This window comes from Aeribacillus composti (assembly GCF_007827555.1).
GTDB lineage: Bacteria > Bacillota > Bacilli > Bacillales > Aeribacillaceae > Aeribacillus > Aeribacillus composti.
Map to the genome: position 1 here is coordinate 1 of NZ_VISS01000023.1, position 57,671 is coordinate 57,671.

53 protein-coding genes, 3 pseudogenes and 1 riboswitch (1 of these 57 running past the window's edge) are annotated in these 57,671 nt (G+C 38.7%); of the genes and pseudogenes, 42 read left to right on the plus strand and 14 right to left on the minus strand.

Annotation, left to right across the window (positions count from 1 at the left end):
• Positions 1-293 precede the first annotated feature (293 nt).
• The 4 genes and pseudogenes from FB379_RS19265 to FB379_RS12305 all read left to right on the plus strand — a co-directional run.
• Positions 294-730, plus strand: a pseudogene (locus tag FB379_RS19265) (IS1634 family transposase); the annotation flags it as partial.
• 141 nt (positions 731-871) lie between these two features.
• Positions 872-1,591 carry a (Fe-S)-binding protein gene (locus FB379_RS12295; protein WP_063389374.1) on the plus strand — a complete coding sequence of 240 codons (720 nt, stop codon included), beginning with the start codon at positions 872-874 and terminating at the stop codon, positions 1,589-1,591.
• An 18-nt stretch (positions 1,592-1,609) separates the two neighbouring features.
• A complete protein-coding gene (locus tag FB379_RS12300) occupies positions 1,610-3,043 on the plus strand; it encodes a LutB/LldF family L-lactate oxidation iron-sulfur protein (RefSeq protein ID WP_063389373.1) in 1,434 nt (477 codons plus the stop codon).
• Complete coding sequence (locus FB379_RS12305; RefSeq protein ID WP_066247924.1) at positions 3,040-3,759, plus strand: LutC/YkgG family protein; 720 nt, start codon at positions 3,040-3,042, stop codon at positions 3,757-3,759. The genes FB379_RS12300 and FB379_RS12305 overlap by 4 nt, the downstream gene beginning before the upstream one ends.
• 284 nt (positions 3,760-4,043) lie before the next feature.
• On the opposite strand, the gene FB379_RS12310 is transcribed toward FB379_RS12305, so the two are convergent.
• Positions 4,044-5,045: an acyltransferase family protein gene (locus tag FB379_RS12310; protein ID WP_066247926.1), complete on the minus strand. Its 1,002-nt coding sequence runs from the start codon at positions 5,043-5,045 to the stop codon at positions 4,044-4,046.
• Positions 5,046-5,219: 174 nt separating this feature from the next.
• Between FB379_RS12310 and FB379_RS12315 the strand changes: the two genes are divergently transcribed.
• Together FB379_RS12315 and FB379_RS12320 are read left to right on the plus strand one after the other, a co-directional pair.
• Complete coding sequence (locus FB379_RS12315) at positions 5,220-7,376, plus strand: PAS domain-containing sensor histidine kinase (protein ID WP_066247928.1); 2,157 nt, start codon at positions 5,220-5,222, stop codon at positions 7,374-7,376.
• Position 7,377: 1 nt separating this feature from the next.
• Entirely contained in the window at positions 7,378-7,872 is a 495-nt protein-coding gene (locus FB379_RS12320; protein WP_066247930.1) for a methylated-DNA--[protein]-cysteine S-methyltransferase, read from the plus strand.
• A 169-nt stretch (positions 7,873-8,041) separates the two neighbouring features.
• Here the strand turns inward: FB379_RS12320 and FB379_RS12325 are convergent, their stop codons facing one another.
• Both FB379_RS12325 and FB379_RS12330 read right to left on the minus strand, forming a co-directional pair.
• On the minus strand, positions 8,042-9,202 hold the full coding sequence (locus FB379_RS12325) for a toxic anion resistance protein (protein ID WP_242009330.1): 1,161 nt from the start codon (positions 9,200-9,202) through the stop codon (positions 8,042-8,044).
• 5 nt (positions 9,203-9,207) lie between these two features.
• Complete coding sequence (locus tag FB379_RS12330; protein WP_063389368.1) at positions 9,208-9,834, minus strand: 5-bromo-4-chloroindolyl phosphate hydrolysis family protein; 627 nt, start codon at positions 9,832-9,834, stop codon at positions 9,208-9,210.
• 179 nt (positions 9,835-10,013) lie between these two features.
• On the opposite strand from FB379_RS12330, the gene FB379_RS12335 reads away from it, so the two are divergent.
• Complete coding sequence (locus FB379_RS12335) at positions 10,014-10,328, plus strand: YbjQ family protein (protein ID WP_066247932.1); 315 nt, start codon at positions 10,014-10,016, stop codon at positions 10,326-10,328.
• Positions 10,329-10,746: 418 nt separating this feature from the next.
• Complete coding sequence (locus FB379_RS12340) at positions 10,747-10,995, plus strand: aspartyl-phosphate phosphatase Spo0E family protein (RefSeq protein WP_066247934.1); 249 nt, start codon at positions 10,747-10,749, stop codon at positions 10,993-10,995.
• 22 nt (positions 10,996-11,017) lie between these two features.
• Here the strand turns inward: FB379_RS12340 and FB379_RS12345 are convergent, their stop codons facing one another.
• On the minus strand, positions 11,018-11,749 hold the full coding sequence (locus FB379_RS12345; protein WP_063389365.1) for a ZIP family metal transporter: 732 nt from the start codon (positions 11,747-11,749) through the stop codon (positions 11,018-11,020).
• A gap of 88 nt (positions 11,750-11,837) precedes the next feature.
• Here FB379_RS12345 and FB379_RS12350 point away from each other — a divergent pair, with 88 nt between their 5' ends.
• Positions 11,838-12,290, plus strand: coding sequence for a hypothetical protein (locus FB379_RS12350; protein ID WP_144598120.1), 453 nt, complete (start codon positions 11,838-11,840; stop codon positions 12,288-12,290).
• Positions 12,291-12,495: 205 nt separating this feature from the next.
• Here FB379_RS12350 and FB379_RS12355 read toward each other — a convergent pair whose 3' ends face one another.
• Complete coding sequence (locus FB379_RS12355) at positions 12,496-13,983, minus strand: ATP-binding protein (RefSeq protein ID WP_066247939.1); 1,488 nt, start codon at positions 13,981-13,983, stop codon at positions 12,496-12,498.
• 174 nt (positions 13,984-14,157) lie between these two features.
• On the opposite strand from FB379_RS12355, the gene FB379_RS12360 reads away from it, so the two are divergent.
• Positions 14,158-14,604 (plus strand): MarR family winged helix-turn-helix transcriptional regulator, encoded by a 447-nt coding sequence (locus FB379_RS12360; RefSeq protein ID WP_063389362.1) that lies wholly within the window; start codon positions 14,158-14,160, stop codon positions 14,602-14,604.
• A gap of 13 nt (positions 14,605-14,617) precedes the next feature.
• On the opposite strand, the gene motB is transcribed toward FB379_RS12360, so the two are convergent.
• From motB to FB379_RS12375, 3 genes are all read right to left on the minus strand, one after another.
• Complete coding sequence (motB, locus tag FB379_RS12365) at positions 14,618-15,397, minus strand: flagellar motor protein MotB (RefSeq protein WP_063389361.1); 780 nt, start codon at positions 15,395-15,397, stop codon at positions 14,618-14,620.
• Positions 15,390-16,184 (minus strand): flagellar motor stator protein MotA, encoded by a 795-nt coding sequence (gene motA, locus FB379_RS12370; protein ID WP_066248005.1) that lies wholly within the window; start codon positions 16,182-16,184, stop codon positions 15,390-15,392. Before motA ends, motB begins: the two co-directional genes overlap by 8 nt.
• Before the next feature lie 164 nt (positions 16,185-16,348).
• Positions 16,349-18,469 (minus strand): ATP-dependent Clp protease ATP-binding subunit, encoded by a 2,121-nt coding sequence (locus tag FB379_RS12375; protein ID WP_063389360.1) that lies wholly within the window; start codon positions 18,467-18,469, stop codon positions 16,349-16,351.
• 243 nt (positions 18,470-18,712) lie between these two features.
• Here FB379_RS12375 and FB379_RS12380 point away from each other — a divergent pair, with 243 nt between their 5' ends.
• The 7 genes and pseudogenes from FB379_RS12380 to queF all read left to right on the plus strand — a co-directional run.
• Positions 18,713-19,747: a YkvI family membrane protein gene (locus tag FB379_RS12380; protein WP_066247941.1), complete on the plus strand. Its 1,035-nt coding sequence runs from the start codon at positions 18,713-18,715 to the stop codon at positions 19,745-19,747.
• A gap of 32 nt (positions 19,748-19,779) precedes the next feature.
• On the plus strand, positions 19,780-20,517 hold the full coding sequence (locus FB379_RS12385; protein WP_066247942.1) for a metallophosphoesterase family protein: 738 nt from the start codon (positions 19,780-19,782) through the stop codon (positions 20,515-20,517).
• A gap of 375 nt (positions 20,518-20,892) precedes the next feature.
• Positions 20,893-20,936: riboswitch (PreQ1 riboswitch) on the plus strand.
• Positions 20,937-21,082: 146 nt separating this feature from the next.
• Positions 21,083-21,781, plus strand: a pseudogene (gene queC / locus FB379_RS12390) (7-cyano-7-deazaguanine synthase QueC); the annotation flags it as partial.
• Complete coding sequence (queD, locus tag FB379_RS12395; RefSeq protein WP_063389356.1) at positions 21,781-22,218, plus strand: 6-carboxytetrahydropterin synthase QueD; 438 nt, start codon at positions 21,781-21,783, stop codon at positions 22,216-22,218. The pseudogene queC and the gene queD, both read left to right, overlap by 1 nt.
• Entirely contained in the window at positions 22,218-22,946 is a 729-nt protein-coding gene (queE, locus tag FB379_RS12400) for a 7-carboxy-7-deazaguanine synthase QueE (protein WP_066247946.1), read from the plus strand. The genes queD and queE overlap by 1 nt, the downstream gene beginning before the upstream one ends.
• Positions 22,947-22,970: 24 nt before the next feature.
• Positions 22,971-23,144 carry a tunnelling fold family protein gene (locus FB379_RS12405; protein ID WP_375338788.1) on the plus strand — a complete coding sequence of 58 codons (174 nt, stop codon included), beginning with the start codon at positions 22,971-22,973 and terminating at the stop codon, positions 23,142-23,144.
• 371 nt (positions 23,145-23,515) lie between these two features.
• Positions 23,516-23,845 (plus strand): annotated as a pseudogene (gene queF, locus FB379_RS12410) (preQ(1) synthase); the annotation flags it as partial.
• A gap of 130 nt (positions 23,846-23,975) precedes the next feature.
• Here the strand turns inward: queF and FB379_RS12415 are convergent.
• Positions 23,976-24,155 (minus strand): YkvS family protein, encoded by a 180-nt coding sequence (locus FB379_RS12415; protein ID WP_063389354.1) that lies wholly within the window; start codon positions 24,153-24,155, stop codon positions 23,976-23,978.
• 135 nt (positions 24,156-24,290) lie between these two features.
• Between FB379_RS12415 and FB379_RS12420 the strand changes: the two genes are divergently transcribed.
• Positions 24,291-24,494: a hypothetical protein gene (locus FB379_RS12420; protein ID WP_063389456.1), complete on the plus strand. Its 204-nt coding sequence runs from the start codon at positions 24,291-24,293 to the stop codon at positions 24,492-24,494.
• A gap of 61 nt (positions 24,495-24,555) precedes the next feature.
• Here the strand turns inward: FB379_RS12420 and FB379_RS12425 are convergent, their stop codons facing one another.
• The gene (locus FB379_RS12425; protein ID WP_063389353.1) at positions 24,556-25,065 is read right to left on the minus strand and encodes a sigma-70 family RNA polymerase sigma factor; all 510 of its coding nucleotides are present in this window, start codon (positions 25,063-25,065) and stop codon (positions 24,556-24,558) included.
• A gap of 263 nt (positions 25,066-25,328) precedes the next feature.
• Here FB379_RS12425 and FB379_RS12430 point away from each other — a divergent pair, with 263 nt between their 5' ends.
• The 6 genes from FB379_RS12430 to FB379_RS12455 all read left to right on the plus strand — a co-directional run bounded on the left by FB379_RS12430 (position 25,329) and on the right by FB379_RS12455 (position 33,354).
• Positions 25,329-26,813: a spore germination protein gene (locus tag FB379_RS12430; RefSeq protein WP_082829433.1), complete on the plus strand. Its 1,485-nt coding sequence runs from the start codon at positions 25,329-25,331 to the stop codon at positions 26,811-26,813.
• Between the two features lie 23 nt (positions 26,814-26,836).
• Positions 26,837-27,931, plus strand: a complete 1,095-nt coding sequence (locus FB379_RS12435) for a GerAB/ArcD/ProY family transporter (protein ID WP_158640195.1) — start codon at positions 26,837-26,839, stop codon at positions 27,929-27,931.
• Positions 27,932-27,933: 2 nt separating this feature from the next.
• A complete protein-coding gene (locus FB379_RS12440; protein ID WP_158640196.1) occupies positions 27,934-29,001 on the plus strand; it encodes a Ger(x)C family spore germination protein in 1,068 nt (355 codons plus the stop codon).
• Positions 29,002-29,148: 147 nt separating this feature from the next.
• Entirely contained in the window at positions 29,149-30,474 is a 1,326-nt protein-coding gene (locus FB379_RS12445; RefSeq protein ID WP_066247952.1) for an oligosaccharide flippase family protein, read from the plus strand.
• A gap of 119 nt (positions 30,475-30,593) precedes the next feature.
• Complete coding sequence (locus tag FB379_RS12450; protein ID WP_066247954.1) at positions 30,594-31,142, plus strand: TlpA disulfide reductase family protein; 549 nt, start codon at positions 30,594-30,596, stop codon at positions 31,140-31,142.
• Between the two features lie 313 nt (positions 31,143-31,455).
• Positions 31,456-33,354 (plus strand): heavy metal translocating P-type ATPase, encoded by a 1,899-nt coding sequence (locus FB379_RS12455; protein ID WP_144598132.1) that lies wholly within the window; start codon positions 31,456-31,458, stop codon positions 33,352-33,354.
• Positions 33,355-33,381: 27 nt separating this feature from the next.
• On the opposite strand, the gene FB379_RS12460 is transcribed toward FB379_RS12455, so the two are convergent.
• On the minus strand, positions 33,382-33,603 hold the full coding sequence (locus FB379_RS12460) for a hypothetical protein (protein ID WP_082829436.1): 222 nt from the start codon (positions 33,601-33,603) through the stop codon (positions 33,382-33,384).
• 208 nt (positions 33,604-33,811) lie between these two features.
• Between FB379_RS12460 and FB379_RS12465 the strand changes: the two genes are divergently transcribed.
• The 13 genes from FB379_RS12465 to FB379_RS12525 all read left to right on the plus strand — a co-directional run bounded on the left by FB379_RS12465 (position 33,812) and on the right by FB379_RS12525 (position 47,928).
• Entirely contained in the window at positions 33,812-34,507 is a 696-nt protein-coding gene (locus tag FB379_RS12465; RefSeq protein ID WP_063389346.1) for a thermonuclease family protein, read from the plus strand.
• A gap of 96 nt (positions 34,508-34,603) precedes the next feature.
• The gene (gene pfkA, locus FB379_RS12470; protein WP_066247956.1) at positions 34,604-35,563 is read left to right on the plus strand and encodes a 6-phosphofructokinase; all 960 of its coding nucleotides are present in this window, start codon (positions 34,604-34,606) and stop codon (positions 35,561-35,563) included.
• 361 nt (positions 35,564-35,924) lie between these two features.
• Positions 35,925-36,143 carry a DUF1659 domain-containing protein gene (locus tag FB379_RS12475; protein WP_063389344.1) on the plus strand — a complete coding sequence of 73 codons (219 nt, stop codon included), beginning with the start codon at positions 35,925-35,927 and terminating at the stop codon, positions 36,141-36,143.
• A 19-nt stretch (positions 36,144-36,162) separates the two neighbouring features.
• The gene (locus FB379_RS12480; protein WP_063389343.1) at positions 36,163-36,381 is read left to right on the plus strand and encodes a DUF2922 domain-containing protein; all 219 of its coding nucleotides are present in this window, start codon (positions 36,163-36,165) and stop codon (positions 36,379-36,381) included.
• 66 nt (positions 36,382-36,447) lie between these two features.
• Entirely contained in the window at positions 36,448-36,594 is a 147-nt protein-coding gene (locus FB379_RS12485) for a YvrJ family protein (RefSeq protein ID WP_063389342.1), read from the plus strand.
• 252 nt (positions 36,595-36,846) lie between these two features.
• Entirely contained in the window at positions 36,847-37,722 is an 876-nt protein-coding gene (locus FB379_RS12490; protein WP_063389341.1) for a cation diffusion facilitator family transporter, read from the plus strand.
• Between the two features lie 216 nt (positions 37,723-37,938).
• Positions 37,939-38,778, plus strand: a complete 840-nt coding sequence (gene glcT, locus FB379_RS12495; RefSeq protein WP_063389340.1) for a glucose PTS transporter transcription antiterminator GlcT — start codon at positions 37,939-37,941, stop codon at positions 38,776-38,778.
• A 171-nt stretch (positions 38,779-38,949) separates the two neighbouring features.
• Positions 38,950-41,019, plus strand: coding sequence for a glucose-specific PTS transporter subunit IIBC (gene ptsG / locus FB379_RS12500; protein WP_144598122.1), 2,070 nt, complete (start codon positions 38,950-38,952; stop codon positions 41,017-41,019).
• 127 nt (positions 41,020-41,146) lie between these two features.
• Positions 41,147-41,413, plus strand: a complete 267-nt coding sequence (locus FB379_RS12505; protein ID WP_063389338.1) for a phosphocarrier protein HPr — start codon at positions 41,147-41,149, stop codon at positions 41,411-41,413.
• Entirely contained in the window at positions 41,413-43,128 is a 1,716-nt protein-coding gene (ptsP, locus tag FB379_RS12510; protein ID WP_144598123.1) for a phosphoenolpyruvate--protein phosphotransferase, read from the plus strand. The genes FB379_RS12505 and ptsP overlap by 1 nt, the downstream gene beginning before the upstream one ends.
• 633 nt (positions 43,129-43,761) lie before the next feature.
• The gene (locus FB379_RS12515) at positions 43,762-45,744 is read left to right on the plus strand and encodes a methyl-accepting chemotaxis protein (RefSeq protein WP_158640197.1); all 1,983 of its coding nucleotides are present in this window, start codon (positions 43,762-43,764) and stop codon (positions 45,742-45,744) included.
• Positions 45,745-46,177: 433 nt separating this feature from the next.
• Positions 46,178-46,963 (plus strand): SDR family oxidoreductase, encoded by a 786-nt coding sequence (locus FB379_RS12520; RefSeq protein WP_130158864.1) that lies wholly within the window; start codon positions 46,178-46,180, stop codon positions 46,961-46,963.
• A 95-nt stretch (positions 46,964-47,058) separates the two neighbouring features.
• Positions 47,059-47,928 (plus strand): NAD(P)-dependent oxidoreductase, encoded by an 870-nt coding sequence (locus FB379_RS12525; RefSeq protein WP_130158862.1) that lies wholly within the window; start codon positions 47,059-47,061, stop codon positions 47,926-47,928.
• A gap of 136 nt (positions 47,929-48,064) precedes the next feature.
• On the opposite strand, the gene FB379_RS12530 is transcribed toward FB379_RS12525, so the two are convergent.
• Positions 48,065-48,850, minus strand: a complete 786-nt coding sequence (locus tag FB379_RS12530; protein ID WP_144598125.1) for a CAP domain-containing protein — start codon at positions 48,848-48,850, stop codon at positions 48,065-48,067.
• A 345-nt stretch (positions 48,851-49,195) separates the two neighbouring features.
• On the opposite strand from FB379_RS12530, the gene FB379_RS12535 reads away from it, so the two are divergent.
• Both FB379_RS12535 and FB379_RS12540 read left to right on the plus strand, forming a co-directional pair.
• Positions 49,196-51,271 (plus strand): peptidoglycan D,D-transpeptidase FtsI family protein, encoded by a 2,076-nt coding sequence (locus FB379_RS12535; RefSeq protein WP_422386931.1) that lies wholly within the window; start codon positions 49,196-49,198, stop codon positions 51,269-51,271.
• Between the two features lie 567 nt (positions 51,272-51,838).
• The gene (locus FB379_RS12540) at positions 51,839-53,632 is read left to right on the plus strand and encodes a PAS domain S-box protein (RefSeq protein WP_144598126.1); all 1,794 of its coding nucleotides are present in this window, start codon (positions 51,839-51,841) and stop codon (positions 53,630-53,632) included.
• Positions 53,633-53,647: 15 nt separating this feature from the next.
• Here FB379_RS12540 and FB379_RS12545 read toward each other — a convergent pair whose 3' ends face one another.
• A complete protein-coding gene (locus tag FB379_RS12545; protein ID WP_144598127.1) occupies positions 53,648-54,802 on the minus strand; it encodes an aminotransferase A in 1,155 nt (384 codons plus the stop codon).
• A 109-nt stretch (positions 54,803-54,911) separates the two neighbouring features.
• Here FB379_RS12545 and corA point away from each other — a divergent pair, with 109 nt between their 5' ends.
• Together corA and FB379_RS12555 are read left to right on the plus strand one after the other, a co-directional pair.
• Positions 54,912-55,880 (plus strand): magnesium/cobalt transporter CorA, encoded by a 969-nt coding sequence (gene corA / locus FB379_RS12550; protein WP_198318521.1) that lies wholly within the window; start codon positions 54,912-54,914, stop codon positions 55,878-55,880.
• Between the two features lie 351 nt (positions 55,881-56,231).
• On the plus strand, positions 56,232-56,786 hold the full coding sequence (locus FB379_RS12555) for a TIGR00725 family protein (RefSeq protein ID WP_144598128.1): 555 nt from the start codon (positions 56,232-56,234) through the stop codon (positions 56,784-56,786).
• Between the two features lie 114 nt (positions 56,787-56,900).
• Here FB379_RS12555 and FB379_RS12560 read toward each other — a convergent pair whose 3' ends face one another.
• Positions 56,901-57,272 (minus strand): hypothetical protein, encoded by a 372-nt coding sequence (locus FB379_RS12560; protein ID WP_063389454.1) that lies wholly within the window; start codon positions 57,270-57,272, stop codon positions 56,901-56,903.
• Between the two features lie 342 nt (positions 57,273-57,614).
• Here FB379_RS12560 and FB379_RS12565 point away from each other — a divergent pair, with 342 nt between their 5' ends.
• Positions 57,615-57,671, plus strand: partial view of a chemotaxis protein gene (locus FB379_RS12565; RefSeq protein ID WP_063389327.1) — the 5' end (the start) only. Its footprint extends 885 nt past the window's final position; only the first 57 of its 942 coding nucleotides appear in the window; its start codon is at positions 57,615-57,617; its stop codon lies beyond the right edge, outside the window.

The window sequence follows — 57,671 nt, forward strand, 5'->3', positions numbered from 1 at the left end:
TGGGTTTCTTCAGTATTGCCTTTTTTCGGATCATCGGACAAGGGAATTTCCAATTTCTATGATTTTTCACCTTGACATATTACCGCAGGACTTTAATCATTACACTTATATTCTATCGAAAATAACACAATATATAATATGGGAAAATGGTATAATTTGTTATATAAAAATAGAGACTAGGAAATTTAATTACTAATTTCGGGTCTTTTGGGGGGGAAGCGGAATTTGACAAGAGGATACTTTGGAGTTTTCAATGCCATTTTCAAAAAAATACATGCCAAATAAACCCACATATGTATATTCGAATTAATAAGCAAAAAATAAAAATGGTTCTGTTCGTCAATATCTACAAATATGTCGTACATTTCGTGTAGACAATAAAGTTCGGCAACAAACGCTTTATAATCTAGGGAGGTTAGAGCATTTATTAGAGAATGGCTCTGTCGATAAATAAATCGAGGGATTAATCAAATTTTCAGAGCGTTACTTTGACCGAATTCACGGGCAAGGCTCTTCCTCTTCTTTCTCCGTGCTTTGGACAAAAGAGTTTGGGCCGGTTTATCTGTTCCGAAAGGTATGGGAAAAGTTAGGGCTTGGTCGGCTATTATGTAAAATCATGGATGATTCCGAGGCTGCTTCTCAGTATGACGAAGCCGTTTTTGCCATGGTGTTAAACCGTCTCATGGATCCCAATAGTAAGCATGATATCTTCAAACAATGGATCGACACGGCGGCTTTTTTTATGAATAAAGCAAGCATATTCCTTTCTAGTCATCAGATGACCTGTTGACTAAAGATAAAAAAAGCGATAAAGTGAAAAGAAAAGGGTTACATCTTAGTTGAAACTGTTTCACAAGGCGGGGGGAGCAAATTGAAAGTTTCATTATTTGTCACATGTTTAGTGGATGTATTTAACGGTTCAGTAGGCAAAGCAACAGTTGAGCTTTTAGAAAGACTTGGATGCGAAGTAGAATTTCCGGAAAGCCAAATTTGCTGCGGACAGCCTGCCTATAACAGCGGATATGTTCAAGCGGCAAAAGAAGCGATGAAAAATATGATTCTCACCTTTGAACATGCCGATTATGTTGTCACACCTTCCGGATCATGTGCCACGATGTTTAAGGAATATCCGCACATTTTTGATGAAGATCCGGTTTGGAAAGAAAAGGCGCAAAAGCTTGCAAATAAGACGTATGAATTAACACAGTTTATTGTAGATGTTTTAAATTTGGAAGATGTGGGCGCAACATTAAAAGGAAAAGCAACCTATCATACATCATGTCATATGACCCGTCTTCTTGGAGTTCAGGAGGCACCATTTAAATTGCTGGCAAACGTGAAGGGGCTTGAATTGGTTCCGCTTCCAAATGCATATGATTGCTGCGGCTTTGGCGGAACGTTTTCCGTCAAAATGGAACAAATATCTGAACAAATGGTTGATGAAAAAGTTCGGCATATTGAGGAAACCGATGCCGACTATTTAATCGGGGCAGACTGCGGCTGCTTAATGAATATCGGGGGGAGAATAAGCAGGAAAAATAAACAAGTCAAGGTCATGCACATTGCTGAGGTGTTAAACAGTATCGAATAATGGAGGGGGGAAAGCAGGATGGCAATGAAAATTTCGGATCAGCCGTTTGATCAAAGGGTGCAAAAAAATATTGAAAACGATTTTATGAGAAATGCAGTCCAAGATGCTCAAGAAAGGCTGAGAAAAAGACGTCTGGAAGCTGCTGAAGAGCTTGGCAATTGGGAAGAATGGAGATCGCTCGGTGAACAAATCAGAAAGCATACATTGGAAAATTTGGACTATTATTTACACCAGTTAAGCGAAAATGTTGCAAAAAGGGGCGGACATGTTTTTTTTGCTCAAACAGCGGAGGAAGCGAACGATTACATCCAAAGTGTTATCAAGAAAAAAAAGGCTCGCAAAATTGTCAAATCGAAATCGATGGTGACGGAAGAAATTCATATGAATCAATGTTTGGAGGAAGCGGGCTGTGAAGTTATTGAAACGGATCTAGGCGAATATATATTGCAGATTGATGATCATGATCCGCCTTCGCACATTGTAGCCCCAGCCCTGCATAAAAATAAGGAACAAATTCGAGATGTGTTTCAGCGAAAACTTGGGTATGAGAAAACAGAAAAGCCTGAGGAGCTTGCACTCCATGCGAGAAAAATGCTTAGGGAGGAATTTTTAACAGCGGATGTCGGCATCACAGGATGCAATTTTGCCATTGCCGAGTCTGGATCGTTTTGTTTAGTGACAAATGAGGGAAATGCCCGCATGGTGACGACCATTCCGAAAACACAAATAACTGTCATGGGGATGGAAAGAATAGTTCCAACATTCGAAGAACTTGATGTGCTTGTCAGTCTTTTGACAAGGAGTGCAGTCGGTCAAAAATTAACGAGCTATATAACGGTTTTAACTGGTCCGAAACAAAAAGAGGATGTTGACGGACCGGAAGAATTCCATTTGGTGATTGTTGATAACGGACGAAGCAAAATTTTAGGAACTGAATTCCAGCCTGTTCTTCAATGCATTCGTTGTGCAGCGTGCATTAACGTCTGTCCTGTATATCGGCATATAGGCGGCCACTCGTACGGATCGATTTACCCAGGTCCGATTGGTGCTGTATTGACGCCGCTTTTTGGTGGTTATGATGATTTTAAGGAATTGCCTTATGCTTCCACACTATGTGCCGCTTGTACGGAAGCATGCCCCGTAAAAATTCCGCTTCATGAACTTCTCCATAAGCATCGGCAAGTAATTGTCGAGCGGGAAGGACGAGCGCCAATAAGCGAGAAGCTGGCGATGAAGGCATTTGGAATAGGAGCATCGAATCAAAAACTGTATCAGTGGGGAACAAAACTGGCGCCAGCAGCCCTCAAACCGTTTTCGAAAGACGGGAAAATTTCCAATGGACCAGGTCCTTTGAAAAATTGGACGTCCATACGTGATTTCCCGGCACCGGAAAAAAACAGCTTTCGCGAATGGTTTCACAATCGTAAAAAAGAAAGTGGTGATCGTTCATGAACGGAACGATTCAAAATCGAGATTCGTTTTTGCAGATGATAGCTCAAAGGTTAGGACGAAATCCCCGGAAGGAAGGGGTGGAACGGCCCAGCTGGTCATTTCACCCTCAAGAAAAAACACTTGCTGGTTATTCTTCCGACGAACTGGTTGATGCATTTATAAAACAATGTAAAAATGTTCATGTCGATGTATACAGAACGACTTCCAAATCATTGAAAAATACGCTGAAAGAGGCGATTGCTTTTTATGGAGGCGGTCCGATTGTGACGTGGGACGATCATCGGTTTGAAGCATTCGGGCTGATGCCTTTTTTATTGGAGGAATTGCCAAACGAAGGAACAGACGTGCATATATGGGATCCTGAGCTTGGAAAAGAAAATATTCAAATTGCGGAAAGAGCAAATATCGGAATTACGTTCAGCGATTATACACTGGCTGAATCCGGAACGGTTGTCTTGTTGAATGGGGGAGGGAAAGGAAGGGCGGTCAGCCTTTTGCCGACAACGTATATTTCCATTATTCCGAAAAGCACGATCCTCCCTAGAATGACACAGGCCGCCAGAAAATTTCATCAAATGGTGGAAAAAGGCGAAACGATTTCTTCCTGCATTAATTTTATTACAGGACCGAGCAATTCAGCGGATATTGAAATGAACTTAGTGGTTGGCGTACATGGGCCAATTAAAACAGCCTATCTCATTATTGAAGATTGCTGAATGGATTGACTAAAAAATTGAACATCTGGCGAAGTCCATCGAGGGGCCTCGCCAGATTTTTTTGGCAAATGTTCGAATTTTCCATACCCCGCTAGGACCTCTGACTTATGACTTGTTTTTAAAGTTAGAAAGTTTAGGAACTGCGACGCCTTTGAAGTTATTTCTCTAACTACTCTAGATTGTTGTTTCAGCATCTCGGACTGTAGAAAAGACCTATTTCTGAAAAGCTATTAGAAGCCGTTCTATTTATGTGATGTGACTGTCTGTGTGCGTCAGCCCCGGTCTTATAAGCCTTTTACTATTTTTTTTAGCATTGTCGCTCGAAGTTCAATGATTGGCTGTGCGATCGTTTTGACAAAGCGGCTCGACAGCAAGAATGTAACGACAATTGAAACAATGGCGAATACCGTGATGCTTTCTATTTCTGTAAGCCAGCTTTCAAGTTCGCTGTCTCTGAACGATTGAATGATAAATCCGTGCAATAAATAAACGTAAAAAGTTCTTGTGCCCCATTCAGTGAAAAATTGACGCTTTTTCGGTATTAACGAGAAAAATCCGAACGTCGTAATCAAAGTAAGAAAATAAAATCCGAGCCGCACCAGCCCTGAAAAGATATCCGTTTCGCCAAAAGCTGAATAAGGCATGGAACCGAACAGCCACTCATACTCAAAAGGCAAATAGAAATACGTCACAAATGTAAGCAACAGAGCACTTGCCCCTAAAGATCTTGCAGGCAGCTTCGTCATCATGGCAAAATGTTCTTTCTTTAAATAAAAACCTATTAAAAAAATAGGAAAAAAGACTAGTGTACGTGACAAGCTCAAATAGTTGCTGATGAAATCAAAATATCCAGCTGCAATACCGATAAAGAACGAAAGTCCTAAAGCGACCAATTTATTCAATTTAGAAAACGGGATCAGCATGACGTTCCAGAAAAACAAACTTATTAAAAACCAGAGGGACCAGTGCGGATTCAAAGGATCAATTGAATGGAGCAGATTGTCGCCTTTAATCAAAACATAATAAACTGTATAGATGCCATGAAAAATGAAATATGGCAAAATGAGTTTTTTTGCTATTTTTTTAACGTATCCCTGTTTGTTAAACCCTTTGGCAAAAAAGCCGGAAATTAAAATGAACGCAGGCATATGAAACGTGTAAATAAATTTGTATATGTTCATCATAATGTAATTGTCTTCAATCATCGATCGAATAAAATGGCCGAACACGACAAGAAGAATTAATATAAACTTGGCGTTATCAAAGTAGCTGTTCCTCTCATTCATGTTATCACCTTCAAAAAAAGTTTCGATTTAAAATATAAGACAAATTCAACATTTTGTAAACAGTCGTACTGAAAGGTACATCGAATTGACTAAATTGACAGTGCATGAAGGATTCTAACGTAATTTGTAGAAAATGTAAATATATTGAGAGTGTTAAAATGAGAGGTGGGAAGTTTGAAGCAAAACATTGCAGCCATTGAAGAAGATTTGTTGACAAAGCGTTTAAAAAAAGCGCAACAAGAAAATGAAAAATTAAAAAAATATTACGAAATTTTCGATCGATCAATAGATGCTATGGTGCTTTTAGATCATCACGGCAAGTTTTTTCAAGTAAATCAGTCAGCATGCCGCCTTTTTGAAATGGAAAAAGAAGTCATACTAGAGAAGTCGATAGATGATTTTGTAGCAGCTCTGCCAGGAAACGAATTTATAAAAAATTTTTCTGATCATGAAAAACAGCAATATGCGGAACTCATGTTAAAACTGGAAAACGGCCGAATCAAATATGTTGAATACAGCATCATTGAGAACATTTACGGCACATACAATCTTGCTATTTTTCGGGATGTTTCTTCGAAAAAAATTCTTGAACAGGAACGATCGATCAATGAACAGCTGTTTCCGGATTTATTTGACCGTGCTGTTGACGGCATTGTCATTTTTGATTACGAAGGATTTATTATAGATGCCAATCAATCATTTTGTACAAGCTTTTGCATTCCGAGTGATGAACTCAAAAACTATAAATTTTCAGATTTTATCGAAGATGAGAAAATGAAAAAATATTTTTATGAAGTATTGTTTGAAAAAGGAAAAATGAAAGGAGAAATGCCTGTCCGATTAAAAGACGGAACGCGAAAAATTTTTGAATTTACGACCACGTCAAACATTTTACACGGATTTTACATGTCGATATTGCGCGATATTACAGAGAAGAGGCTTATGGAACAGCAAATTTTGAAGAGTGAAGAAAGGTTTAGAGAAATTTTTGAAAATGCTCTTGATGCCATCCTTATTTGGGATCATTTTGGAAATATTATACGCGCGAATCAATGGGCTTGCCGCATATTTGAACTCCCCTTTGATGAACTGTTGAAAAGCAATTTAATGCGATTTATCAATGCAAATGATCCAAAGTTTTTGCAGGTGAAAGATGAATATTTAAAATCTGGTGCCATCCGGGAAGAATTAATGTTTTACATGCCGAACGGACAAAAGAAGCAGCTCGAATTCACATCAAAATACAACCCGAAGGAAAAAACCCATATGACCATATTGCGAAATATCAGCGACCGGAAACGAATGGAAAAAGAATTGCGTGAAAGTGAACAAAAATTCCGGAATGTGTTTAACGGAGCGATGGACGGCATTCTTCTGTTTAATGATGATTGGGTGATTGTTGATGCCAATCCTGCTGCAATGCAAATTTTAGGATTAACACAAGATCAAATTGGACGTGATTGCATATTCCGATTTTTTCCCATTCATTTTAAAAGTGATTGGAAAATGGATGGGTTGACGAAAGAATTTGCGATTACGGTGAAAAATAAGCAGGAAAGAATTCTCGAATGTTCATTTAAACGCCACATTATTGAAAATATGAATTTAGTTATATTTCGCGATATCACTGAAAGAAAAGAAATCGAAGAGCGGCTGAGAAAATCGGACACTCTCAATATTGTTGGGGAATTGGCAGCCGGAATAGCCCATGAAATCCGCAATCCAATGACAGCGTTAAAAGGATTTATCCAGCTGCTGCAAGGAAGCATAAAAGAAGATTATTCCATGTATTTCAATGTCATTACTTCTGAGCTGAAGCGAATTGAATCAATCATTGATGAATTTCTTATTTTGGCGAAGCCTCAAGCTGTTCGATTTGAACAAAAAAATATTGTGAAAATCATGAAAGATACGATAGAATTATTAAATGCACAGGCTATTCTAGTAAATGTGCAAATTCATTTAGACTACGGGGAAGTGCCGGAAATATTTTGCGAACCCAATCAATTAAAACAAGTTTTTATTAACATATTAAAAAATGCAATCGAAGTGATGCCAAATGGAGGCAATATTTATGTTTCGATCACAAAAGAAGATGATCACCGGGTTCAAATTTCCATTCAAGATGAAGGGCCAGGCATTCCAAAAAATAAACTGAAGCGGCTTGGGGAGCCGTTTTATACAACGAAAGAGCGGGGAACAGGCCTAGGTCTTATGGTAAGCTACAAAATAATTAAAGAGCACAATGGGAAAATTGATGTCAAAAGCAAAGTAGGGTATGGAACGACATTTTATATTTCGCTCCCTATCAATGGTCAAGAAGGTGTGTAGGATGTACTTTTTGCATACAATGAACAGCCCTATTGGTACGATCGGGATTATAGAGGAAAAGAATCGAATTGTCTCTTTGTTGATGGATGAGCAGGAGCTTACAGAGCTTCTGGCATCTTCAAAAGTTGTGGAACATAAAACGGATCTATTGGAAGAGGCAGCGAAACAGCTTAAGGAATATTTTCAAAGAAGACGAAAAATATTTTCCCTTCCCATTTTTCCAAAAGGCACTTCATTTCAGCAAAAAGTATGGAAAGAGTTGATGAACATTCCATACGGTGAAGCTAGAAGCTATCAATATGTTGCAGATGGGATCGGAAATCCGAAAGCTGTTCGGGCAGTTGGCCAAGCCAATAAAGCGAATCCTATCCCGATCATAATTCCTTGCCATCGGGTGATTGGCAAAAACGGAGCGCTTGTAGGCTATGCAGGCAATCAAACGGATAAAAAAGCTTTTTTGCTGCAATTAGAGCAGTGCAAAAATTGGGCATCATAGAACCTTTCAAAATGAAAAACTCTGCGATGCCTGCGCAGAGTTTTTAAAAAATTTGCTGTTTTTACGATGTAAATGCTGTGCCGGCATTTAAAAAAGCTTGGACGAATCACTCAACAGCTGTATATGTGTAAAATCTTTCCTCTATAAAAATCATCCCGGTTTTTCTTTTTTATTCTTGTTTAAATTGCAATAGTCTCGTTTTTAAGTCTTTCTCGAGCTGCATTAGTTCTTGCTCAGCCTGCTGCCTTTTTAGACGTCCTTCCTGTTGGATCCTGAGCGTTTCTTCGATTGTTGAAATTAGGTCGTCCTGTGTTTTTTTCAACGTTTCAATATCGACGATGCCTCGTTCATTTTCCCTGGCTGTTTCAATTGTGTTTGCTTTCAGCATTTCTGCATTTTTCAAAAGCAGCTCGTTCGTCGTTTTCGTCACTTGCTTTTGGGCCTCCAGTGCTCCTTTTTGCCGATATAAGGTGAGAGCGATCGCAATTTGGTTTTTCCATAAAGGAATAGACGTCAAAATGGAGGATTGGATTTTTTCCGCTAATGTTTGATTCATATTTTGAATCATCCGGATTTGCGGAGCCGTTTGGATTGTAATTTGCCTAGATAGCTTTAAATCATGGATCCGTTTTTCCAACCGATCAGCAAATTGAAGCATGTCGTTTACTTCTTGAACCGCCATTTGATCTCCAGTTGTTTCCGCTTTTTTTTGCAATTCCGGTATTACTTTTGTATGGAGCTCCTCCAATTTTAATTCACCAGCAGCGATGTAAATGTTTAGCGCGTGAAAGTATTCCTTATTATGCTCATATAAACGATCGAGCAATTGAATATCGGACATCAGCGCTTTTTTTGAATTTTCCAGCCGGACTGTAATGCGTTCGATTTGTGCCCCGATTTTTTGGTATTTGGATAAAATTTCATTGATCGAACTAGATATTTTCTTGAAAAGACGAGAAAAGAAGTTTCGTTTTTCCGGTTTTAATTCTTCCGGGTTTACTTGTTCGAGTTTGCTCATCAGCTCTTTTAAAATATCGCCTATAGGCCCGATATCCTTTTTTTGAACATAGTCCAGCATTTCGTGGGAAAAACTGGAGAGCTTTTGCTGAGCGGAAGCCCCAAATTGGACGATCGAATGCCGGTTTTTGTAATCAATTTGAGCTGCCAGCTGTGCAGCCTTTGCTTTATGCTCCTGTGAGAGCATGTCGATAAATTTTTTCGGCTGTTCTTCTTCGCTGACTGCTAAAGGTGATGCGGGCTTATCTTCTTTTTCTCCAAATGGGTCCTTTAATAGATCATCTAATAGATCCAACTCTTTCTTTTCTTCCAACGTAATCACCTATCTTTCCATTTCGTTGTTTGTTTTTTCGCAACATTTAATTCAAATTGAAGATGTTCGATATCATTCGATAAAACGGTGATTAAATCTTTCTCCAATGATTCGCAAATTTGATTCAACATCTGTTTCGTTTCTTCCAATGATGATTTAACGTTCTGATCGCGGATCGGCTGGGCGGAAAGAAACGTATACTTTTCTGCAAGCTCCACGCAAGAATCTAAATGATAGAAAAAGAATGATTCGCCTTGATAGAAGCGTTTCGGCTCCTTTTCAACGACATGATATATACGTTTGGAAAGCCTGATTGCTTCGACAAGCTGCTGAATCGTTCCGAGCGATCGGGCTCTAAATAAGGTGCGCTGCAGTCGGGCAATTTTTTGTCTTGCTTCTTTTAAATTTTCCTGTACATATTTGTATTCACTGGCTGTCAATCCGTTTTGCTTCAGCCAATTTCTTTTTTGCAGCCATTTGGTGATATAATAGACGATAATACCGCCTGCAACAGCATACAAAGACGATTGAATGAAAGCTTGGTCAAATCCTAAAAACAAGGCAAACCAAAGAACAGACATCGAACAAACAGCAATAAAACTTCTTATGAAAAACAAGAATATCGATTTCATGATCCTACCCCTGTCAGCATTATTTAATAAATTTACGAACAAACGGAAAGCAAGGTTTCGCTTTTTACTACAATTTTACTACAATTTAGACAAAAAGTAGAATGATTTGTGAATCGGAATGGAACGAAACGTTTTTTCAAACGTAATAAAGTAAAAAAATAAATAATGGAGGGAAATCCATGATTATTACAACAACCAATTCTTTGCAAGGAAAGGAAATTGAAGAATACTTGGGGATTGTCAGCGGTACAACCATTCTTGGTGCAAACATTGTCCGCGATTTTTTGGCAGGCATTACGGATATTGTCGGCGGCAGAAGCGGCGCATATGAAAGCAAGCTTTCAGAAGGAAGGGAAATAGCTATTGAAGAAATGACAGCGAAAGCTAGAAATCTGGGAGCCAATGCTGTGATTGGAGTGGATCTTGACTTTGAAACATTACGAGATGGGATGATGATGGTTGTAGCAACTGGAACAGCTGTAAAAATCCGATAAAATTGCGCTGTTTTTTAGGCTTGTCATTGTGATGATAGAAATAAGCGCAGCTTTTCTTAATGAAAGGAAAGAAATTTCCGACAATATTTTAAATAGAAAACAAGCATCTTATCATTGCTCAAATATTGTCCTCCGACCTATAAAACGGCAGCGGTTATTGAGGCAATAAGCTTTGGTCTGCTGTCAGCGAGTAAAAAAGAAGTCGAATTTTTTCTTTTAAAAAGTCTTTTGGATAAGCTTTTTATGACTGTATGAATGATTTGACAATCCTCCTTACATAAATATTAAAGAGGATTGTCAAATACTTGTGTAAAAATATTGTCTAAATTTGCGAATCTATTTACAAAAATAGTAGAATCTGTAATAATAACCGAGTGCGTGTCTTTAGACCGCGAGATTTGGAAGGAGGATATGAGAAATGGCAACGGAAGAAGAGCTGCGCAAAGAAAAGCTGTTCATAGAAATCATAATAAAAAGGCAAAAAATGATTGAAATGGCTCAAATAAACGGGATGAACAGCAAAGAGACGATTGAGCTGAGCCAAGAACTGGACAAGCTTTTAAACAAATACCAGCAAATGGTAAGCAGCGATGAGAAAAATCAATCGATTTTCCACCCTATGAAATGGACATTAACAAATCCTTTTGTTGCAACGGTTGAAAAATAAAGAAAACTCATACTTGACAAGCTTAAAAAAGTTCAGTCAGCACAATCATAAATAAAATTCCGAAAATAAAAGAATATGTCGAAGTCAATTCATGACCATCGCCGTGGCTTTCCGGAATCAATTCTTTATAAATGATAAAAAGCATTGCTCCTGCAGCAAAAGCAAGACCGTAAGAAACTAAAGATTCAACAAATGTTGTTAAATAAAACCCTATTAGAGATGTGACAATCTCGATCGCTCCTGTCAACGTTGCAATGAAAAAGGCTTTGATGCGGGAAATGTTCTGATTGATTAAAAAAAGAGCAACTAATAAGCCTTCTGGTGCATTTTGCAGCCCGATTGCAAGAGCAATTAGATGACCTAAATCTTGTTTCTCTGAGGCATAACTTACTCCGACAGATAGACCCTCCGGGAGATTATGTAAGGTGATCGCCGAGATAATGAGCAATGCTTTTTCGTCAAATTGTATTCCTTCTTTCGTATGCTCCAGTTCAATGTGAGGAATATTTTTCTCTAAAATTGTTAATATAAGCACTCCAAGTATTAATCCGATGCACATTTTCATTATATTTCCGTTTGCTAATGCTTCAGGTATCAACCCCCTCATGGAAGCAGCCATCATAATCCCAGCGCTGAATGCTAATAATAAATCTCTTCCTCTATGTTTAATCGTTTTTTGCAAAAAAAGAATCGGGACAGCCCCTAAACCTGTAGACATTGCTGATAAAAAACTCCCAATATATACGTCGTACATAAAATCGTACCCCTTTTCAGAAAAAATAAATTTTGATAATAATGTTTTATAATAGATTTGTTATTTTATCAATAGAAGGAGATTTTATATGAAAGAAACGCTCTTATTCATTGTAGAACTGATTAATGATTTTCATGACAATATTATCCATTTGGTAGAAATGGCTGGTTTTCAATTAACAGATAAACAGCTGCATTTTTGGATCATCGGCATTTTCGGCATGGTTATCTTTTTCATTACACATGTGGTATTTAAATATATAGCAAAATTCGGCATTTTATGTATATCGTTTATTTATACAATGACCGTACTAGTTGTCATAGTGTTTGCCATTGAGATTCAACAAAAAATAACGAATAGAGGAAATATGGAATTTGAAGATATTGTGCAAGGTCTATGGGGATTTCTCGCTCTGTTCTTCGCTTTTTTGAGCATTTATATCGTTTATAAAGGTGCAGTAAAAATAATAGGAAAAACACGTTCTCAAAAAGGAAGAAAAGGAAAAAGCGGAAGCCGCATGTCAAGATATCATTCATCGTAAGAAAATGATTGGGTACGACTCAGCATTTTTTAGCCCCGATCCTCTAATCGGTTTTTGATTCAAAAATAGATAAAAGAAGGTAGAAACCGTCGCTTTCATCGGTTTCTACCAATCCTGCATCAAATGCATCATCAAGCATTTTTAGATGCGGCTTACATTAGAACAAGAAGGCTGTTTTTCGCCTAGTTCAGAATCACATCGAGCTTCAGCTTTTATTTGATAGCGGCAGCTTTATCGTCACGGTTGTGCCGACATTCAATTTGCTTTCAATCTCAATGGTGCCGCCATACATATCGACAATGCGTTTGCATATTGCCAGTCCAAGTCCGGTGCCGCTGTCTTTCATCGTAAAAAATGGGTCAAAAATTTTTTCCATCATTTTTTCAGGAATCCCTTTCCCTGTATCGATCACTTTGATAACTGCAAGATTTGCTTCTTTTTTGACAATCAATTCTAATGATCCGTTCATGTCCATTGCTTCTAAAGCATTTTTCGTTAAATTTAACAAAACTTGTTTAATATGATTTTTTGTACAATAAATCCGAATAGGATTATGCCGATCCATATGAACTTGAAAATTTGTTCGATGGAGATTGATTTCCGATTTAATGATCGGCATGACTTCGTCGATAATCTGATTTAAGTCGTACAGTTTGTGTTTATGAGCGGTTGGTTTTCCGAGAACGAGAAATTCGCTCACAATTTCATTGATTCGGTCGATCTCTTTTTCTATGACGGAAAAATAATGCTGATCTTCTTCTGACTGATATTTTTTCTTTAACAGTTGAATAAAACCGCTAATTCCAGTTAAAGGATTTCGGATTTCATGCGCTGTGCTGGCAGCGAGAGTACCGACCAGTTCAAGCTTTTGCGCTTTAATTTTTTCTTCTTCCAATCTTGCTTTACGTTTCAGCAAATAATATTGGATCAACAAAAAAATAATATTAAAAAAAATGTATACAATGGCGGCATAAGTTAAAACAACTTGAGAGATTTCCAACGGCTTGACCGGAGCGACCGACGCTTTCAGCACCCATGGAAGCTGGGTAATATCAGTTTGAACAGATTTTTCGGAAGAGTCCTTTTCTTTTTCGCCTGCACTGAAAAGAAAGTTGTTCTTCGTGTCGCTCACCACGATATATAAATCTGGGCTCAGTACGTTCATAATATTTTGTATATAGTTTATGCTTAATGTGGCGTATAAAACGCCATTTACATCTTTTTGCTGATTTACAATCGGGGTGCAGATCGTGATAAGCTTTTTATCGTGAACTTCTGAAATAGCAGTCTTTTTTGTTGCGAGCGCAGATTGAAAACATTTTTCCGAAGAGATGTCATGATGTAATGAAACGGGTTGAGTGCCGATTTTTATTGTTCCGTCTGCATTTGCGATATACAGGCCGGTAAAGCGGGGTTCTTGTTGTAGGGTTTCTTTTAGAGCTCTTTGAATTTGGTTTGGATTATTTTCTTGATCTATGAATAACGCCATTGTTTCCATTCTCGTTTTTGTTTCCGAGATTAAGCGGTCAATTTGACTTTGATGAATGTCTAGCATATATACGGCTTCTTTTTCATGTTTCGAAAAGAGAATATTTTTTTGTTTTTCCCATATGATAAACGAAATCAGAAAAGTGGGCAGGATTACGATCAAAATGTAAAGCAAAACCTTATGGCGATGTGTTAAGTCCAGCATTTCTTTAAACTCCTTCTTTTTCATCAACCTTTTTATTATAGCATGATCTTTTGAAAGAAGATCGGGGTTAAAAAAAGTTTTTTTATTCTGAAATTTTCTATGCAGTGATTGACAATAATGAGAAGTTTCACTATTATAATTCAAGACATTGAAATACTAAAGGAATGATGAAAGTTGGCTAAGGAAAACAGCAGTATTGAAAAATCTCTAAAATTTTTTATCGTTCTTTCACGTGCTTATCGCGCAATGAATGATCAAGTTAGCAAGCACATTCAATCATATGGATTAAACTTAACGGAATTTGCCGTTTTAGAGCTTTTGTATCATAAAGGAGATCAGCCACTTCAACAAATCGGCGGAAAAATTCTTTTAGCTAGCGGCAGCATTACGTATGTTATTGATAAATTAGAGCAAAAAGGGCTGTTAGTTCGAAAAGCATGCCCAAAAGACCGCCGTGTCACATATGCAGCAATAACGGAAAAGGGGAGAAAATGGATTGAAGAAATCTTTCCTTCTCATCAAGAGATGATTGATTCGATCGTGAATATTTTGACAGAAGATGAGAAGGAAACAGCGATTAATCTATTAAAAAAAGTAGGGTACCATGCGAAAGAAAAATGAAAGCGGAACCGGCTTAATTCGGCTCCGCTTTTTTATTGTTTGGAAGAATTAGAATTTCCACCCGTCTGTTTTTTTGTCTTCCTTCTGCTGTATCATTGGAAGCAACGGGTTTGTATTCGCCGTATCCTTTCGCACTGAACTTGCTTGGGTCGAGATTTTTGTTTTCTAAAATAATTTTCATCACATTTACGGCTCTCATAACACTTAAATGCCAGTTTGAATCAAAGTTTGAATTATGAATCGGTACATTGTCTGTATGTCCGCTGATAACCACGTTGCGGGCACTGCCCATGGCGAGCATTTTGGCAATGTCAGTAGCCAAAATTTCATCTTTTTTTCTCACTTTGGCGCTGCCCGAATCAAACAATATATCGTCCCGAATCGTGATTAACAAACCCTCTTCGTTTAGTGATGTTTTAATATTGTTTTTCAAGTTGTTTTCTTCAATGTATTGATTAAACCGATTTTGAACTTCCGCTAATTCCTCTTGATCGCTGTTTCCCGATTCATCATTGTCATGAGGCTCATTTTGCACTTTTCCATTTTGTTTGTTTTCTTCGATGTTTTCCATTTCTTGTTGTGGTAGAGGGCTCGGATATTCTAAAACGCTTATGCCTCCGTCAAAATTGGAATTGAAAGCTCTTGCCAAACGTTCAAATTTTTGGGCATCTATCGAACTGAGAGCAAATAGGACGATAAAGAGCGCAAGCAAAAGGGTTAAAATATCGGCATAGGGAATAAGCCAGCTTTCATCTGTATGATGGTCATTGCGGTTTTTTTTTCTACTACGCATCGGACGTAACACTTCCTTCATCAGAAATCTTTGCCCGCTCTTTTTCAGGAAGATAAAATGCCAATTTTTGCTGAATCGTCCGCGGTGCCTGTCCTTCTAAAATGGAAAGAATGCCTTCGATCATCACCTGGCGGACGAGCACCTCCTGCTGGGATTTCCTTTTCAGCTTGTTCGCAAACGGGTGCCATAAAACATATCCTGTAAAAATTCCGAGCAAAGTAGCAACGAACGCGGCGCTGATCGAATGTCCGAGCTCCTCAATATTTTCCAAATTGGCTAGTGCGGCAATCAAACCTAATACAGCTCCTAATACGCCAAGAGTCGGAGCATACGTGCCGGCCTGAGAAAAAATGGCGGCGCCTGCTTCATGCCGCTCTTCCATTGCATTGATTTCTTCTGTCATAACATCTCGGATGAACTCGGCAGACTGACCGTCCACAGCCATGCTTAAACCGGTCTTTAAAAATGGGTCATCTATTTCCTGAAGCTTAGCTTCCAGCGCCAACAATCCTTCTTTCCTTGCGATTTGCGCCCATTCAGAGAAAAGGACAATCAACTCTTGAATCGTATAAGTTTGTGTGTCTTTAAATAAGACGCGGAATAATTTCGGTACTCTTTTAATTTCATTTGTCGGAAAGGCAATAACGACCGCAGCAATCGTTCCGATGATAATAATGACGATAGCTGCCGGATTGATTAAGACGGAAAGACTGACACCTTTTAAAACCATGCCGACAATAATTGCCATAATTCCTAAAAAAATGCCGATAATTGATGTTTTGTCCATGTTCATCAAATCCTTCTTCTTTCTATATTCAATTATTATATCGACAAAGAAAGACGAAAATTTTATATTTGATAAAAAAAATAAACGACACATTCATCGGAATCGATTTTTGCGATGCTGCTCCCAAATAAAAAAACTGCCCTAATGGACTGTTAGGGCAGCTGTTATGAACGAATAACAATTTCTTCATTTTCTACGTCGGCGATTAAATGATTGTGCACTTCACCGTCTAACAGGATGTCTGCAATTTTGTCTTCAATATGTTCTTGAATGACGCGGCGAAGCGGACGAGCGCCGAACGATGGATGATAGCCGATTTCTACCAATTTTTCTTTTGCTTTTTCTGTTACGTCCAATGAAATGTTTTGTTCTTTCAACGTGTTCCGAACTTCTTCAAGCATCAAATCAACTATTTTCAAATAATCTTCTTTATCAAGCGGTTTAAATTCGATAATGGCATCGAAACGGTTTAAAAATTCAGGCTTAAAGAATGAACCGAGAGATTCAAGGATGCTTGATTCTTTTTCCACCGTGCTGTTAAAACCGACGTGAACTTGTTTTGCACCTGCTCCAGCGTTAGAGGTCATAATAATGACCGTATCTTTGAAGCTGACGGTGCGGCCTTGGCTGTCTGTCAAGCGTCCGTCTTCTAATATTTGCAAGAAAATGTGCTGTACATCTGGATGAGCTTTTTCAATTTCATCCAGCAGGATAATGCAGTAAGGGTTGCGACGAACCTTTTCCGTTAATTGTCCTGCTTCTTCATGTCCGACATAGCCTGGAGGCGAGCCGATTAATTTTGAAACAGAATGTTTTTCCATATATTCACTCATATCCAAGCGAATCATGGCATCTTTTGAACCGAACAGCTCCAAAGCTAATGTTTTCGACAATTCCGTTTTTCCAACGCCAGTCGGGCCGACGAACAGGAAGGATCCGATTGGTCGGTTTTTTGCTTTCAATCCAGCGCGGCTGCGGCGAATGGCTTTTGCCACTTTCCGGACAGCATCCTCTTGGCCGATAATTTTTTTCGCCAAGTTTTCTTCTAAATGTTTCATTTTTGCTTGCTCATCCTCTTGCAGCTTGCCGACTGGTATGCCGGTTTTTTCTTCGATGATTTTTTGAATGTCTTCTACTTGAACGATTGCTTGCTGTTTGTCCTTTCCTTGTTCAAGCTGCTTTTCAAGGGCAGCTTCTTCGTCGCGAAGCTTAGCTGCAAGTTCGTATCGTTCTTCCTTTAGCGCTTTTTCTTTTTCATGGGCAATTTGTTTAAGCCGCTCGTGGATGTCTGCTTCATTAGCCGGCTCGGCTTTTAAGTTTAATCTTGAACCAGCTTCATCCATTAAATCGATGGCTTTGTCAGGCAAAAAGCGGTCTTGAATATATCGATGAGATAGTGTGACGCAAGCTTTAATCGCATCTTCTGAATATTTGACTTGATGGTATTGTTCATATTTTTCTTGAATTCCTTTTAAAATGCTGATCGCTTCTTCAATGGAAGGTTCTTTCACAATAACCGGCTGGAAGCGTCGTTCAAGGGCTGCATCTTTTTCGATTTGCCGGTATTCTTTTAGAGTTGTTGCTCCGACAACTTGAAGCTCACCGCGGGCGAGCGCTGGCTTTAATATGTTGCCGGCATCCATAGAACCTTCCGCAGAACCGGCGCCGACTAAAAGATGAATTTCATCGATAAACAGGATGATGTTTTTTCGGGCTTGCAATTCTTGAATTAGCTGCTTCATCCGCTGTTCAAATTGTCCGCGAATTCCCGTGTTGGCGACAAGTGATGAAACATCCAGCAAATAAACTTCTTTATTTTTTAATTTTTGCGGAACGTCTCCTTGAGAAATTTTTAAGGCTAGTCCTTCCACAATAGCTGTTTTCCCTACGCCTGGTTCTCCGATTAAAACCGGGTTATTTTTGTTGCGTCGATTTAAAATTTCAATCACTCGTCTTACCTCATCATCGCGGCCGATGACAGGATCAATCAACCCAGCTTTTGCAGCATCCGTTAAATTTCGGCCGAATTGATCGAGGAAGCCGTTCTGTTTTCCGCCCCCTGATTTCGGTTGTGCTTGAACAGCTTGGTCAAAGCTCTCAAAAGAGTTTGGCATAAATGATTGAAATAATTCATCGAAACCGCTGAATCCGTAAAAACCACTTGGGATTTTTTGTTTATATTGTTGATAGCATTCTTGACAGAGACGCATTTCTTGTTTGTTGTGATTGATTTGTACATTTAATAAAACATTGGCTTTTCTTGCTTGGCAATTTTCACACAACATATAACATTCCTCCTTTTTGACTTTGATTAACTTTGACCAAAAGAAGAAACTTCTTTGACTTTCTTTGACCTTTTGGAATCAAAGAAACAATCTCAATCATTCAATAGTTAGATTCACTGTTTGACCTTTTCTGACTTTATTATACTTTGACCTTTTTTGACTTTCAAGTCTTTTTTACAAATTTTTTTCGTCTTTTTTTCCCTTCTTGTCCATATATTGTTGATAAAGTAAGGTGGGTGAAACATGAGCAATAAATGGGTATTGGCACTTCAAATAGCTTCTGTCTATATCGGCACTGTCATCGGTGCAGGGTTTGCAACGGGAAAAGAGATCGTTGAGTTTTTTTCAAAATACGGCGCTGGAGGAATTGTTGGAATTATTTGTTCTGCCGTTTTATTTGTTTGGCTGGGAACGAAAATGATGTTGATCGGAAGACGCATTAATGCATCTTCGTATTTGCAGTTGAACCAATTTTTGTTTGGGACGTTGTCAGCTTATGTAGTCAACGGCTTGATGTTTATGATGCTGATTGGCATCACATCGGTCATGCTGTCGGGGGCGGGGGCGATTTTTGAAGAGCAACTGTCGCTTTCAAAGCAATTTGGAATTTTTTTAACGATTGTGCTTTCCATTGCTGTGATTTCGTTTGGAGTCAAAGGGCTGTCTTCCGTCAATCTATTGGTTGTTCCGCTTTTTATTTTGTTTAGCCTGATCATCTCCATTGAAGCCATCATAAGGGGTGATTTTATCGATTTATCGTTGGATGGAGTGTTTCAACCAGTCAAATCAAGCTTTTTATATGTTTCTTTTAATCTCTCTCTTGCTCAGGCTGTACTTGTTCCGCTCGCAAACGCAATAAAGGATGAAAGCGCCATTAAATTGGGCGGAGTTGTAGGCGGTCTCGGATTAAGCTTCATTTTATTTTCCAGCTATTTCTCCCTTCTGCATTTGCCGGACGCCGGGCTTTTTGAAATCCCAATGGCTGAAATTGTCAAGCAGCTGTTTTCAGGCTTTTATTACATATACATCCTTGTTATTTTTGGAGAAATATTTTCATCGTTGATCGGCAATCTGTATGGTTTGGAACGGCAATTATCATCGGAAAAGCCTTTGGCAAAAATCGCTGGTGTCATTTTCATCCTATTATTATGTTATTTAGTCAGCCTGATAGGATACGGAAAGCTCATTTCCACGCTTTATCCGCTGTTCGGGTATATGAGCATTGCCTTTTTCATATTATTAATGTTCAAAAAAATTCCAGACGATAACAAATCATGATAAAATAGTAGGGAAATGAAGGAGGAGTTTATTTGGATAAAATCGCGGTCATTTCTGATATACATGGGAATATTCCGGCGTTGTCGTCTGTATTGAAAGATATAAGCTTGCGAAATGTAGATCGAATTTTTTGTTTAGGAGATCTTGTCGGAAAAGGACCTGAATCAAAAGAAGCGATCGATATCGTCCGCAGCTCCTGCGATTTTGTTTTAAAAGGAAACTGGGACGAGCTGATTACAAGGGAAGATGTAAACGATGTCGTTCGCTGGCATCAAAATCAGTTGTCGCAAGAAGACATAGAATATTTGCGTAGCCTCCCGTTTTCCATTGATTTTTATATGAGCGGCCGCCGGCTGCGGCTTTTTCATGCATCCCCTTTCAGCGTCTGGATAAGAGTACAGCCTTGGGATTCGATTGAAAAAAGATTGTCCATGTTTGAAAACAGCGTTGAAACCGGTTTGGGAACGAAGGAGCCGGATGTTGTCGGATACGGTGATGTTCATAATGCCTTTATACAGCATTTATCCGGTAAAACGCTTTTTAATGCAGGCAGTGTCGGTAATCCGCTGGACCTGCCCGAAGCATCCTACTGCATTTTGGAAGGCACGTTCAACTCGGAGAAAAGGGCTCCTTTTTCGATTCAGCACATACGTGTTCCATATGATATTGACCTTGCCATTCAATTAGCTAGAAAAAAAGAAATGCCGGAACTAAAAGAGTATATTCAGGAATTAACGACCTCACGCTACAGAGGCTTGGAAAAGGCATGATGCGGAGGTAAAAGTAAAATTATTGTAGGTAAAAATTAGCGCCTTCATTTAATGAGAACTCTGATTGCTCATTAAATGAAAGGGAAAGTGTGGCAGTAATATAAGAAAGTGCGGCTGCTCCTGGTAGAATGATCATGGACTACATTTAGAGGATAAAAAATTGCCCACAAACGCTCGGCTCAATTCTGTTTTTTGAAAAAGGAGATTTTTTTACCAAGAGGGTACCCTGAAAAAAGTGATTTCGCTATCAAAAAATAGCGATTAAAAAAGTTGCCCACAAAGTCTTGAGTGACTCCAGTCGGAGCATGCCGTTTGCATAACCAATTCTGTATGATATAATAAGATACAACTTGAATAAAAATCCGTTTCGAAAGAACGGGAGAGGTTCTAGCACACCCTCTATAAAAAACTAAGGAAAACTATATCCTTGGGATATAGTTTTTTCAATGTTTGCGAAAGGTTTAGAAGTTGAATAGATTTATGATGATTTCGAAAGGCTTCTGAACAGCTTGCTTCCGCCTCTGTAGCAGAAAAAGAAGCATCAGTTTCTGTTTAAGCTAGGCAGTGTGAATGGCTTTCTTTTTTCAGAAAGGAGCGTTTTCAAATGGATAATAAGAAAGCGGTCGTTGTGTTTAGCGGAGGACAAGACAGTACAACTTGTTTGTTTTGGGCGAAGAAACAATTTGATGAGGTGACCGCTGTCACGTTTCATTATAATCAGCGGCATGCACAGGAAATTGAAGCAGCGAAAAACATTGCGAACGAAGCCGGCATACCTCATTATGTGCTGGACATGTCCTTATTAAATCAAATGGCGCCGAATGCATTAACGCGTTCAAATATGGAAATTGAACAAAAGGAAGGAGAGCTTCCCAACACTTTTGTTCCGGGGAGGAATTTAGTTTTTTTGACATTTGCCGCCATTTTGGCGAAACAACTGGGAGCGAAACATATTGTGACAGGTGTATGTGAAACGGATTTCAGCGGCTATCCTGACTGCCGGGACGTGTTCGTAAAATCCTGCAATGTAACGATTAATTTAGCGATGGAAGAGGATTTTGTGATTCACACGCCGCTTATGTGGATCAATAAAGCGGAAACGTGGAAGTTTGCCGATGAGTTAGGGGTGTTCGATATCATTCGCGAAAAAACGTTGACGTGCTATAACGGCATTATTGGCGACGGATGCGGCGAATGTCCTGCTTGCTTATTGAGAAAAAGGGGATTGGAACAATATTTGGCTGAAAAAGGAGCTAATACGTGATGCTTCATCAATTTTATCCGCAAGTTTTTCATAGTTATAGTTATGAGCTGAATAAAGATATGCAAATATCTGCTGCACACTACATCCCGCATGAAAAAGCGGGGAAATGCGCCCGTGTACATGGCCACACGTATTTCGTCAATCTCACTATTTGCGGTGATCAGCTTGATGATTCAGGATTCCTTGTGAATTTTCAGCATTTAAAAAAATGGGTTCATGATCGATTTGACCATACGCTGCTCAATGACCATACGGATGTATTCAATGGTCAAAACAGCGAAGACTTTCCAACGACAGAAGTGGTTGCGCGGAAAATTTGGGAAATTGTCCAGGATCATTTAAATGTACTCCCGAATAAACCGAAATGCTTGCAGGTGTTTGTCAGAGAAACGCCGACAAGCTATGTTGTGTACCGCCCGAAAAGGGAGATGAAATAATGAAAAAAATACCGGTCATCGAGATTTTTGGACCGACCATTCAAGGGGAAGGAATGGTGATCGGACAAAAAACAATGTTTGTCCGAACGGCCGGTTGCGACTATTCATGCAGCTGGTGTGATTCAGCTTTTACGTGGAACGGTTCAGCAAAAGATGAAATTAAACAAATGACAGCAGCGGAAATTTTGGACGATCTTATTGAGCTTGGCGGCGATCGCTTCAATCACGTCACCATTTCGGGCGGAAATCCGGCATTGATTAGAGGATTGGATGAATTGATTATCCTTTTAAGGGAGCAAGGATTTCGCACTGCACTGGAGACACAGGGAAGTCGTTATCAAGATTGGTTTTTACTAATCGATGATTTAACTCTTTCTCCCAAGCCTCCTAGTTCAGGGATGAAAACGAACTTTACTGTGCTTGATGACATTATGAAGCGGCTGATCGATGGCGGACGGAAAGACAATGTTAGTCTAAAAGTTGTTGTTTTTAATGAGGAAGATTTTGATTACGCGAAAAACGTCCACCTTCGCTATCCAAATATTTCATTTTATTTGCAGCCTGGAAATGATCAAGTAAACGAACAAAATGATCACCTCCTGAGAAATCAGCTTTTAGAAAAATTAGAATGGCTGATCGAATTGACTGTTCAATCAAAAGAAATGAACGATGCTCGAGTTTTGCCGCAGCTTCATGCACTTGTTTGGGGAAACAAGCGCGGAGTGTAAATGAATAGGAAAGGATGAAAAAAGATGGCTGGAAGAAAAGATGATGAATTGAAAGATCTGACGCTGTTAGGCAACAAAAATACAAAATATTTATTTGAATACAGCCCAGAAGTGTTGGAAGTATTCGATAATAAACATCCAGACCGCGATTATTTCGTGAAGTTCAATTGTCCGGAGTTTACCAGCTTGTGTCAATAAGGGCACACTTCAGTGGCGACACTGTCGGATAAACCTTGTGAATTCAGGGGAAGAGGATAATGGAGTAAAAAGCGAAAATGGCAATTGTAATCGAATAAAAGAAAAACATGTTCTTGTCTCTTATTCCCATTATCTTTCCAACCCTGAGCCAAGCCTCAAATTTAAGGGAATCTTCTTCTTAAATTTGAGGAAGGTGCAGAGACTATCGAAATCACTCCAGCATGAAGCGAGTAAGAGTAGTGTTGGAGGAAGAGAGTAGAGTACACCAAGATGACAGCATATATTATCTTGGTGGAAGCGCAAGGGTTCTTATTCAATATCGCAGTTGAATAAGAATATGATATAGTCCACCTGTTTGTGAAAAACAGAGGCCAATCACCGGACAACCGGACTTCGCGACCATTTATATCAGCTATATTCCAGACAAAAAATGTGTGGAAAGCAAGTCGCTGAAGCTTTATTTGTTCAGCTTCCGCAACCACGGCGATTTCCATGAAGATTGTGTTAATATTATCATGAATGATTTAATCAAGATCATGGAGCCCCGCTACATCGAAGTATGGGGAAAATTTACGCCGCGCGGCGGTATTTCTATTGATCCTTATGTCAATTGGGGACGTCCTGGAACAAAATACGAGAAAATGGCGGAGTATCGTATGATGAACCATGATTTGTACCCGGAAAAAGTGGACAACCGATAAAGCAAGTCGCTTGAGGCGTTTTTTTGATAAAAGAACCTGCCGAAACTTGCGTTAATTGTAAAAAATTCTTGAAATGGCACTAAACTCTTTGATATAAGAAAAAGTAAAACGGAGCATTCAATTCTCCGTTTTACTTTCCGACAATTTTATAGTTTTTATGATTAACTACTGTTTTTTGTTCCAGATCCATTTCCCGAAAGTTTTCCATGTACGTAAGATCGACGATGACGGAATTTTCATTTACTTTTTCGACAATTCCTTTGAGACCGTCTTTAAATTCAATAACATCTCCAACTTCAGCAATTTTCATTTGTTCTCTCCTTTTTTATGGATTTTCAAATATTTTGCATGATTTCTTTAGAATTGTAAAGTTTTTTTGGACAATCGCAAAAAAATAGGTAAAAAGTTTCCATTGCTCGGTAGACTGTTTTTCATAGAAAAGGAGATGGTCGAGTTGACAAATCAAGAGATACAAGACATTTTAAACAAGCTTCGTGATGGAGAACTGGAAGAATATTGTGTATCAAAGGAAGATTTTATGGCGTTTCGCAAAGTACTGATCGAAAGGGAAGATTTTAAACATTTTCATGGAACAGCAAAACGCGGTGGCAGCATTGTTTACCGATATACAAAAGATCCAAGAAGCTGACCGATGTCAGCTTCTTAATTTTTGGCACATCTTCCTCTTAAAAACTGCTATTAAAGACTGTTCACTGTTCTTCCCGTGCCTTTACGGCATATTTCTTCAATTTTTTTAATGCTCCTTTTCTCCAATTTTTTACTTTGTTGACTGTGACATTTAGCTCCTCTGCAATTTCCTTCTGAGTTTTTCCTTCAAAAAAATACATGGTAAACCAAATTCGTTGAGCATCTGATAAAGCGGGGGCAATCCGTTCATATAAATCTCTTGCTTCAATGTCTGTATATGGAAAAAATTCCAATTTAGCAGCTATTATGTCATTCGCATGAAGAACATGCCTTTCTTTATATGTTTGTTTTTTCCTTAATTCTGTCATGAGCGAGCCTTTTATCGTTGCATAAGCATAAGTGGCAAACCGTCCTTTCTGTTCGTCATAATTGATGCTTGCTTTCCAGAGGGCGATCGCTGCTATTTGAAAAAACTCGTCTTGGTCTGTATAAATATTTAAAGTTTTCATAATGTGAAAAATTAAAGGGCGAAAAGCAGTTAGCATCTCTTCAAATGATTGATTCTTTTCCACGTGTGCGCATCCTTTCAAAGAGCGCGCTCTTTTTTTTCCGCGGTAATACAATCGTAAACGGTGTAAATCATTTGAGCGAATCATCATGATTAAGATGATACGCGTCCAATTGTCTGGGAAATTCAATTTTCTATATAGGAAAATGCAATTATTTCGTTTCAGCCTCCTCCGTTTTCACCATTTTTCTCATTATTTCTATAGAAGAAATTTAATTGAATAAATAAAAAGATGGCTTGAAAAAATAATGGAAAGAGGTGGGATGAATGAGCCGAATGTATAAGCAAAATTGGAAAAGAAAAGATTCAATTGAAAAATTGTTTGCTGTCTTCCGCAGTTCTACTGATTTTATTCAATATGACGTCAATACAAGCCATATCAAATATTGGATTTCATATTTTGAAACGTTAGTGGATGTAAATATATTAAATGAAAACATTTTAAAGCCGATTCACTCAAAATATTGGCAGTCATTAGAAGAACTAAAAAACATTTTACCGGTCAAAGATATTTTTTTAACCATTGATACGGATTTAATGAAGGAAAAGCTGTTGGAAGGCTTTGTTATGATTTCGCTAAGCGAATATGGATCTCCGTGCTTGCTCGTTAATGCAAAATTAAACAAAGCTAGAGAAGTTACACTCCCGGAAGTGGAATTTACGGTCATCGGTCCGAAAGAGGCGTTTGTTGAGTCCATTGAATCCAATATTAATTTAATTCGAAAACGATTGCCGATTGAAGAGCTGCGCATTCGGACTTTAAAAATTGGCAGGCTGACGCAAACGAGATTAGCGATCATCTATATAGAAGGCATAGCGGATGAGGAAAATGTATTTACGGTTTGGCAAAGAATTTCTAATATCCAAATTGATCAAGTGAATGATAGTTCGTACATTACGGAAATGATCTCTGACAATCATAATTCTCCCTTTCCTCAGCTGTTGGATACGGAAAGACCGGACCGTGTAGTTTCCATTTTGGCGGAAGGGAAAATAGCGGTCATTGTGGACGGCTCTCCCCATGTATTAATCGGTCCGACAACTCTTGTCGAATTTTTCGCATCGTTTGAAGATTATTTTTTAAATTGGATTTTGTCTTCCTTTTTCCGTATTATCCGCCTGTTTGCTGTCTCCTTTTCCATATTGGCAACACCGATTTATGTAGCTGTTTTAAATTATCATTATGAGTTAATTCCAACTGATTTACTAAACAATTTTGTCACATCCAGAAGGGAGGTCCCAGTTCCGCCTTTTTTAGAGGCGCTGTTTTTGGAAGGAACGATCGAATTGCTGCGTGAAGCGGGCGCCCGGCTGCCGACAAAGGTTGGACAAACGATCGGCATCGTCGGGGGGATTGTAATCGGAACAGCTAGTGTGGAAGCAGGTTTAACAAGCAATATTTTGCTCATCATTGTAGCGCTTGCTGCATTAGCATCATTTACAACACCTGTCTATAAAATGGGCAATACGATCAGGCTTTTGCGTTTTCCTTTTCTCATGTTTGCCGAAATGTACGGTCTTTTAGGAATCGTTTTATGCTTTTGTTTTTTAGCGACCCATCTTTTACGATTAACTTCTCTCGGACGTCCTTTTTTGGAGCCAATCTATCCTCCGAGAATTTCCGATTTAAAGGATGCATTCCTGCGTATGCCGTTTTCAATGATGAATGAACGTCCGAAACAGCTGCGGACGGAGCAGCCGAAGCGAATGGATGAAGAGAAATCGAGGGAAAATAAAGATATTGATGAATAACAGCGGAAGAGGAGGAATCCAACTTGGCGCAAATAGCAGAACGTCATAAAGTTTCCGCACCGCTCGTTTTTTATTTAGTGCACAGCACTCAATTCGGCATCGGTGTATTAGGTTTTCAAAAAAATGTCGTCAAGTATGCGGGACATGATTCATGGATTTCAGTTATTTTGATCGGTCTTATTGTTCATCTGTACATTTGGATGATCTATCAAATTTTGAAACGTTCAAGCGGAAGCTTAATGACACTGCAGCACGATTTGTTTGGAAAATGGGTCGGCAATGGATTGAACATTGTTTGGATCATCTATTTTTTTCTTGGAAGCTGCGCCATATTAATAGGATATATTGAAATTTTGAAGGTGTGGATGTTTGAAGATTTAAATATTTGGATTTATACCGCAATTTTTATGGGATTGCTTTATTACATTTTTAACGGTGGATTTCGGGTAGTAACCGGATTTGCTTTTTTTGGAGTGGTTCTGCCGCTTTGGATTTTTCTTACATTTTTAATTTTCCCGACTCGTTTTGCAGATCTTCAGCACCTCTTGCCAATTATGGATCATTCACCTCAGGAAATTTTCATGGGAACGATGCAGATGGTCATAACTGTTATTGGTTTTGAAACTCTTTTTTTGTATTACCCCTTTGTCAAAAATATTGACAAATCCCAAAAATGGGCTCATATTGGAAATTTATTTACAACCTGTTCCTATATCATCATCATGATTGTTTCGATCGTTTATTATTCTGCGGAAGAAGAAATATTGCGCAATAAATGGGCGACGCTAGCGATGTGGAAAATTGTTGAACTTCCTTTTGTTGAAAGATTCGAATATATCGGCATTGCTTCCTGGTCTCTCGTCATCTTGCCGAATATTTGCGTCATGTTGTGGAGCGCCAAAAGAGGTATAACAGAAATTTTTGGAATAACAGAAAAGAAGGCAATCATTTCTGTTCTGGTCGTCATGTTTTTTATAGTCAATGTCATTGTTGATAAAGAAGATATTCAATTATTAAATAAGATCATCAATACGTATGCTCTTGGTATTGTATTTTGCTATATTCCGGTTTTATACCTCATTACGTTTGTACGGGATTTATGGAAAAGGAGAACATAAACATGTGGAAAATTCTCTCCTTCATTATGTTGTTCATGCTGATGCTTTATGGATGTCTGGATAAAGAAATTATTGATGATGTCAATTTAGTGATGGTTATTGGATACGATGTCGGCGAAGGCAATAAAATTAAAGGAACCATTGTTGCTCCTGAATATAAAAAGGAGCAGCCGGTCGACAGCAAGGTGATGACGGTCGAATCAGATTTAAGCAGGGATCTGATTTCCGATTTGCAAAAGGAGTCGCCAGCCCCTCTAGTTTATGGAAAATTGCAATTTGCTCTTTACAGTGAAGACGTAGCAAAACAGGGAATTGAAAAATATGTCGACTCGCTTGAACGAGATGCAAGCGTCGGTTCAAAGGTCATTTTAGCGGTCTGCAAAGGTGAAGCGAAAAATTTGCTGGAAGGAAAATATGGACAACAGGGGACTGCCACGTACTTTCGTAATTTAGTGGAGCATAATATGCACCGGGAAAATTTGCCGATTATCAATTTACACACATATTTGCGCAACTTTCGCATGAAAGGAAAAGACCCTTCTTTACCTTTATTAGAAAAGAAAAACGACCATGTCAAAATAACTGGACTTGCCTTGTTTCAAAAGGACAAAATGGTTGGCGAAATCGAAAATGATCAGCTTTTTTATTTTAAGCTTCTTTCCGATCGATATGTTAAAGGAATTCATACGATCACAATGGATGATGGAAATAAAGCATCTATAGAAAGCATCCGTTCGAAAAGAAGAGCGAACATCGATGAAAAAAATCCGTTCCATTTAACGATAGAGCTGGAAATTGAAGGGTATCTACGCGAATATTCGGAAGGGACTGTTCGTCCGGAAATCTTAAAAAAAGCTGAAAAAGCGTTTGAAAAGGAAATTGTGAAGAACAGTATGGAGATGATCGATATGTTTAAAGAGAAAAACATTGATCCGGTTGGATTAGGAGAAGAAATTTTAAGCCATGCGAGAGGTTTAAGAAAAGTGAAAAATTGGAGGGATATTTATTCCAAGATGGAAGTCGATGTGCATGCGGATGTAAAAATTACTGAAACTGGTGTGGTGCAATAATTCTAAATATTTGATTGCTTCGTTTTGCCAATGAAACGAGAAACCGAAATAACAAAGGCTGACTAAAAATTTTCCTCCCTCTTCCGATCCTCTGTCATGTTTTTGAACTTGTCTCATATGCATGAAATAAGAAAAGAGGGAGGAAAAATGAAAACTTTTTTTAAGGGAGCTCTGCTTTTAATCGTTGCTTCGTTTCTAGGGGAATGCTTTGATTTTATGATTAACATGGTATTGACGCGGGAACTTGGTGAAGAAGGCATCGGCCACTATATGTCGATCATGCCTATTATGTTTTTCATTATCGTGTTAGCAAGCTTTGAATTGCCGATATCTATTTCAAAATATGTGGCGGAAACTGAAAAGCCGTACCATTGGCCAATGTTGAAATATGCTTTTCGCCTAACTTTGTGGATCAGCATTTGCTTCAGCTTAATTGTTTTTTTGCTGTTTCCTGCTCTTCCGCCGCTAAAAAGCTATCATCCTTCCGTTACGGTTTTATTTGTACTGCTTGTTCCGATGATTTCTTTTTCCTCTATTGCTAGAGGCTATTTAATGGGCACGCAGCAAATGGGGAAAATTGCATTTGCAAATGGATTTCGCAAGCTTGTTCAGCTTATTCTGCTCATTTTGCTGTTCAACCTGTTTGAATTTTCTCCTGAAATGTCTGTCATTGCAGGGTTAAGCTCATTTATTGCAAGCGAAGCCGTTATTGTTCTTTATTTGCTTACCGTTTATGTCTATCAGGCGCAAGAACTAAAAAAAAGCACGCTCGCTTCATCCAAAACAGCTTTGATCCGGCGGAGTTTATTTCGTGTCTCTGTTCCGACGACAATTTTGCGCATTTTTCATTCTATGACACATGCGATTCAGCCGTTTTTAATCAAATATGCATTAATGGCAGCAGGTGTTTCGGAGGTTGGAGCGACAGAACAGTTCGGTCTGCTTTCCGGAGTTGCGATGACGATCGGCTTTTTTCCAGCGTTTATCGCTCATGCACTGTTAACGATTTTGATCCCAACTGTATCAGAAGCGTTTGCTAAAGGAAACCAGGAACTTTTAAAGAAGCTTTTGCAGCAATCGCTCGGAATGACAATGCTTTACGGAATACCTGCGATTGTGATTATGTTTGCTTTTGCTGAGCCGCTTACAAGTTTGTTTGTCAACGGAACTACTGCAACACTTTTTTTAAAGCTTTTATGGCCGTACTTTTTTACCCACTTTTTGATCATTCCGCTGCAAGCGTATTTGATCGGTCTGAATTTAATAAAGGATGCTTTGTTTCATACGGTTTGGGCGCATTTTATCTCGTTTGTCGTCATCTTTTTGCTTGGATCGCAGCCAGAATGGCAAATGTCAGGAGTTATTATCGGGCTCAATGCAGGAGGATTGCTGCAATTGTTAATGCATTATATGACAATATGCCAAAAAATCGGCATTGGCTATTGGTCGCTGAAGGAAAAACGTGTTCATTAAGATTTTCCGGGTTGTCTCTACTGTGATCTATCGCAGCAATAAAGTATGAAATAGCGAAAGTCATCATTTTTCCATCATTGAATGGAAAAAAATAGTGCTCTCATGAAGGGGGAAGCGTTTTGAAAAAAACAGCTGCCTTACTTTTTCATTTTCTGCTTATATCATGTGTGTTTTTTGGATGTCAAGAGAGCGATTTGAAACAAGAAAATGCACCGAGCAAAACAACCATGAAAGAAATAATAACGAAAGAAAATTCGAAAGTGCCCGCTAACAATTTTGTTTTGCCAACAACTGACGGCAAGATGGTAAAACTTTCGGATTTTAAAGGGAAAAAGGTCGTGATCAATTTTTGGACGACGTGGTGCCCTCCATGTAAGGAAGAATTGCCTGAGCTTCAACGTTTTTATGAACAAGCGGATTCTGAGCACGTCGCGTTTTTAGGAATTAACATTACTTCAGAAGAAGGGGGAAAAGAAGAAGTAAAGTCTTTTTTATCAAAGAGCGGATTTGATTTTCCTGTGCTTTTTGATGAAAAAGGCGAAGTCATGAAATTATACAAGGTTATGGTCATTCCCACTACTTTTATAATCGATGAACAAGGACAGGTGTTTAAAAAAATCATTGGTCCCGTAACAACCGAACAATTAAAACGTTTAACCGATTTGTAAAGCACAGCGAAGCTTCTGTGCTTTTTCTTTTTTAAAAAATAGAATTTTAATGCTTAACATATGAATCGACCGATTTTCCAACCAACGTTTTTGATCTGTAAAAAACCGTGATTGAGAATGATAATAATTATTAATATTAATTATTAATTTAAAATTAATATAATTATTACTTGAAAAAAATAATTGTTGATATATAATATACATATAGATGTTGATATTTTAATAGTTTTTTTACTAGTCGCCAAGAATAGCATATGGAATTCAATAGAAGTGAAGCTGAATTTTATTCTCAGTTAGGAGGTTGTAAGTGAGAATGGAAGCAAAGATGTTTCATAATACGGAATTATTTCAAGGGTTGAAACAGCATGTTGAAATGATTGCGGCCATTGTGTCAGGTGTTCTCATTTTTTTCGCTTGGCTGCTTAGCATAGATGATTTCAACATCATATCAACGATTTTATTTATTTTCGCATTCGTTATTGGGGGATTTGCCAAAGCTAAAGAGGGAATTGAAGAAACGATCCGCGAAGGCAAGTTGAATGTAGAGCTGCTGATGGTTTTTGCTGCTATCGGTTCGGCAATAATCGGCCATTGGCTTGAAGGAGCGATTTTAATTTTTATTTTTGCCCTAAGCGGCGCATTAGAAACGTATACAATGAACAAAACAAACAAGGAGATCTCTTCATTGATGGAATTGCAGCCTGAAGAAGCGCTGCTTTTAGTAGATGGACGGGAAGAAAAAGTGCATGTTTCCACTTTATCGATTGGAGATTTGATCATTGTGAAGCCCGGGGACCGCATTCCGGTGGATGGCCAGCTCATAAATGGTCATACGACAGTGGATGAATCAGCTATAACGGGCGAATCCATCCCGGTTGAGAAAGAGCCTGGAAGTGAAGTGTATGCAGGGACTGTAAACGTAAATGGATCGATCACCGTTCGCGTAACGAAAAAAGCATCGGAAACGCTTTTTCAAAAAATTATTGAACTGGTGCAAAACGCCCAATCTGAAAAATCTCCGTCCCAGCAATTTATTGAAAAATTTGAAGGAACGTATGTAAAAGGTGTGCTTATTGCAGTGGCTGTTTTGATGTTTGCTCCTCCATTTTTATTAGGCTGGAGCTTTCAGGAAGCTTTTTACAGATCGATGGTGTTTATGGTAGTGGCTTCCCCGTGCGCGCTCGTCGCCTCGATCATGCCGGCGACGTTATCCGCTATTTCTAACGGGGCAAGAAACGGCATTTTGTTTAAAGGGGGCGTACATTTAGAGCGTCTTAATAAAATTCGGGCGGTCGCGTTTGATAAAACGGGAACTTTGACAAAAGGCGAGCCGATCGTCACGGACGTAATCGTACGCCCAGACATCGAAAAAACAGAGCTGTTACAAGCAGTTTATAATATTGAGCGGCAATCCTCCCATCCTCTTGCCAAAGCTATTACAGCTTATATTCAGGAAAATGTAAAAGGACTGAAAGATGAATGGGTATCAGTGGATGAACATTCAGGGTTTGGAGTTTCTGCTTCTTGGAACGGGCAGAAAATATTCGTTGGGAAAGCTGTGTTTGTCGGAAAAGAAGAGGCTGAACAATTTCAAAACTCTGTTTCCAAGAAATTATACAAACAAGGGAAAACGGTTGTTTATGTTAAAGACGAAAAAGGAATTGCCGCAAGCATCGCTTTAAAAGATGTACTTAGACCTGATATGAAAAATTTGATGGATGAATTGAAAAGCAAAGGCATCTATACGGTGATGCTGACGGGCGATACGAAAGCGTCAGCTGAAGCCATTGCTAAAGAGGCATCCGTTGATGAATTTCACGGTGAATGTCTGCCTGAAAGCAAAGTTGACCGAATAAAGCAGTTGAATAAACAATTCGGCGTAACGGCGATGATCGGCGACGGTATCAATGACGCACCAGCTTTAAAAACAGCATCTGTCGGTATAGCAATGGGGGAGGGAACGGATGTTGCTTTGGAAACAGCAGATGTTGTATTAATGAAAAACGATTTAACGAAATTGATCAAAGCGATCGAATTGTCGCAAAAAATGAACAAAATTGTGAAACAAAATATTGCCTTTTCTCTATCGGTCATCGCCCTTCTCATATGTGCTAATTTCCTTCAAGTCATTGACTTGCCGTTCGGAGTCATTGGCCATGAAGGAAGCACCATACTTGTCATTTTAAATGGATTGCGGCTATTAAGATCATAAATAAGAAGAATAACAAGGCGGATTAAGCTATATGATCCGCCTTTTATTTTCTTTTAAAAAGTCATTTGGTTCAGAGTCATCGGGTCGTTTCGTTACAATTATGTATGCAGCTACAATAAAAATGAATCCAACCACCCACCCGATTACCGAACTGTAATAATACACATCAATTAACATCATGCCGATTATGGGTGACGAAAATGCCGCCAAGCAGAGGATCGGGACGATATTTCTTTTGATAAATGTCACAAAAAATACACTCCTTAACTCCCCCGATTGCTTTACCATTATTATTATACTAGAATGGTTTTATTTATAAAATATTCCGAGAAAAATGTAAACAACATTTAAAATAACTTTGAAGGTGAAAAATCCTCCACATTTCTTATTGATATGAATGTTCTTTTCGCTTAAAATGATATTTCATTGAATGGACACAATAGAGAGGAAGAACATCATGTGGAGAAAATGGATTGTTTTATTTTTTGGTTTGCTTGCATTATTTTTCGGATGGGAGCTTTGGCAAAAAGATGATTCAGCCGTAAACAATCGGTTGGAAGCCAAAGTAATTGATGTCGTCGATGGTGATACGATGAAAGTCATCGTCAACAATAAAAAAGAAACAATCCGACTTCTTCTTGTCGATACTCCTGAATCTGTACACCCAACGAAGCCTGTGCAGCCATTTGCAATCGAAGCAAGCAATTTTGCAAAAGAAATGCTGTCAGACAAAAAAGTTGAATTAGAGCTTGGCGTTAGAGAACGTGACAAGTATGGAAGATTACTTGTTTATTTATATATAAACGGACAAATGTTTAATGAAATGCTGCTTGAAAACGGGCTAGCCCGCGTCGCATACGTTCATCAGCCAAATACAAAATATGTAGACCGTTTTTTGGATGTTCAAAAAAAAGCCCAGCACAAAGAAATCGGAATCTGGAGTATAGAAAACTATGTTACAAACGATGGATTTAATGATAAGATTGGACAAGACGACAAAAAAGAGGGCTGCGACATAAAAGGAAACATTAATTCAAAAGGTGAAAAAATATACCATATGCCTGGCAGCAGGCACTATTATATAACAAAACCAGAAATGATGTTTTGTACAGAGGAGGAAGCAAAAGAAGCCGGATTTCGAAAAGCTGAATAACGAGAAAATCATTTAAGCGGGAAAATTTTTTGATATAATACATTTTATAAAACATGAGATGGCAGCAATTATTGAACTGCATAATGAGGTGATGGAATGAAACGAATAGCTGTATTAACGTCTGGCGGAGATTCTCCGGGGATGAATGCTGGAATACGTGCAGTTGTAAGAAAAGGGATATTTCATGGGTTGGAAGTTTATGGAGTATACCATGGATATCAAGGATTAATTAACGGTGACATAAAAAAATTAGAGCTTGGCTCTGTAGGGGACATTATTCACCGCGGCGGCACGATTCTCCAATCGTCGCGCTCTGAACAATTTAAAACAGAAGAAGGACAGCTTCTTGCGATTCAACAATTAAAATCATTTGAAATTGAAGGTCTTGTTGTAATTGGCGGAGACGGATCATACCGAGGGGCTTTGAAGCTGACGGAAAAAGGCTTCCCTTGCATTGGATTGCCTGGAACGATCGATAACGATATTCCAGGAACAGATTTCACGATCGGATTTGATACAGCACTGAATACGGTTGTAAGGGCAATGGACCAAATTAGGGACACAGCGCAATCCCATGAGCGGATTTTTATAATCGAAGTGATGGGGCGGCATGCTGGTGATATAGCGCTTTGGGCAGGAGTAGCTGGAGGCGCTGAAACGATCTTAATCCCTGAAAGATCGTTTGACTTAGATGATATTGTCAAGCGGTTGGAGCATGGTGTTGAACGCGGGAAAAAACATTCCATTATTGCGTTAGCTGAAGGAGTTATGAGCGCATCAAAACTTGCCGATATTTTAAAGGAAAAATACGGCATTGAGACGCGAGTATCGGTATTAGGACATATTCAGCGCGGCGGCTCTCCAACTGGATTTGATAGAGTTCTTGCTTCCAGAATGGGAGCGAGAGCAGTTGAGCTTCTGTTAGAAGGAAAAGGCGGAAGAGCAGTCGGAATACAGAAAAACCAAATCGTTGATCATGATATTGAAGAGATATTGAAAGAAAAGAGCGAACCAATCGGAGAATTATATACGTTGTCAAAACAGCTTTCTATTTAAAAAGAGCGGACACCGCTCTTTTATTTTTTCATCCGTTCCGTTTTGTGATACACAATAGTTTTGCATTTACGAAGTCTCCTTTTTAATGGGGTTTGACCACTTTCATAATAAGAGAGCACTTCGTAAATGCTTTTTTAATTTTGATGAAATTCATTACCCTAACATTTAGTTTTATCCAAATAAAATATTGACGAAACCAAAGAGATTCCGTTTATTGGAAATGATCAAAACGGCATCAACAGCCGTTGTTGTCTGCAACGACAGGGCTCCGTTTTCATTTCTTTTTTTCACCTTTTTTACATATTTGCTGCCCCTCTTTTTTCATTTCTTTATATAAAGAAGGTGAAAGGAGGTGCGAGCAATGGCTGAGGTTCAACCGGTCAAATCACAATTGCGTCTTGTTTTTGAAGAAGGTTTTGATCATTCCGGCAAGCCGCTGTATCGCTATAAAAATTACAGCAATATTAAAACGTCAGCTAGTGCAGATGATTTGCTTAGAGCAGCCCAAGCAATTGCCAGTCTTCAAAAAATGCCGCTTGCCAAAGTGGAACGAAACGATACGCATCAAATTAATGCATAAGTAATCTGGGGGTGAAAAAATGTCTAAATCGCTCGATCTTCTTTTTGCCAATACGGAAGGAAAGACAGTCAGAATTAATGTTGATGAACCTAAGGATTCATTAACAGCAGAGCAAATTGGTCAAGCTATGGAAACAATCATTCAATCAAATGTTTTTACTTCTTCTGGGGGTTCGCTCGTTTCAAAAAAAGGAGCCAGAATTATTGAGCAAACGGTGACAGAATATACGATGAGCTGACGGAAGCGGCCTGTTTCCGGTTCGGGAACAGGCCGGATTTCAGATGCCATAAAGGGAGGGATTGGTTTGCACGATTGGCTGTCGTTTATCAGCGATGTCGGTTTTCCTATTGTTGTGACGCTCTATTTGCTTCACCGGATTGAAGGCAAGCTTGATGACCTAAACCATTCGATTCAAATGATCCCGGTTTATTTGACACAAAAAGAAAATTAATCTCTCTCGATTGATAGCAATCAAACTGTAAAAAGTTTGGTTGCTATATTTTTTTAATGTAATGTAAAAAAAATGAAATAATTTATATTTTTCCTTGTTTTACTAATCTCCATATTGGAATGATCGCTTTGATTTCAGAAAAACCTTTTGATATTAAACCTTTTGTAACAAGGAAATAATCTGTATGTATAGACCTTTACATGTTTTTTTGATAGTATAAATGGCAGACTAAACGAATGGAGTTAGTGGAAGGTGGAAGTTTATCAAAATTTAAAAAAGGGTGAACGGGGAGCATGGATTAGCATTGCAGCCTATATTTTGTTGACCGTTGTAAAGATAGCGGTCGGATATTTTTTTCATTCGGAAGCTTTAATGGCTGACGGACTGAACAACGGGACTGATGTAATTGCTTCGATCGCGGTTTTAGTCGGATTAAAAATATCGCAGCGTCCTCCTGACCAAGATCATCACTATGGACATTTTCGGGCAGAAACCATTGCGTCTTTAATTGCATCATTGATTATGGTCATGGTTGGTTTTGAAGTTCTTACTGAAGGAGCAAAATCAATCATAAACCCGAAAACAGAATCACCTGATTTGATCGCGGCATGGACGGCTATCGGCTCAGCAATCGTCATGTTTTCCGTTTATTTATTTAATGTAAGACTTGCGAAAAAAATAAAAAGTCAAGCGCTCATGGCAGCAGCTATGGACAATCGATCCGATGCATATGTCAGTGTCGGAACATTCCTAGGGATTTTGGCGGCGCAATTTCATATCGCATGGATGGACACAGTTGTTGCGATGATCATCGGAGTGCTTATTTGCAAAACTGCTTGGGATATCTTCAAAGAAGCGGTTCATTCCTTAACGGACGGATTTTCAGAGAAGGAGTTAGACAAATATAAAGAAACAATTAACAATATACCCGGGGTTCAATCGCTTGAAGATATTAAAGCCAGATATGTCGGAAGCACCGTATATGTTGATGTTGTCATTAAAGTTCATTCTAATTTAAATGTCGTTGAAAGCCATGCGATTTGTGATGAAGTGGAAAGAAGGCTGACGGAAGAATTTAATATTACGAACGTACATGTGCATATAGAACCTTTAAAAGGCGACAGTTGAAAAAACGGACTCTTCATTTTTGGAAAGGAAAGTATGAACTGCCGAGAAAGATGAAAAAACTAAATTTTCTATTTCCATTTTAGATGCCTCACCCCCAGTCTTAGGTGTTCGATTGTAAATTTTTTCTTGCTTTTGCTGAGTGCAAAATGCATTGACCTCCCCGTTCTTTTTTTGTACGATTATATAGATTTCTGGTAAAGGAGCGTCTTTTTAAACATGGGGTCCTTTAAAGTAAAAAAGGTGTTGAATAATAATGTATTAATAGCTGGCCACGACACCTTTCAGGAAGTCGTCTTGATTGGAAAAGGAATCGGTTTCGGAAAAAAAAGGGGGGAGCTGATTTCCAACGAAACAGTTGAAAAGATATTTGTGCTGAAAAACGAACAAGAACAGGAACAATATAAAAAACTTCTTCCTTATACAAACGAGAAGATGATAGAAGTTGTTTCAGACTGTATTGCCCACATTTCAAAGAAAGTCGGACTTCCTCTGAATGAACATATTCATATAGCTTTAACAGACCATATTACGTTCGCAATTAAGAGGATCGAGCAGGGGATGGACATCAAAAACCCTTTTTTATCAGAGACTGAAGTGCTTTATCCGAAAGAATATAATATTGCTAGTGAAGTGGTGTCCATTATTGAAGATAAGCTGAAAATCAAGCTGCCCAAAGGTGAGATCGGTTTCATCGCTCTCCACATTCACAGCGCCATAACGCATAAATCAATTTCTGAAGTGAACCGCCATTCTCAGCTTATTGCTCAGTTAATCGAAGTTGCAGAAGATTCCTTAAACATCCAGCTTGATAAAGAAAGCTTTAATTATTTGCGGCTTGTAAGGCATCTTCAGGCAACAATTGAAAGGGTTCTCAAAGAGGAAAAAACGGAAGAACCAGAAGAATTAGCTTTATTGTTGAAAAAAAAATATCCTCTATGCTATAATGTTGCATGGAAAATGATTAAAATGATGCAGCAAGTATTGAAAAAACAAATTGATGAAGCAGAAGCTGTTTATTTAACGATGCATTTATATCGAATAGCAAAAAAAGAATAAATTTTGCGCACGTGTTACTGATTCGATCAGGCATGAGTGAGCAAGGTGTACTGTATAGGGATTTGTTTTCGTACAGTTGACGCCTTGTTTCACCATGCCTTTTTTGTTTTTTCTAATACATCGATTATTCTTGCTGCATTTGTCAAATGATAATTATAAGGAGGTCATGTTATGTTTAAATCAATTTTCGGTGTTTTACAAAAAATAGGACGCGCGCTTATGCTGCCGGTAGCGCTTCTTCCTGCAGCAGGTATTTTGCTTGCATTTGGTAATGCTATGCAAAATCCGGATTTAACAGATAGAATTCCTGCTTTAACGAACGACTGGATCGTGCTTATCGCAAGCGTCATGGAGCAAGCTGGGCAAATAGTATTCTCCAACCTGCCGTTGTTATTTGCAGTCGGCGTTGCGATCGGTCTTGCAAACGGCGATGGAGTTGCAGGGATTGCAGCAGTCATCGGCTACTTAATTATGAATGTTACAATGAACGGTATTTTAACAGGTTTGGGTCAAATGCCTAAAGATATTAGTTCTGATCCAGCATTTGCAAACGTTCTCGGAATTGAGACTTTGCAAACAGGTGTGTTTGGCGGGATCATAGTAGGTATCATAGCTGCTTATATGTACAACAAATATTATAAAATTGAGCTTCCGCAATATTTAGGATTTTTTGCCGGAAAGCGGTTTGTTCCAATTGTGACAGCTGCGTCCGCTGTTCTATTAGGGATTGCGATGTACTTTATTTGGCCGCCGATCCAAGGGGCATTAAACCAGTTTTCTCAAGGAATACTTGAGACGAACAAAACGCTCGCCGCTTTTATTTTCGGTGTGATTGAACGTTCATTGATTCCGTTTGGATTACATCATATTTTCTATGCTCCTTTTTGGTATGAATTTGGTTCTTATGTAAACGAAGCAGGGCACGTTGTTCGCGGCGATCAGGCCATTTTCTTTGCCCAAATCAAGGACGGTGTGGAATTGACAGCTGGAACGTTTATGACAGGTAAATTTCCGTTTATGATGTTCGGTCTCCCTGCCGCAGCACTCGCTATTTATCACGAAGCCAAACCCGAGAATAAAAAAGTGGTCGCAGGGATTATGGGTTCTGCCGCGTTAACATCGTTTTTAACAGGAATTACAGAACCGATTGAATTCAGCTTTTTGTTTGTAGCACCGCTTTTGTTTGCGATTCATGCGATATTTGCAGGACTATCCTTTATGGTCATGCATATTTTACATGTTAAAATTGGAATGACTTTTTCAGGCGGAGTGATCGACTTTATATTATTTGGCGTCCTTCCGAATCGAACAGCTTGGTGGCTCGTTATCCCAGTTGGGCTTGTATTTGCGGTCATTTACTATTTCGGTTTCCGATTTGCCATCCGAAAATTCAACCTGAAAACTCCTGGACGGGAAGATGCAAGTGTTGAAACGTCTGATGATGAGCAGGAGAGCGAAAAAGCCGGAGATCTTCCATATAACATTTTAGAGGCGCTTGGCGGAAATGAAAATATTCAGCACCTTGATGCATGTATCACAAGGCTGCGCGTATCTGTTCATGATCAAAAGAAAGTTGATAAAGAACGCTTGAAAAAGCTCGGCGCTTCAGGTGTTTTAGAAGTGGGCAACAACATCCAGGCAATTTTTGGCCCTAAATCGGACAATTTAAAAACTCAAATACAAGACATCATGAATGGAAGAACTCCAAGAGCAGAAAAAGTTCATTCTCCAGAGCAGGAAGTTAAAGAACAAGTGGAAAATGTTATGCCGGAAGAATTACAAAGCGAAAGCTTAACATTTTCATCGCCTATGACAGGTACTCTTCATCCGATTACAGAAGTACCGGATCAAGTATTCTCTGGAAAAATGATGGGAGATGGGATTGCTATTGTACCTGAAGAAGGTATCGTCGTCTCTCCTGTTAACGGTAAAGTGTTAAATGTATTTCCAACGAAACATGCTATTAGCTTGCAGTCTGATTCTGGCCATGAAATATTGATCCATTTTGGTATTGATACAGTAAAATTGAAAGGAAAAGGATTTGACATTTTCGTTTCAGAAGGCGATACTGTAAAATTGGGTGACAAACTTCTTGAAGTGGATCTTGAATATGTTAAAAATCATTCTCCTTCTATTATGACGCCGATTGTCTTCACTAATTTAAAAGAAGGTGAAGCAATTGAATTGAAAAAAGTAGGCAAAGTAAACAAGGGCGAAGAAAACATTATTGCCATTCGGTAGCAGTTAGTAAACCGGCCTTGTTTAAATCGGACAAGGCTGGTTTCACAAATAATTGATTATCAGCTTGCACAACTCGACATGCACTGATAAAATTTTTAAAGAAAATAGCAGAAAGGATTTGATGCAAATGGCTGAAAAAACATTCAACATTACCGCTGACACAGGAATTCACGCAAGACCTGCGACTATATTAGTGCAAACGGCAAGCAAATTTGAAGCCGACATTAATTTGGAATACAATGGAAAAACAGTAAACTTAAAATCTATTATGGGAGTTATGTCATTAGGTATTCCAAAAGGAGCAACCATTAAAGTTACAGCATCAGGTGCTGATGAAAATGATGCACTTCAAGCGATTGAAGAGACAATCAAAAAAGAAGGGTTAGGCGAATAATGATACAGCTATCTGGGATTGCAGCATCAAACGGTATCGCTATTGCGAAGGCATACCGTCTAGAAGAGCCGGATTTAACCGTATCAAAAAAAGAAATACAAAATATTCGAGCAGAAATTGAGCGTTTTGAACAATCTGTCGAAAGCGCCAAAGCAGAGCTCGAGGTAATTAAAAACAGCACAGAAGAAAGGCTTGGTGCGGATAAAGCAGCGATTTTTGAAGCGCATTTGCTCGTTTTGAACGATCCTGAGCTGTTAAATCCAGTCAAAGAGAAAATCGAAAACGAAGCTGTAAACGCTGAATTTGCAATGAGGGAAACAGCTGATCAATTTATTGCGATGTTCGAAGCGATGGAAAATGAGTATATGCGCGAGCGAGCAGCGGATATTCGGGATGTCACGAAAAGGGTTATAGCCCATTTATTAGGCGTTCAAATCCCAAATCCAAGTTTAATTAATGAAGAAGTCATTATTGTTGCAGAAGATTTAACACCCTCTGATACTGCGCAATTAAACAAAAATTTTGTTAAAGCATTTACAACTGATATTGGAGGAAGAACATCCCATTCTGCGATCATGGCTCGTTCTATGGAAATCCCTGCTGTTGTCGGAACAAAGGAAGCTACCGCCAAAATTGAAAGCGGTGCTTTAGTCATTGTTGATGGGATTGAAGGACAAGTAATCATAAATCCAAGTGAAGATTGTATTGCCGAATATGAAAAGAAAAGAGAAAAATATGAAGAGCAAAAAGCGGAATGGGCTAAATTAAAAGACGAGCCGACGTTGTCGAAGGATGGACATCGTGTCGAGCTTGCCGCTAATATTGGCACGCCTAATGACGTACAAGGTGTTCTTGACAACGGCGGTGAAGGAATAGGTCTCTACCGTACGGAATTTTTATACATGGGACGAGACCAAATGCCTACAGAAGAAGAACAATTTGAAGCATATAAAACAGTTCTTGAGAGAATGGAAGGAAAACCTGTTGTTGTCCGTACATTGGATATCGGCGGGGACAAAGAGCTTCCTTACTTGAATCTTCCAAAGGAGCTGAATCCTTTTCTTGGATTCCGCGCCATCCGCCTTTGTTTAGAAAAGCAAGATATTTTTCGGACACAGCTTAAAGCGCTGCTTCGCGCAAGCAAATATGGAAACTTAAAAATCATGTTTCCAATGATTGCGACAATCGATGAATTCCATCAAGCGAAAGCTATTCTGCTCGAAGAAAAAGAAAAACTTGTTCAAGCAGGTATTGAAGTAGCTGATGATATCGAAGTTGGAATAATGGTTGAAATTCCATCAACTGCTGTTATGGCGGATCAATTTGCCAAAGTGGTTGATTTCTTCAGCATTGGAACAAATGATTTAATTCAATATACAATGGCAGCAGACCGGATGAATGAACGGGTTTCATATTTGTATCAACCGTATAATCCGGCCATCCTCCGATTAATTTCCATTGTGATCGATGCAGCTCATAAAGAAGGAAAATGGGTTGGAATGTGCGGAGAAATGGCAGGAGACCCGATTGCTATACCGCTTCTGCTTGGACTTGGATTAGATGAATTTTCCATGAGCGCAACATCTATTTTACCTGCGCGTTCACAAATTAAAAAGCTTTCAAAACAGGAAGCAGAAAGCTTTAAAGAAAAAGTTCTTTCTATGCAAACAACGGAAGAAGTCGTTTCTTTTGTTAAAAAAACGTTCCAAATATAAAAGGTACGGAGCCGATCAGTTTCATCTGAATCGGCTCCTTTTTTTGATGAGCCGATTTATTTACGGAAGGTGAATATAAAAGAATTTCGGCTCTAAGTAAAATGGAATATGAAAAACGCAGAGCATCAGCATTTTTTGATTTTACATCCGCTTTATTATCCCGATAAAGTCCATCAAAATATAAAAATGATTTGCAGCGAGCGTATAGCTAATTTGATGCAAACGATAGAAAGCAAAACACAGCAGCTGCAGTTCATAAAAAGCTTTTTGTAGTTTGAGCAACTAAAACGACGGGGTATCACGATATAAATTAGGAAAGTTTGCAAATGCAAAAATTTGAAGCCCTCGATATCCGAATCTCTTCTTGTTACTTTCCTCCAATTTGCTAAAACTTTTTTTCTTTTTCACAGCCGGCACCGCTACGGCTGTATCTTTTTTTAGAAGAAACACATGCAGCCTATGCTTTTTTTATGCAAGATCGCTCCCAAAAACAAAGCCAATTGGAAATATGAAAAAGATAATTAGTTTCATTTTGTAAAAAGATAAATCAGATTGCCGATATATACATTAGAAAACGTATAAGTTTTCTTAATTATTTTTATTAAATAAAGATTTATGTAGGAGATGGAACAAATGTTTAAAAAGCTTCAGTGGAAATTGACAGCGCTCATCACCATATTGTTAATTTTTTCACTTTTGGTTGTTTTTTTCACGTCTGATTATTTTGTTCAAAAGAACATTAAATCAGATGCGTTTCATACGGGGCAATCGATTGTTAAGCAAGCGAAAAAGAACCTGCTTTTACAGATGCAGGAATATGAAAGAATTTTGCTGCTTTTCAGCAATGAACCGGAAATCGCACAGCTGCTTGAAAAAAATGACGATCAATCTTTACAGTCCGTAAAGGAAACGTTTCAATCATTTTTAAGCGCTAATCAATTGGTCCGGTCTGTCTATGTAGCCAACACTAAGACTCTTGTTGCTGCAGAACCTGAGTTAAACTTAAAGGAAGATTTGATAATCAATTCACGACCTTGGTATAAAAGCGCTGTAACAAGTCCAAACTTTGTTTCGTGGTCAGAGCCTTATCGTGATGGGGAAAAAGGAGAATATGTTGTTACCGCCTCAAAGGCCATTACAAAGGATGGGGTGTTGCTTGGCGTTATTGGAATTGATATTAATTTAACAACGTTTAATGAATTTGTTAAGCAAGTGGAAGCTGGCTTTGGAGGGTATACATTCCTGCTTGATAGAAATGGAGTTGCCATCGCTCATCCGAAAATGACCGGAAAAAATTTATATAAAAACAACGGTCTTATGGCAGCGATTAAAAACCAAAAACGTGGTATAGCTTCTATAAAAGAAAATGGAAAAGATTCAACCATTATTTTTGAAACGATCACGGAACTAAATTGGAAAATCGGTGTAGTCTATTCGGATGCAAATCTGGAGCAAACAGCCCGCACAATCCGGAGCATTAACGTTTCCATTATTATTGCTGCATTGATTGTGGCATTTTTCATCACTAGTTTTGTTTCGAGAAGCATTTCAAAGCCGATTTTGCTTTTGGCTAAAAACGCCGACAAAATGGCTGAAGGGGATTTATCCGGAACATTAACAGTGAAAAATAAAGATGAAATCGGGAAATTGGCTAATAGCTTTACGAAGATGACCGATAACATCCGACAAATTCTCCTCGATCTGGACGGATCCGTGAAGAAGCTGCAGCAATCTGCTCAAACATTAAACGTGGTTTCGGAAGAAGCTACTGCGTCAAGTGAGGAAATTTCCGTTGCAATTGAGGAAATTGCAAAAGGCTCAGGTGAGCAGGCAAACAGTACGGAAATTATAAACGGACAAATCAAACAATTAGAAGATTGTATTCAACAAGTAAACAATGATGTAAAAAATGTCGAAAATTTATCTTACGAATCACAAAATGCCAGCTATAATGGTTTAGAAAAGCTAAATGAGCTTCAAATAAAATCAAATGAGGCTGACAAAGAATCTGAGATGGTCCAATCCGTACTACAAAATCTTGTAGATCGAGTTGAAAAAATTTCTGATATCGTGTCGACCATTTCCAAAATTTCAGATCAGACGAACTTGCTCGCTTTAAATGCAAGTATTGAAGCAGCAAGAGCAGGTGAATCAGGTAAAGGATTTGCAGTTGTCGCTGAGGAAGTAAGAAACCTTGCTGAACAATCGGCAAAAGCGACAGAAAACATTAAAAATATGATTGAAGGAATCCAAATTGAAACGAAAAATGCCTACGATGCAATGAGTCGTTCGAAGAAAATTCATGAAGAACAAAACAAAGCTGTTCAAGTGACAGGCAATGCGTTTCATGAAATTGCAATTAAAATGGAAGATTTGCTTAATGCCATTAAATCAACATTAAATGCGATCGATCGGATGAATGAGCAAAAAGAAACAGTCGTCGAATCGATTGAAAATATTTCTGCAGTAACCCAGCAGCTAGCTGCCTCTGCGGAAGAAGTCAGTGCAACAACGAACGAGCAAGTCAAAGCATTCTCAATGGTTGCGGAAAAAGCGGAATCGTTAAGCGAAGAAAGCAACCGCTTAAAAGGCTTAGTAGAACGCTTTAAGTTATAAAAAATATGCAGGGGGTGTCTAATAAGTCGTTTTTACGGCTTATTGACGCCCCCATTAATGTTTTAGAAACGTTGATATATCGGTGTTTATGATTTTTTGTTTTCAATAGGGATTTGACTTTCTGGACAGCTCCTTCTTCATTTTTGATTTGAATGCAATTCACCTAGATGAGCAGGCAGATAAGAAAATCATAACAGTTGATGTCAAGAAAAAGCATGGGTTTAAAGCTCCCTTTGAGATTTGAATTTTGGACATACTACTGCGTGAAAGAAGACAAGCTTAAACGCACCTTCGCAAGCCGCCTTTGACAGTGTTGAGCAAACAAAAGAAGCTCTATGCCGTTTAAAAATTCAGAATGGGAGTAAAACGAAAGTTCCCACATTTTGATAAGATCATGATAAGATGAAAGAAAAGGTGAAAGGATGGAATGTCAATGGATTTCGGTTTCAAAGGTAAAACAGCACTTGTTTTGGCATCAAGTCAAGGATTAGGTAAAGCGATTGCAACAAGGCTTGTGGAAGAAGGAGCCGACGTGATGATCACAAGCCGAAATGAAGAAAAGCTAATAGACGTGGCAAATCAATTAAATGCGCTTGGAAAAGGAAAAGCAGCCTTTATTAAAACAGACATTACTTCAAAAGAGGAAATTAGCAGGCTAATTAATCAGACAATAAAAGAGTTTGGCAAAATTGATTTACTCGTTAACAACGCTGGCGGTCCCCCTGCAGGAGGATTTGAGCAAATGACTGATGAAGATTGGCAAAATGCTTTTGAATTAAACTTGCTCAGCTATATCCGTACCATTCGCGAGGTTCTTCCGCATATGAAACAAAGAGGAGGGAAAATCGTAAATATTGCTTCTTCTTCCGTGAAGGAGCCGATCCCGGGTTTAATTTTATCCAACACGTTTCGCTTAGGAATTGTGGGGCTGACGAAAACGTTAGCAACAGAATTTGCAAAGTACAATATTTTAATTAACACGGCATCACCCGGCAGAATTGCAACAGAACGGATTGATCAATTGGAAGAATGGAATGCAGCGAAACTCGGTATTCCGAAAGAAGAGATCAAGAACAAATATTTGGAAGCGATTCCTCTCAATCGCTACGGAGAACCGAATGAATTTGCGAACTATGTGCTGTTTCTTCTGTCTGACTTGAATACATATATGACTGGACAAACCTTTTTGATTGACGGCGGTTTAGTAAAGTCCATTTAATCGGGTGTGCACTGAAAGCTGAAATGCAAGCGTTTCATAGCAGAACAGTTTCATTACTAAGCCGTATACACTGAAATGGGGAAAGGGTGAACAATATGTCAAAAAAAACAATCGGTTTTATTGGGCTTGGAGTAATGGGAAAAAGCATGGCACGTCATTTGCTTGAAGCGGGTTATCCGCTTACGGTTTATACCCGGACGAAAGAAAAGGCCGAAGATTTGATCAATCAAGGTGCTGTTTGGAAAGAATCGATCAAAGATCTCGCAAAAGATGCGAATATTATTATCACGATGGTTGGTTTCCCGAAAGATGTTGAAGAAGTTTATTTTAGTGAACATGGAATTTTAGCCAATGCCTATCCAGGAGCTATATGTATTGACATGACAACGACAAAACCATCGCTTGCCGAAAAAATATACGAAAAATCAAAGGAAAAAGGCATTTCCTTTTTAGATGCACCTGTTTCAGGAGGAGATGTCGGCGCAAAAAATGGAACGCTATCGATTATGGTCGGAGGAGATCAAGAGACGTTCGATGAATGTTTTGAAATTTTTGAGAAAATGGGAAAAAATATTGTTTATCAAGGAAAAGCCGGTGCGGGGCAGCATACAAAAATGTGCAACCAAATTGCGATTGCTGCCGGCATCATTAGTGTTTGTGAATCGCTTGCCTACGCTGTTCGGGCGGGGCTGGATCCAGATAAGGTGTTGAAAAGCATTTCCTCCGGAGCTGCTGGAAGCTGGTCTTTGTCGAACTATGCGCCGAGAATGCTTTCGAATCAATTTGAGCCTGGATTTTATGTCAAGCACTTTATAAAAGATATGGACATTGCTTTAGAGGAAGCAAGAAGAATGGAATTAGACGTACCAGGGCTTGAGCTTGCGAGAAGCTTGTATGAAAAACTGGCTGAAATGGGAGAAGAAAATAGCGGAATACATGCATTATATAAGCTGTGGAAAAAATAAAAACGCACATCATTCTTTCAAGTCACACAATTTTAGTCAGCTTCTTCTTTTTCTCAGCAATTAATTTTCAAAAAAAATGTGGGGGCATGTCCCCCACACCTTTTGAACAGTTGAAATGAGTGAACTATCCGATCTATTATTTTCCAATAAACATTTGTGTCCAGTAATTTCCATTTTCTACGTAACCAACGCCGATATGAGTAAAGTTAGGATTTAAAATGTTTTGTCTGTGGCCAGAGCTGTTCATCCAAGCATTAACAACTTCTTCAGGAGTACGCTGCCCCATTGCAATATTTTCCCCTGCTGTTCTGAAGGAAATGCCGAACTTTTTCATCATGTCAAACGGAGATCCGTAAGTCGGGCTTGTGTGGGAAAAATATTTGTTTCTTTGCATATCTAAAGATTTTTCACGAGCTACCTTGCTTAAAGCTTCATCTAAAACAAGAGGCTTTAAACCTTGTTTTTGCCGCTCAGCATTTGTTAGTTCAACTACTTTTTTCTCAAATGCATTTACGGATGAAGCGGTTTGTGATTGTTTTGGTGTTTGGTTGTTGGTTGCTTTGTCATTGGCAGATGGTGCTGGCTGAGTTGTTTTTTGAGTAGTTTGGGCTGTTTTTTTCACAGCTTGCTTGTTCGCAGGCTGGTTTGTGTTTCTTTTAATTGCTTCTTTTATAGCATTATTTGCTTCTATGCTTGGATTTTGTAAACAGTTGTTTAATAGATTTTGCAATTCTTTTGAATCAGCTGATTGAATGAGCTGTTTCAATTGATCTTCGTTTATATGATAAGGTCCGAAAGTTTGTACGTAGCTTTTGATTTGAACTGGTTGGTTTTGAATTTCAGCTGCATTGGCATTTGTGCCGGCGCCTGCAGTGAAAATGGCGGCAGCTGCTGCAATAGAAGCAATAATAGATTTCTTCATGCGTTTTCTACCTCCTTGAAATTTGTTCATGTAATTTACGAAACTATCATAACATGCGTTTTTTGTCATATTTTTGTCTATTCCTTCCATTGACAAATAATAGATTTTAAGTTTATAAACATTATCATGTAATTGTTGAAATTATAGGGTTCCAACCAAGGGAATATATGATATACTTCCTTCAAGAAGTGACAAAATTAAGCAAAATGTCTATAAATTGATAAGAATTAGGGGTTGACAATCTGTATAGAAAACGAAACTTTGTAATGTATGTTACAATATATTTACAAGTTCATGAGTCGACTGAAACATGATTTATATTAGAAAAGAAAGGAAGATTCCTTCGTGAAAAAAGAAGCGGAAACAACTCCTTCTGAGACAAAACGGCAAAGGAAAGCGAGAATTTTTCGCATCAATTTTTTCTTTTTTATCGTTTTTCTTTTATTTGCCGCACTTGTCGTCCGCCTTGGCATCGTTCAAATTGTTCAGGGTGAAGAATATGCGAAAGAAGTCAGCCGGACAGAAGTGAATGTTGCGCAATATCCTGCACCAAGAGGAAAAATGTTTGACCGAAACGGGAGAATCGTTGTAGACAACAAAAATGTTCCTGCTGTGACCTATACGGTGGAGAAGACGACCAAAACGAAAGACAAGCTGGAAACAGCAAAAAAATTAGCACAGCTGATTGATCTCGACACATCTTTTCTAAGAGAAAGAGATTTGCGGGATTATTGGATAGCCAAAAATCCAAAAAAGGCAGAAAACTTATTGACGGAAAAAGAGAAAAAATTAGAACCTAAGGAAACATATCCACTTCAGGTTGAACGGGTTCCGGAAGAAGAAATTAAAAAAATCGAGAAGGATCCAAAAGAATTGGAGCTTGCCGCTCTATATACGAAATTTTCATCCGGATATGCGTATGAGCCGCAGATTGTCGCAACGAACTTAAGCCAAGAAGAAGTTTCAAAGGTTGCGGAACAGCTGGAAAATCTTCCGGGTGTCGATGTCATCACAGATTGGGAAAGGGTGTACCCTTATGATGACGTATTTAAAACGATTTTAGGGAAAATCTCATCTCCAAAAGAAGGGATACCAGAAGACAATAAATCATTTTTTGTAGCTCGAGGCTATGCCCGAAATGAACGAGTTGGAAAAAGCTATTTGGAGCAGCAATATGAGGATTATCTAAACCCAAGAAAAGCAAAAGTTCAATATATATCTGATAAAGATGGAAATACGATTTCACAAAAGGAAATTGATGACGGCAGAAGAGGATTCGATTTAAAACTTTCCATCGATATCGAACTGCAAAAAAGAATTGAAAAAATTGTTGATCAGCATATCAAAGCAGCAAGAGGACGTGGAAATTATTTAGTTGACCGTGCTTTCGTTGTCATGATGGATCCGTATAAAGGAGACGTTTTGGCGATGGTCGGACGAATGTACGATTCCGGAGAGATGTTGAACTTTGATTACGGTGCATTTGGGACGCAATATGAAATGGGTTCTACCGTTAAAGGTGCGACAGTTTTAGCAGGATATCAATTTGGTCTGAGACACGGAACCGTCTTTTATGACGCACCAATTCGTTTAAAAGGGACTCCGGAAAAATCTTCTTATCAAAATATGGGGGCTGTATCTGACCTAACAGCGTTGCAAAGAAGTTCAAACGTTTATATGTTCCATATCGCTATGAAAATTGCTGGTATACAATATTATCCGGGAAGAAGTTTTCCAGCTAAAGACGAAGATTTTCAAAAGATGCGGAATTACTATGCCCAATTTGGTTTAGGGGTTCCGACAGGGATTGATCTCCCGCAGGAGTCCGCAGGGCAGCAATCTGATCCTGGAACTGACAGAGGGAAATTGCTTGACCTTGCCATTGGTCAGTTTGATACGTACACACCGCTGCAAATGGCCCAATATGTTTCAACGATTGCAAATGGCGGATACCGTGTCAAGCCGCGGCTTGTAACAGAAATTCTTGAACCGACTGACGATGGGCTCGGACCGATTGCTCAAGAAATGCCGGTAAAAGTGTTAAACCGAATAAACAATACGGAAGAGGATATTCAACGCGTCCAACAAGGCTTTTATCTAGTGACGAATACTCGACGCGGAACAGCTTACGCTCAGTTACATGGATTAAATGTTGCGGGCAAAACCGGAACAGCGGAAACGACTTATTATGGTACGAAGCGCCAATACTGGGGGACAGACGTTTATAATTTAACATTTATCGGCTATTATCCTGCCAAAGATCCGCAGGTTGCTTTCAGTGTTGTCGTCCCTTGGACAAAAAGAACCGGAAGCGAAGATGTGAATAAACGTATAGCGAGAGATATTGTAAAAGCATACATCGATTTACAGAAAGAATACGCCGGAAATTCCAATGCAAAATCAAATGATGACGAGCAATAAAAAATAAATTATATAGAAGGGCCGTCGCTTTTTAACGAGCGATGGCTTTTCTATTAGTTATCGAAAACCATTCATATAAATTGAACGATGCCGCATTCGCATAAAGATTTTTCGATAAACGGTTCGAAATTCGCACATGCCGCAAAAACCGCAAACTTTTGTCCTATCTGCATATCTCCGAATGGTGTGAAACCCGAAGAAAGCGCAAAAACCGCACATGGCCGCAAAATCGGTAAAGCTCATACCACCTCTTGCATACCTCCGGTGCGTTGTTAAATCCAAAGAAAGCGCAAAGTTCCGCAAAATAACCGAAAAATCCGCATAAGACAAAAAAAACTAGCCCTTTTTTGGCCAGTATTTTTTAAAATGTTGATACATACATATTTTTTATAGGGAAGGAAATGCAGTGGAAAAAGTCGAAAAAACATTTTAAATAGTAAGATTGACACATTTTTAGATGTTTATTTTGTAAAACTATATTAAAATTTTAGGTGGACAAAAAGTAGCAGGTCAATGAGCAAGATAGACTTTTTCTTTCTGGAAAGGGTAGTAATAGGGGGGCCAGGGATGAGTCAACAAATACAAAAGGGTGTGCACAATCAAACAGAAATCATTTATTCGATTATTTCTAATGAAGGCTATTTTGAGTATATCTCCTCAAATTGTTTGAAAGTGCTCGGATATAAACAAAAAGAACTAATCGGTTCCAATCTTTCAGAATACTTGCATGTAGAAGATATAAATATATTTGAAAGCTTTTTATATCATGGAGATGATATCTTTCCTTGTTCCTTCCGTTTTTTGCAGAAAAATGGATCCTATATTTGGATGAAAACGTCAGTTGATGTTATATACAATCATTTGAACAAGGATCAAAGAGAATTTGTCTTAAAGTTTGCTGTCACTTCGGCGGATGACAAGATAGATGAAGTTCCCAAAGAAGTAAATCCGATACGTGCTGACGGTGCTCTTGATTTTGTGCACGAGCTTCCGTGCCCGCTCATAATTTCAAAAAAAGGGAAAGTTCAATATGCTAATACGGCTGCTGTTAAGCTGCTTGTGGCGACTAGCAGTGAAGATATTGTTGGAAAAATGGTTTTCCAATTTATTGACAAAATGTTTCACGAATCTGTCCATGAAACGATTGAAAATCTTCACAAAGGAATTGATAGCGGAATTTTAGAACAAATTTGGACATCTTTGGACGGGAACAAGATCTATGTTGAGTTGAAGAGCGTGCTTATATCATATAAAGGCGAACAAGCAGAACTGCTTGTCATTACCGATATTTCATCCAAAAAAATATACCAAAGCATTTTGCAGCAAAGCAGTGAAAAGTATCAAAGGCTGATTCAAAATTCCATCGATACAATTGCAGTGATTCATAATGATAAATGGGTTTTTATGAATGAGTCGGGGATCAAGCTTTTCGGTGCGCAAGATTATCCGGACGTATTGGGCAAAAGCATCTATCATTTTTTACACCCGGAATATCATCAGCATGTCAAAGATCAATTAGATGACATAACGAACGGAAGAACGGAAACAATCGTGACCAAGCAAAGCTGGTATACATATTCGAAAAAAATTGTCCATACCGAAATGGTTTGCATTCCGACAACATATTTTGGCGAACCGGCGGTTCAAATAATTTTACGAGATTTGTCTGAACATAAACATGCGGAAGAATTGATGATTCGCTCTGAAAAGCTTTCTGTTGCAGGGCAGCTGGCAGCAGGTATCGCCCACGAAATACGCAATCCGTTAACAGCAATAAAAGGTTTTTTACAGCTGATGCATGGTGAAATCGAAAAAGATAATCAATATTTTGAAATCATTTTTTCAGAGCTGAATCGAATTGAAATGATTTTGAGTGAATTGCTGATGCTTGCGAAACCGCAAGAAACGGTTTTTGAAAAAGCAAATGTCAAAACGATTTTACGCGAAGTTGTTACACTGCTGGAAACGGAAGCAATATTAAGAAATATTGTGATTGAGAAAAAATTTTCTGATGAGATTCAAGAAGTTGTTTGCGATAAAAACCAATTGAAGCAAGTTTTTATCAATCTCATTAAGAATGCAATTGAAGCAATGCCAAATGGAGGAACAGTGACAATTTCTACTAAATCTGAAAATTTTTCCATTGTGATTGAAATAAAAGATGAAGGAGAGGGGATACCGAAAGAGCTGCTAGAAAGATTAGGGGAGCCTTTTTTAACGACAAAAGAAAAAGGAACAGGTCTAGGATTAATGATCACATATAAAATTGTTGAAAATCATAAAGGCACGATCGATGTGTCGAGCAGCGAAAAAGGCACCGTTTTCACAATTAAGTTGCCAAAACAAAAAACAGTGCTTTAAAAGCGCACTGTTTTTCTATTTTCTTTTCAGTTGCACAAAATGCTCAAGCCTGTCCAAAGCTTTTTCCAGCTCTTTTGTCGAGTAAGCGTAAGAGATGCGGATAAACCCTTCTCCAAATTTGGAAAAAGCGCTCCCCGGGACGACCGCAACACCAGCCTTCTCAACCAGCTCCAAAGCAAAATCAAAAGAGCTTTGTCCAAATGATTGAATCGAAGGAAATAAATAAAAGGCTCCGCTTGGTTTAACAACCTCAAATCCCATTTCAACGAGACGACCGTATACGTACTCCAATCGTTTTTCATATTCTTTTTTCATTATTTGACCATCATGAAACCCTTCCGTTAAAGCGTTGTAAGCAGCTTTTTGAGAGATCGACGAAGCGCATGAAACATTATATTGATGCACTTTTAACATATGTTTTGTGATATCTTTCGGCGCAAAAAGAAATCCGATCCGCCATCCAGTCATGCTATGCGATTTGGACAGTCCATTGACGACGATCGTCTGCTCCCGCAAAAAAGAAGCGATCGAGGTATGAGGTGCGTCATACGTTAATTCACTGTAAATTTCATCCGCTAAAATAAAAATATCCTTCCCGCGAACGGCATCGGCAATCTCTATCAGCTCCTCTGCAGTGAATGTAACGCCTGTCGGATTGGACGGGTAAGGCAAAATTATGCATCGGGTTTTTTCTGTTATATTTTGTTTAATCAAATCCGCAGTTAATTTAAATTTGTTTTTTGTCGTATCAACATAAACGGGTATTGCTCCGCACAATTGAATAATTGGCTCATACCCCGGATAAACAGGACCTGGCAGCATTACCTCCGTTCCGGGCTCCAAAATCGTTCGAAGCGCTATATCAATCGCCTGGCTGGCCCCGATTGTAACAATCACTTCCGAACCAGGATCATAGGAGAGATGATATTTTTTATGTACAAATTGGCATGCTGCTTCTCTTACATCGATCAATCCTGCATTATGCGTATACGTTGTATAGTTGTCATCAATTGCCTGTTTTGCCGCTTCTTTTATATGTGAAGGCGTTGGGAAGTCAGGCTGGCCAATCGTTAGCGAAACGACATCGTCATAGTTGGAAACGATGTTAAAAAAAGCTCGAATGCCGGAAATCGCAATGTTTTTTACATTTTGGTTAATCAAATGTTCCATACAAATCACCTGCTTTAATAAGTGTCGTCTTATATTTTATCATGTTTGTCCCAAGCTTTTATTGGTAAACTAAATTTATGTCCAAAAAAATTTAGAAAGTGTGATGTCTATGATACGAACATTAGTCATTACAACTGATTTGGAAGCTAAATATGATGTGGCATTAAAAGAGATTCGAAAAAAGGAAGTTCTTTGGTACTGGGTCGATTTTTACAAGGCGACGGAAGATGAAATTAGATTGCTAGGGAAATTTTTTCATTTTCATCCTTTGTCCATTGAGGATTGTGTCGAAAATGTTGAACGGCCGAAAATAGATTTTTATGACTCTTATATGTTTGTTGTGTTGCACGGAATTCATCAACAGACGCTGGAACCGGAAGAGCTTGACTTATTTGTAAACGAAAAAGGAATCGTCACATTTCACAAAAATGCCATTCGAGATCTAAACAACATTTGGCTGAGAATCAAAAAAGACGATTCTTTAAAAAAAGGGCCTATGAAAATCATGCATCAATTGACTGATAAGCTCGTTGATGATTTTTTTCCGCCCGTGTACCATTTGGAAGATTTATTAAATCAAATTGAGGAAAACAATAAAAACAAATCGATCAATGAGTTAATGAAAGAGCTTTTTTCCATCAGGTCTCAATTATCAAAAATAAGAAGAACAATCATTCCGATGCGGGATTTGATGTACCGGATCATCTCGTCCAACAGGCTGAACGAAATGAAGGAGGAAGATTTGTATTTTTATGATGTTTATGACCATTTACTCAAGCTTGTCGAGATGACGGAGGCAAATCGGGAGCTTGCGGCTGATATAAGGGACAGCTATTTATCTTACAACTCAAACCGGATGAATACGATTATGATGACATTGACGGTTATTTCGTCTATTTTTATGCCTCTTACGTTTATCGCAGGAATTTATGGAATGAATTTTGAATATATGCCCGAGCTGAAAATGAAGTATGGCTATTATATTGTATTAGGAGTCATGGCTCTCATCGGAACAGGAATGCTTTATATTTTTTATAAAATGGGTTGGTTCCGGTTTCATAAAGGTCCAAAATTGTAGCGGGCAAAAAATGCGGCCTGCTTCGTAAAAAATAGGATGGGTAAGTTTTTGCACATTATAAAAAAGAAACTTGAAGAGCGCAAAATTTAACAATGAAAGGCGGAAAATTGCTCTTTCAATTTATCGATAAAGCGTCTTTGAAAGACTTGACAAGCATACATAGAAGCTAAAAAGGAAAACAAAGGCGAGAGTAAGAAAAAATTCAGTATGCGCCCCCTCAAATTCTTTTGTAAGGTAAACAATCAAAAGGAACTCTTTTTATAAAAGGCTAAACAGTGACAGCAATACAAGCTGTTCACAAGCTTCGTTCTATAATATAAAACAGCAAAAAATTTGAAATGGAGGCTTATGATGGAGAGAATTGCAGTAATTGGTCAATCCGGCTTGATTCCGGAACATGTCCGCCTCCTGGCTGAAGAAATCGGTTCAGAAATTGCTAAAAGAGGAGCTGTTCTTTTGACAGGCGGCGGAAGCGGAGTGATGGAGGCAGTTTCACGAGGGGCCAAACAAGCAAACGGCCTTGTCGTAGGTATTTTGGCTGGAGACGACAAACTGGCAGCAAACGAATTTATTGATATTCCGATTAATACTGGATTAGGTTTTGATTACAGAAGCGTTTTGCTTGTTCATTCCGCAGATGCCATCATTATGATTGGAGGAGGAAATGGAACGCTTGGAGAATTGTCTGCCGCATATATGAACAAAAAACGTGTCATCATCGTTGAAAATTCAGGAGGATGGTCGAACACCGTGAAGCAAATCGCCTTTGAAGGCTGTTATTTAGATGAGCGGAGAACAGTCGAAATTCAGTTCGCTAAAACGGCTAAATCAGCTGTAGATCTTGCTTTTCAATCCATTTACAACCCTGTTGATCCCGATAAAAATACCGGTTTAATAGGTGACTAGCATGCGGATGTTTAAAAAGTCCAATCGGTTGAAAACAATATATCAACGTTTCTAAAATAGTAAAGGGGCGTCCATAAGCCAAAAACGACTTATTAGACTGCCCCGAGTGTCATCTTAAAAACATGAGAAGGAAGAGATTCTGTTTAAATCAATGCCGAAATATTCCCATCGATTTTGGCGAGGTCTCCAGCGCCACCCGGCAATGGACCTTTGTCCTACAAACACAGGGAAATACCAGAAGCTTCTGCCGTTTGTTAATCGGATAAATGTAAAACGATGTAAACATCTTCTAATGCCTCCGGGATCAACTGCAAATGTTCCGACTCCGGGTGATTCTTGAGGAATAAAACTTGGAGGCGGTCCTGAAGGCGGTCCTTGCTGCTGTCCAAAACCGTCACTCGGACTTCCGCCGATTCCAGGAGGGCCGAATGGAGGGAAACCGGGACCAGTCCCCGTAGGAGGAAACGAAGGAAATCCTCCACCCATCCCTGGAAAGCCCGGAAAAAATTCTGGCTGTTGAACTCCCGGGAGGATTTGTCGATAGAATGGATACACGTTCATGCTCCTTTCACTTTTCAGTTGTTCACCATAACATATGCAACTTCACTTTTAAGGTGTTTGACCTACATAAAAGTTTTTTATAAAAAAAGGAAATCAAGTCGTCTTTGTCGAAATAAAATGTATCATTTACGTTTTTATGAGTAACGCTGTTCAGACTTACTTCCCATCGATTTGTAGCGAAAGAAGTATTAAATGAACAAAGAATAAAACCGATATAAAAAAGTGAAGAAGAAACGTTCGCAAATATTAGACGGAAGGAAGAAAGATATGAACGAAAAGGGAATTTTGCTTGAAAGCGGTACGAACGAGTTGGAATTTGTAGAG

What these genes read in the sequence shown, in the direction of transcription:
- glcT (WP_063389340.1), top strand. Translation starts at nt 37,939, where the DNA reads ATGGGGTCCTTTAAAGTAAAAAAGGTGTTGAATAATAATGTATTAATA.
- FB379_RS12480 (WP_063389343.1), top strand. Translation starts at nt 36,163, where the DNA reads ATGTCTAAATCGCTCGATCTTCTTTTTGCCAATACGGAAGGAAAGACA.
- FB379_RS12475 (WP_063389344.1), top strand. Translation starts at nt 35,925, where the DNA reads ATGGCTGAGGTTCAACCGGTCAAATCACAATTGCGTCTTGTTTTTGAA.
- FB379_RS12440 (WP_158640196.1), top strand. Translation starts at nt 27,934, where the DNA reads ATGTGGAAAATTCTCTCCTTCATTATGTTGTTCATGCTGATGCTTTAT.
- FB379_RS12300 (WP_063389373.1), top strand. Translation starts at nt 1,610, where the DNA reads ATGGCAATGAAAATTTCGGATCAGCCGTTTGATCAAAGGGTGCAAAAA.
- ptsG (WP_144598122.1), top strand. Translation starts at nt 38,950, where the DNA reads ATGTTTAAATCAATTTTCGGTGTTTTACAAAAAATAGGACGCGCGCTT.
- FB379_RS12520 (WP_130158864.1), top strand. Translation starts at nt 46,178, where the DNA reads ATGGATTTCGGTTTCAAAGGTAAAACAGCACTTGTTTTGGCATCAAGT.
- queD (WP_063389356.1), top strand. Translation starts at nt 21,781, where the DNA reads ATGCTTCATCAATTTTATCCGCAAGTTTTTCATAGTTATAGTTATGAG.
- FB379_RS12335 (WP_066247932.1), top strand. Translation starts at nt 10,014, where the DNA reads ATGATTATTACAACAACCAATTCTTTGCAAGGAAAGGAAATTGAAGAA.
- FB379_RS12560 (WP_063389454.1), bottom strand. Translation starts at nt 57,272, where the DNA reads ATGGGTGGAGGATTTCCTTCGTTTCCTCCTACGGGGACTGGTCCCGGT.
- corA (WP_198318521.1), top strand. Translation starts at nt 54,912, where the DNA reads ATGATACGAACATTAGTCATTACAACTGATTTGGAAGCTAAATATGAT.
- FB379_RS12355 (WP_066247939.1), bottom strand. Translation starts at nt 13,983, where the DNA reads ATGCTGGACTTAACACATCGCCATAAGGTTTTGCTTTACATTTTGATC.
- FB379_RS12310 (WP_066247926.1), bottom strand. Translation starts at nt 5,045, where the DNA reads ATGAATGAGAGGAACAGCTACTTTGATAACGCCAAGTTTATATTAATT.
- queE (WP_066247946.1), top strand. Translation starts at nt 22,218, where the DNA reads ATGAAAAAAATACCGGTCATCGAGATTTTTGGACCGACCATTCAAGGG.
- FB379_RS12375 (WP_063389360.1), bottom strand. Translation starts at nt 18,469, where the DNA reads ATGTTGTGTGAAAATTGCCAAGCAAGAAAAGCCAATGTTTTATTAAAT.
- FB379_RS12455 (WP_144598132.1), top strand. Translation starts at nt 31,456, where the DNA reads ATGGAAGCAAAGATGTTTCATAATACGGAATTATTTCAAGGGTTGAAA.
- FB379_RS12525 (WP_130158862.1), top strand. Translation starts at nt 47,059, where the DNA reads ATGTCAAAAAAAACAATCGGTTTTATTGGGCTTGGAGTAATGGGAAAA.
- FB379_RS12530 (WP_144598125.1), bottom strand. Translation starts at nt 48,850, where the DNA reads ATGAAGAAATCTATTATTGCTTCTATTGCAGCAGCTGCCGCCATTTTC.
- FB379_RS12545 (WP_144598127.1), bottom strand. Translation starts at nt 54,802, where the DNA reads ATGGAACATTTGATTAACCAAAATGTAAAAAACATTGCGATTTCCGGC.
- FB379_RS12505 (WP_063389338.1), top strand. Translation starts at nt 41,147, where the DNA reads ATGGCTGAAAAAACATTCAACATTACCGCTGACACAGGAATTCACGCA.
- FB379_RS12465 (WP_063389346.1), top strand. Translation starts at nt 33,812, where the DNA reads ATGTGGAGAAAATGGATTGTTTTATTTTTTGGTTTGCTTGCATTATTT.
- FB379_RS12350 (WP_144598120.1), top strand. Translation starts at nt 11,838, where the DNA reads ATGAAAGAAACGCTCTTATTCATTGTAGAACTGATTAATGATTTTCAT.
- FB379_RS12445 (WP_066247952.1), top strand. Translation starts at nt 29,149, where the DNA reads ATGAAAACTTTTTTTAAGGGAGCTCTGCTTTTAATCGTTGCTTCGTTT.
- FB379_RS12420 (WP_063389456.1), top strand. Translation starts at nt 24,291, where the DNA reads ATGGTCGAGTTGACAAATCAAGAGATACAAGACATTTTAAACAAGCTT.
- motB (WP_063389361.1), bottom strand. Translation starts at nt 15,397, where the DNA reads ATGCGTAGTAGAAAAAAAAACCGCAATGACCATCATACAGATGAAAGC.
- FB379_RS12415 (WP_063389354.1), bottom strand. Translation starts at nt 24,155, where the DNA reads ATGAAAATTGCTGAAGTTGGAGATGTTATTGAATTTAAAGACGGTCTC.
- FB379_RS12540 (WP_144598126.1), top strand. Translation starts at nt 51,839, where the DNA reads ATGAGTCAACAAATACAAAAGGGTGTGCACAATCAAACAGAAATCATT.
- FB379_RS12515 (WP_158640197.1), top strand. Translation starts at nt 43,762, where the DNA reads ATGTTTAAAAAGCTTCAGTGGAAATTGACAGCGCTCATCACCATATTG.
- FB379_RS12340 (WP_066247934.1), top strand. Translation starts at nt 10,747, where the DNA reads ATGGCAACGGAAGAAGAGCTGCGCAAAGAAAAGCTGTTCATAGAAATC.
- FB379_RS12330 (WP_063389368.1), bottom strand. Translation starts at nt 9,834, where the DNA reads ATGAAATCGATATTCTTGTTTTTCATAAGAAGTTTTATTGCTGTTTGT.
- FB379_RS12380 (WP_066247941.1), top strand. Translation starts at nt 18,713, where the DNA reads ATGAGCAATAAATGGGTATTGGCACTTCAAATAGCTTCTGTCTATATC.
- FB379_RS12320 (WP_066247930.1), top strand. Translation starts at nt 7,378, where the DNA reads ATGTACTTTTTGCATACAATGAACAGCCCTATTGGTACGATCGGGATT.
- ptsP (WP_144598123.1), top strand. Translation starts at nt 41,413, where the DNA reads ATGATACAGCTATCTGGGATTGCAGCATCAAACGGTATCGCTATTGCG.
- pfkA (WP_066247956.1), top strand. Translation starts at nt 34,604, where the DNA reads ATGAAACGAATAGCTGTATTAACGTCTGGCGGAGATTCTCCGGGGATG.
- FB379_RS12305 (WP_066247924.1), top strand. Translation starts at nt 3,040, where the DNA reads ATGAACGGAACGATTCAAAATCGAGATTCGTTTTTGCAGATGATAGCT.
- motA (WP_066248005.1), bottom strand. Translation starts at nt 16,184, where the DNA reads ATGGACAAAACATCAATTATCGGCATTTTTTTAGGAATTATGGCAATT.
- FB379_RS12555 (WP_144598128.1), top strand. Translation starts at nt 56,232, where the DNA reads ATGGAGAGAATTGCAGTAATTGGTCAATCCGGCTTGATTCCGGAACAT.
- FB379_RS12345 (WP_063389365.1), bottom strand. Translation starts at nt 11,749, where the DNA reads ATGTACGACGTATATATTGGGAGTTTTTTATCAGCAATGTCTACAGGT.
- FB379_RS12405 (WP_375338788.1), top strand. Translation starts at nt 22,971, where the DNA reads ATGGCTGGAAGAAAAGATGATGAATTGAAAGATCTGACGCTGTTAGGC.
- FB379_RS12430 (WP_082829433.1), top strand. Translation starts at nt 25,329, where the DNA reads ATGAGCCGAATGTATAAGCAAAATTGGAAAAGAAAAGATTCAATTGAA.